We start from the raw sequence: 56807 nt of genomic DNA on the forward strand, positions 1-56807 counted from the left end.
CCGGTGCGTTCAGGGTGCACTGACCGGCGCCCCGGCACCGGTCGCGGTCCACCTCGACGCGCATCACGCTCACCCCTCCCAGGTGACGGGGAGCCGGTGGACGCCGTAGACGAGCATGTCGTCGCGCAGCGGCACCTCCTCGCGCGGCACTGCCAGCCGCAGCGTGGGGAACCGCCGCAGCAGCGCCGGGTAGCCGGTCCGCATCTCCATCCGGGCCAGCTGCTGGCCCAGGCACTGGTGGATGCCGTGGCCGAACGCGATGTGCTCGGCGGCGTCGCGGGTGACGTCCAGGTGGTCGGGGTCCGGGAACCGGGCGGGGTCCCGGTTGGCGGCGGCGATCGAGGCGACCACGGTCTCCCCGGCCCGCACCCGTACCCCGGCCACCTCCACGTCCTCCCGCGCCACCCGGACCGTGCCGAACTGGACGATGGTCAGATAGCGCAGCAGCTCCTCGACCGCGGCATCGGCCCGCTCGGGCCGCTCGCGCACCAGCCGCGCCTGCTCGGGGTGGCACAGCAGGGCGAAGGTGCCCAGGGCCAGCATGTTCGCCGTCGTCTCATGGCCCGCGATGAGCAGCAGCAGCCCCACCCCGGTCAGCTCCGCGTCGGAGAACGCCCCCGCCGTCTCCTCGTCGTGGACCAGCCGTGACAGCAGCGCCCCGTCCGGCCGCCGCCGCTTGGCCGCCACCAGGTCCCGCATGTAGTCCCACACCGCGTCCCGGGCCGCGAAGATCTTCTCCTCGTCCTCGTCGATCCGGAACAGGGTGGCCGACCACGCCTGGAAGGCGGTCCGGTCGGCGTACGGCACCCCCAGCAGCTCGCAGATCACCAGGGACGGGATGGGCTGGGCGAACGCCCGCACCAGATCGGCGGGCGGGCCGGTGCGTTCCATCGCGTCCAGATGCTCCGTGACGATCCCCTCGACGCGCGGCAGCAGCTCCCGCATCCGCCGCACCGTGAACCACCGGGAGAGCAGACGCCGGTACCGGGTGTGCTCGGGCGGGTCCATGCCGATGAACGAGCCCAGCCGGCGCGGATCGTCCTCCCGGACCGGAAACGCCCGGACCGGCGACGAGGCGCGGACGCGGTCCGCGCTGAACCGGTCGTCCGCGAGCAGCTCGCGCACGTCCTCGTAGCCGGTGAGCAGCCAGCCCGCCGCGCCGTCCGGAAAGGCCAGCCGGGCGGCCTTCCGGCGCTCGCGCAGCGCCCCGTACGCACCGGGCGGGTCGAACGGGCAGCCGCGATGCCGGGGCAAGGAGACCGGGGGCGGCCCGGATGAGGTGACGGACACGAATGAGCTCCCTTCGACCAGAGCAGTACATTCGAGCGTAATCGGTATAAAGCGGCCCTACTCGGCGTAGCCCGCGGCGGGCGGCAGCGGGCAGCGGGCCGCGACCACGATGGCCGCGTCGTCGTTCACCCGCCCGCCCGCGTGCTGGAGCAGGCTGTCGCGGATGTGGCCCGCCAGGGACTCCGGGCTGTCGCCGCGCCAGGCCGCGACCCGGTCGGCCAGCGGAAAGAACGTGCCGTCCGCGTCGCGGGCCTCGATCACCCCGTCGGTGTACAGGACCAGGAGATCGTCGTCCTCGAAACCGAACGTCTCGACCCCGCAGTCGCCGCTCGGCGCCATGTCCAGCCCCAGCGGCAGCGCGGGCTCATCCGGCTCCAGCGTCCGTATCGCGCCCCGGTGCACCAGCAGGAGCGGCGGATGGCCGCAGTTCACCATTCCGGCGACCGCGCGGTCGTCGTACACGTCCACCACCAGGGCGGTGACGAACGACTCCGCGGCGTCGCCCTCGTCCACCGCGGTGTGCGTCCAGTTCCAGCGCACCGCGTTGCCCATGTGGGCCGCGATGCCCGGCAGCGTGAGATGGCGGTAGGCGGACCCGCGGAACGCTCCGATCAGCACCGCGGCATCCCCGATGGCGGCCAGCCCCTTGCCGCGCACATCGCCGATGAGCAGCCGGGTCGCGCTCTCGGTGCGGACCGCCGCGTACAGATCGCCGCCGATCTGGGCCTCCTCCTCGGCGGCCAGATAGACGGCGGCGATCCGCAGCTGCCCCACCCGGTCGGGGAGCGGCCGCAACAGCACCTCCTGCGCCGCCACGGCCACCGACCGCACCTGCGACAGCCGCCGCTCCCGCCGGTCGGTCACATACCGGAACGCGGTCACCATCGCCGAGATCACCACGAGGGCGCCGATCTGCGCCTGGTAGTTCGCGGACATCGACCCGTCGTGCAGATGCCCGATGGCCAGCTGCGCCACCACGGCCAGCACCCCGACCGCCCCGGTGGTCCGCGGCCCCGCGAACGAGGCGGTGATGGCGGGCGCGACGGCCAGAAAGGGGCCGAGGTGGACGGCCTGCGGGGTCTGGATGTCGATCAGCGTGATCGCCAGGATGATGGCGAGCGGAAAGACGAGCAGCGCAGGGCTCGACCGCGGTGGCCCGACGGGCGGGGCGGGGGCGTGCCGAAGACGCATACCTCCTGCTTACACCCGTTGTCCCCGCGACGCCCTGCCTCCGCCCGCCCCGTCGCGGACGCTCGTCCCACAGCCGTCCGTCACAGCCGTCCGTCACAGGCACGCCGTCACAAACCGAGGGCGTCCAGACTCGCCTCGACCGCCAGGACACCGCCGAGGCCGAGCACCGCGAGCACCGTGGTGTACGTGGTGCGCGCCTTGATGGCATCGATGACGGAGAGGTTGAAGTACTCCTTGAACATCCAGAAGCCCGGATCGTTGACGTGCGAGAAGGCGATGGAGCCGCAGGACACCGCGAGCACCATGAGTTCGGGGTGGACCCCGCTGCCGTCGAGCAGCGGCTGCACCACCCCGGCGGCCGTGACGACGGCGACCGTGGCCGAGCCGAGGGCCACCCGCAGGATGACCGCGATGAGCCATGCCAGGAAGATCGGGGACACCGGCCAGTCGTCCGTGAGGTCCTTGATGTAGTCGGATATCCCGCCCTCCACCAGGACGCCCTTGAAGGCGCCTCCCGCCCCGATGACCAGCAGGATCATCGCCATCGCCTGGGCCGCCGCGTTACAGGACTTGCTCACCTCCGCGAGCCCCCGCCCGATCCGCGGGCCGAACGCCCACAGGGCCAGCAGCAGGGTGAGCAGCAGGGCGATCGGCGCCGAGCCGAGGAAGGTGACGACGGGCCGGGCCGGGTCGGACTCGGGTACGGCCATGTCGTACACCGCCGCCCCGGCGATCAGGACGACGGGGAAGAGCGCCACCGACAGCGACCAGCCCATGCCGGGCATCTCTTCCTCGCTGAAGGTGCGCTCCGTGACCAGGCCCTGGGGGATCTCGGGGTTCATCCGCCGGATGAACGGCAGCCGCGGCCACACCAGGGCGATCAGCGCGCCGAACGGTACGGCGAAGAAGAGACCGTAGAAGAGGGTCAGCCCGACCGACGCGTCGAACGACGCGGCCACCGCGGTGGGTCCGGGGTGCGGCGGCAGGAAGCTGTGCATGGTCGACAGGGCGATGGACATCGGCAGCCCGACCCACAGCAGGTTCGACCGGGTGACGCGGACGATGGTGAATGCGATGGGCACGATGATGACGAACGCCACCTCGTAGAACATCGTCACGCCGATCAGCATCGCGGTCACCACCATGGCCACCTGCACCCGGCGCAGCCCGAAGGTGTCGACCAGCTTGCCCGCGATCCGCTGGGCCGCGCCGCAGTCGCCCATGACCCGGCCGACCATGGCGCCCAGCCCGATGACGATCATCGTGTCGCCGATCTGGTCCCCGATGCCGTCCGCGAGCACATCCGGGATCTTCTCCAGCGACACCCCCTGCACCAGGGCGACGCCGACCGCCACCAGCATCAGAGCGATGAAGCCGTTGAGCTTCAGCTTTGTCATGAGGAACAGCAGGCTCAGGACGCTGATCCCGACGATGACAAGAGGCATGCGACCCCCGACTCACGTATGTGTACATGATCTACGTATGGAGATGGAGGCTAGGTTGGCGCCGGACGACGGGTCAATAAGCTTGCGCCACCTTGTTGTTGAGGGCGCCGCAAGGGCTCGTCCCACGGTCGGATGGACTTTCAGCCGATCTGTCGCGCAAGTGACTTGTATGTGCTCATGCTGGCCCCATGACGGAAGAGGACGAGAACGTCCCCGCCTATCGGACGGTCCGGGTGGCCGCGCCGGAGGCGCCGGTGGCGGCGGTGGCGGATGTGGAGGCATGGCGGTCGCGGGAGGTGTATCCGGAAATCCTCTCGGCCGGCGGGCCGGTGTTCGGGGTGGCGCGGGAGCGTGAACTGGGCGGCTGGGAGCTGGTGTCGCCGTTCTCGGGGCTGGCGCCGCAGGACGCCCGGGAGGGCATGGGCTGCCAGTTCCGCAAGATGGCGCAGGAGGCCGAGGCCGCCGGTGACCGGATGGCCCGTGAGGAGTGCCGGGCGGCCGCGGAGCGGATGGACTGGGAGGTCATCGACGAGATGACCGTCCTCGGCAGCCGGTTCCGGGTGGTCCGGGCCGAGCGCTTCCTGCGCTCCGGCCCCCAGGGGCCCGAGCCGCCGCGGATCACCGACCTGGACCCGGCGTCGCCGGGGGAGGCGCATAGGACACCCGACCCCACCTCGGGGTTCGTCATCGACCCGGTGACCGCCACCGGGGTCTCCGACGGCATCCTGAAGCTCGAACTGCTGTCGATGCTGCCCCGGCGGGGCAGCGTCCCCCAGGAGGTGCGCGACGACTGTCTGCGGTCGTCGGACACCCACCCGGGCGGTGTGCTGCTGCCGCCGACGTTCATGACGGTCGAGAAGTCCGGCGGCGAATGGCGGTCCGACTGTACGGGGACGTCGACCACACCCCAGGGCGCCCGGGACACCCTGGCGCTGGAGATGCGCGTCCTCATCCCCTGGAAGCTCGGCCTCGAACCCGCCGAGCGCGCACCGTACATGGCCGCGGCCGACCGGCTGGACGCCCAGCGGGGCGATGAACTGGAGGTGCTCGACCGGCTGTTCAGGATCGTCCGCGTCGAGCGGCTGGTACGGATCGGCCCGGACGGCCCCGAGGGCCCCCGGCCCTCCGACTGGGACCCGCAGCCGCCGGTGAAACTGCACGACCAGCAGCTCCGCGAACAGGGCCTGCTCACCGACGACGAGTACGACGACGAGGACGAGGACGACGAGCTCGAACTCGACGCCCACACCCGGAAACTGGCCGAGCTGTTCAACGAGGAAGAAGCCCGCCGCAAGACCCGCCAGGACGGACGCTGAGCCCTCGGTGCGGGGCGGGACCGTCGCCCCGCACCGGACGGACGGGGGGCCGGGAGGGTCAGACCTCCAGGTCGGCCTCGATCCTGCGCAGCTGGTGGCGGGCCATGGCCAGGTTGGCCCGGTTCTTGTCCAGCGCCAGGTAGAGGAACAGGCCCTGGCTGTTGCGGCCCTTCAGCAGCCGGATCAGGTGGTACTGGCTGCCGAGGGTGATGAGTATGTCCTCGATACCGTCCTTGAGGCCGAGCTGCTCCATGGTGCGTACCTTGGCGCGGACCACATCGGTGTTGCCCGCGGCCGCCACCGTCAGGTCGAGTTCCTTGCCTCCGCCCAGGGTGCCCAGCGCCATGCCGCTGGAGTAGTCGACCAGCGCGACGCCGAGGGTGCCCTCGATGGACGTCATCGCCTCTTTGAGCGCGGTCTGGGTGTTCGCCATGATCTGGCAGTTCCTTTCGATGGGTGGTTCGGTGGGTGGTTCGGTGGGGGGTCTGTGAGGAGTGCCGACAGAGAAGATCAGCTCTGCTCGGCCTTGCCGAGCGCGTCGCCCACCAGCTCGGCGACGCGGGCGCCCGACCGGCGGGCTTCCATATGAAGGCGGCCCACATTGGTGCGCGCTCCGGCCAGCACGGTCAGCACGGCCGCCGGGCCCGCGGCATACGTGGCGACGTAGCCCTCCTCGCCGCGGACCAGCAGTTCACGGAAGGCGCCCCGGCCGGTGGCGTCGGCCAGGGACTGGGTGACGCCGAGGGCCGCGGCGGTCAGCGCGGCGACGCCCTCGGGTTCGATGGCGGCCGTGTCGTGGGCCAGTACGAGACCATCGCTGGTGGCGACCAGTGCGCCGGTCACATGGATGACGCGGGCCCGCAATCGGCGCAACTCGTCCAGGACTTCGGGTTCGGCGGCCAACAGCTCTCTCCTTTCCGCACGCTGTCGCGGATCGGCCCGCAGCCGCGGGTCGGTGCGCTGTCGCGGGTCCGTGCGCTGCCGCAGGGCGCGTCTCACGAGGGGACACCCGGGGCGGCTGGGGCGGTCGGGGGAATCACAGGTGTGCCTCCAAGGCGTCACGGAGCCGACGCAGCATGGGGGCGTCGGGTTCGGCGAAGTCGACCGCCGCCGGGCCGAGTCGCGGGGGCGACGGTACACGGGAGCCGGATCGGGGCGTCTCGATGTATCCGGCGGCTGCCAGCCGCCGTACGTCGAGCAGGGTGTGGAAGGCGGGACGGCCCAGCGTCCGGGCGATCCCGGCAGGGGTGCGGACCCCGTCGGCGAGCCCCAGCACCGCGCGCTGACGGCGGGTGACCGGCGGCAGGTGACCGTCCGGGCGGCGCAGCACCACGGGCTCGGTGTCCACCCCCGGGTACGGCCACACACCGTCGAGCAGCTTGCCGCGCCGCCGTATCTCCCGCTCGACGGCGACGGCGCCCACCGGGCGCACCGGGCCGAGCCAGTGCGTCGCGCCCCGTTGGAAGCCGCGCGGCCCGCTGCCCGGGCCGAGCGCGAACCAGGCGGCGTCGAACAGCGCGCCCAGATGGCAGATCTCCAGCTCCGCGTCGGTCAGCCGCCCGCTGTCCACGAGGAACCGGCCGACCCGCCCGGCGGCGGCCGTGTGGTCGACCGCCTCCCGCCAGCTGTCGGGCGTCAGCCGCCCGCCGGTGGTGAGCAGCACGTCCAGGCCCGGGGCCTTCGGGCTCTCCGCGTGCACGACCTGGCCGTCCGCGAGATAGACGGTGCCCGCGTCGCACAGCAGGGCGCCGCTGGCCCGCTCGGCGGCCAGCTCGGTGAGCCGGGGCGTCTGGCCGGGTCTCATCAGAGGGCCAGCCGCTGCGACAGGTCGCGCAGCCGCATCCGGGCGAGCGCCAGGTTCCCCTCGCGGCGGTCGAGCCACAGGTAGAAGAAGACACCGCTGTCGAAGGCGGTGTCGACGAAGCGCAGCAGGTGGTAGCAGGTGGGGGTGGTGACGATGACGTCTTCCACGGGCGCCTCCCCGGGCGCCCCGCCCTCGCCGTCGTCCGCACGGCCACTCTCGCCCGCACCGGCGCCGTGGCCCGTGCCGTGCGGTTCGAGCGCCGCGAACGCGGACTGCTCGGCGGCCATGCGGGCCAATTCGGCCGTCTCCGCCGCGGTGGCCTCGGGGTCGCCGTGGCGCGTCTCGCCGACCATGCCGAGCGCGAGCCCACTGGTCCACTCGATCACGGCGGCGCCGCGCGCGCCGTTCACCGTCATGGCGTCGAGCAGGCATTCGTCGATTCCGGGCATGCGGTCTCCCCTCCTGCGTTGCCCGTGGCGCACCCGGGGGCTACGCCAGTGACGGAGAGGTTACGCACGGTTCAGCGGATGGGGGTGAAATCTGTCGTTGGGCCGCGACCGCGGATGCCGTGTAGTAGGGTCCGCGGCCCTTTCGGGGCACCTCGGCTCCACGGCCCTCGGCCGTAGCGCGGCGGGGGAGCGCCCGGGGCGTGGGTCACCGCCCGGCACACCACCCCGGACCAGGCTGTTCGCGCCAGGCCGCAGCTGTTCCGTACGCAGGGGTCGCGGGCCTGTGCGGTCACCGTGCCCGCCCGTGCCGAGGCCACGCCGGATCATCGCCGCGCCGGGCCGGACGTAGCGGGAACAGGCTCTTCTGGGTTACCGCGAGGGAGACGCGTCGTACGAATGTCCTACGCAGGCATATGACAGATGGATAGGCGCCAGGCGCTTCCCGCTCGCTGAGCTGACCGAATCCCGACGCTCAGTTCTCGTCGCGCGCCACGTGGTGCGTTCCCTGCAACTGGCGCAGCGGGACGACGCCCACACAGCGTCCGTCCCGGTCCAGCAGCCGCCCCATGTGCTTCACCGTGCGCAGCACCACCGAGCGGTCGTCGATGGCCAGATGGGGCACCTGCCGCGCCACATGCGCCTCGAAACCGTGCACATCGCCCATCGCGCGCAGCCACACATCGATCACTACGTTGTGCGGACCCGCCGTGATCGAGCACGACCGCACCTCCCGCATCCCGGCCAGCACCCGGGTGGTCTCCCGCAGATGCCGGGCCGATACGGACGCGAAGTACACCGCCGACAGCGGCCAGCCGGACAGCGGCCGGGCCAGATCGCAGCGCAGGCTCACCCACGAGGCCAGCAGCACCCCCAGCCGTCGCCGCACGGTGGTGAGGCCTGCGTCGCAGCCCGCCGCCAGGTCCCGGATGGACATCCGGCCGTCGGTGCTCAGCAACTCCAGCAGCCGCGCGTCCAGCGTGTCCCGGCCCGGGGCGCCGCGGGCCGCCTCGGGCGCGGAGCAGGCCGCCGCCTCCAGCCGGGCGCACTGCACCGCGTCCAGGCTGCGCAGCCGCCACCGGCTGCCCTCGGTCGGTACGGCCGTCGCCACATGGGTACGGGTCGCCCGCACCCCCGGCCGCCCCCGGAACAGCACCGTGCTGAGGTGCGCCAGCTCACCGAGGTCAGCGGCCTGCACGGCGGCCACCAGGTCCCGGCTGCCCGCCGTGAGCTTGACGTTCGCCACCGCCGGGTCGGCTGCTAGGGCCTCGGCCACCTCCTCGCCGACCCCCGGCTCGGTGTCTATCTCCACCACGGCGGTCACCACGATGCGCGCGTCGGACAGCCGCGGATAGGCGGTCACCCAGGCCAGCCCCGCCTCTTCCAGCCGGTGCCAGCGCCGCGCGGCCGTCACCGGGTTCACGCCGAGGACATCGCCGACCAGTGTCCATGGCGCCCTGGGGTGGATCTGCAGGGCGTTCACCACTCCCCGGTCCAGCTCGTCCAGCTCGTTCGGCGGGTTCGGCGGGTTCCCGGCGGAAAACTGCGTGTCCATGGGCGGCTGATTCCTGCGCGACGTGGCCGATTCTCGATGGAATGCTGCACCGTAGCACGCGTCGAATACACCGGCCCAACACTGCTCCTACCTGTTTCCGCATGCGAGGAGTGAACCCGATCCCATGAAGGATCAGCTGGCCCCCGAAACCGCCCGGACCGCGCTGCGCATCGAGAACGCGACCCTCATCGACGGCACCGGGGCGTCCCCCGTGACCGACGCCGTCGTGATCAGCGATGCCGAGGGCACCCTCATCTACGCCGGACCCGCCGCGACCGCACCCCCCGCGCCTCCCGCGTCCGGCGGCGAAACGGACCGGCCCCGGGTCATCGACGCCGGAGGCCGCACCGTCCTCCCCGGCTTCTTCGACTGCCACACCCACCTCGCCTACGCCCACGCCTCCCCGCCCGGCCGCCGCGGCGAACTCGACCCGGTGCTGGTCACGTTCGACACCGCCACGCGTATGCGGCAGACCCTGGACGCGGGCATCACCAGCGCCCGCGACCTGGGCGGGCTCTCCGCGGGCTACCGCACCGCGGTGGAGACCGGACGGATCACCGGCCCCCGGCTGCACACCGCCGTACGCATCATCAGCCACACCGGCGGCCACGCGGATGTGCGCCTGCCCGACGGCACCGACCTCAGCGGCGGCGCGATGTCCGAGATCGCCGACACCGTGGACGAATCCCGCCTCGCCGTCCGCAAGGTGCTGCGCGCGGGCGCCGACCTGGTCAAGATCTGCGCCACCGGCGGCATGGGCAGCCCCTACGACCAGCCGGAGGACGAAGGGCTGCTGGAGGAGGAGATCCGGGCCGTCGTCGACGAGTGCCGGCGCCACGGCGGCAAGCCGGTCGCCGCCCACGCCCAGGGCACCGAGGGCATCCTCAACGCCCTGCGCGGCGGCGTCACCAGCATCGAGCACGGCTACGGACTGAACGACCAGGCCCTGGAGATGGCGGGGGAGCGCGGCGCCTTCGTCGTACCGACCCTGTCCACCGTGTACGCGGGCATCAACAAGGACACCATGGCGCCCTTCCACTACCAGAAGAAGGTCCGCTGGTCCGGCATCACCACGGAGAACATCGCCCGCGCCATCGAGCAGGGCGCCCGCATCGCGCTCGGCACCGACGCCGCCGTCTGCCCGCACGGGCAGAACCTGATGGAGCTGAGCTACCTGGTGGACCTGGGCATGGACCCCATGGCCGCCATCGTCGCCGGTACCCGCACCGCCGCCGAACTCCTCGGCGTGGACGACCGGCTCGGCACCCTGACCGCCGGGCGCACCGCCGACCTGATCCTGTGCGACGGCGACCCCCTCACCGACATCGGCGTCCTCGGTGACCCCGCGAACATCGTGTGTGTCGTCCAGGACGGCACGGTCAAGAAGGACCTCCTGCTCCCAGCAGCGAGGAAAGGAGAGCGGCCCTGATGGCATCGCTGACGAAAACCCCCGCCCAGAACGGCAAGTCCCCGGATAACGGCAGGCCCCGCGGGCTCGACCGGGTGCTCTCCCTCATCGAGCGGGCGGGGAACGCCCTGCCCAACCCCGTCGTCCTGTTCGCCGGGCTCTTCGCGCTGCTGGCCGTCGTCTCCACCACGCTCGCCGCCGTGGGCGTCTCGGTGAAGGTCCCCGGCACCGACGACACCAAGAACATCGAGGGACTGCTCACCGGCGCCGGGCTGCGCTGGCTGCTGGAGAACCTGATCCCCAACTTCGCCACGTTCCCGCCCATCGGCGCCGTCGTGGTTCTGATCATGGTGGTCGGGCTCGCGGAGAAGACCGGCCTGCTGGAGACGGTGATGCGGGCCACCCTGGCCCGCATACCGCGCGCGGCCCTCCCGTACGCGGTGGCGCTCATCGCCAGCCAGGCGCACATGATGAGCGACGTCGGGGCCATCGTGCTCCCGCCGCTGGCCGCCCTGGTCTTCCGGAGCGCCGGACGCCATCCCGTGGCGGGTCTCATCGGCGGCTTCGCCTGCGTCACCGCGGGCTACGCGGCCGGGTTCACCATCGGCTCCCTCGACGCCCTGTACGTCGGGATCACCCAGCAGGCCGCCGCGGTGCTGCCCGCCGCCGAGGGGCTCCACATCCACCTGCTCATCAACTACTTCTTCACCGCCTCCAGCAGCATCGTGCTCGCGCTGCTCGGCGGATTCCTCATCAGCCGCGTCCTGGAACCACGCCTGCCCGCGTACGTGCCCGCCGACGGTGAGCCCGAGGCGGAGGAGCTGGCCCTCACCCCGGTGCAGCGCAAGGGCCTGCTGATCACCGCGCTCGTGGTGGGCGTCTATCTGGCGGCGGTCCTCGCCCTGTGGCTGCCGCCCGGGGCCCCGTTGCGCGGCGAGGGCGGGGCTTTCGTGCCCTCGCCCGTGCTCAACGGCATCGTCCCGGTGCTCTTCTTCGCGTTCCTGCTGGCCGGGGTCACCTACGGCTTCACGGTTCGGAAGCTCACCGGTGCGGAGGACGTGGTCACCGCCATGACCGACTCGGTGAAGAACATGTCCGGCTACATCGTCATGATGTTCTTCGCCGCCCAGGTCATCGCGCTGTTCACCTGGTCCAATGTGGGGGTGCTGCTGGCGGTGAAGGCCGCCGCGCTGTTCAAGGCCCTGGGGGTGACGGGCTTCTGGGCGATCATCGCGTTCGTCCTGCTGGCCTCGCTCCTCAACCTCTTCATCCTCTCCGGGTCCGCCCTGTGGTCCCTGGTGGCCCCCGTCTTCCTGCCGGCGTTCATGCTGATGGGCATGAGCCCGGCGCTCAGCCAGGCCGCGTTCCGCATCGGCGACTCCGCCACCGGGGTCATCACGCCGATGAACCCGTACCTCTTCCTCATCCTCGCGATGGTCCGCCAGTACGAGCCGGACGCCCGGCTCGGCACCCTCATCTCCCGGCTCGCCATCTTCGTCGTGCCGTTCATGGCGGTGTGGCTGGCCATCCTGGGGATCTTCTACGGATTCGACCTGCCGCTGGGCCCCGGCGCGTCCATCGGCCTGAAGTGACCCGGTCGCACGCGCTCACGCGCTGAGCGTGTGCGTACCCAGCAGTCCGAACAGCAGGACGCCCACGGCGACCCGGTAGATCACGAAGGCGTTGAACGAGTGCTTGGCGATGAACCTCAGCAGCCAGGCGATCGAGGCATACGCCACGGCGAACGACACCACCGTGCCCACCGCCAGCGGCGCCGCGGCGACCCCGCCGCCGACCGCGTCCTTCAGCTCGTACAGCCCGGCGCCGGTGAGGGCGGGGATGCCGAGGAAGAACGACAGACGGGTGGCGGCCAGCCGGTCCAGATCCAGGATCAGCCCGGTGGACATCGTCGCGCCGGAGCGGGAGAAGCCGGGAAAGAGCAGGGCGAGGATCTGCGAGCTGCCCACCAGCATGGCGTCCTTGAGGGAGGTGTCGTCCTCACCGCGCTTGTGGCGGCCCACCTGGTCGGCCACCCACATCAGCCCGCTGCCCACGATCAGCGAGCCGGCCACCACCCACAGGGACGCCAGCGGCCCCTCGATCAGCGGCTTGGCGGCGAGGCCGACGGCCACCACAGGGAGGGTGGCGTAGATGACCCACCAGGCGAATTTGTAGTCGTGCCGCTCGCGCAGCTCCCGGTTGACGATGCCCCGGCCCCAGGCGCTCGCGAAGCGGACGATGTCCTTGAAGAAGTAGAGCAGCACCGCGGCGATCGCGCCGACCTGGATGACCGCGGTGAAGGCGACGACGGCCTTGTCGTCCACCGGGATGTGCATCAGCCCCTCGGTGATCTTGAGGTGGCCGGTGGAGGAGACCGGCAGGAACTCGGTCACCCCCTCGACGACGCCGAGGACCACGGCCTGGCCGATGCTGATCGCGCTCAATGGAGCCATCCCTGGGCTGGAGACATGTCCCTCTTTGTAACACGGCCGCCCGCCGTGCCCACGGCGCGGCCGGTACGCGCTCAGGTTGCGTACAGGCCGCGCCAGGGACCGGGGCTCGTCCCGGCTAGCCGGTGAGGTTGATGATCAGCGGCAGTGAGGCGAACGCCAGCACGATGCTGATGATCACGGAGGAGGCGATGCGGTGTTCCTCGCTCTTGACGTGCTGTGACGCGAGCATCATCGGCACCGGGGAGACGGGGAACGCCAGGATCAACGCCGTCTGCGCGGCGACCTCGTGGCTGGTCAGCAGCAGGCCGACGCCGTAGGTGCTCAGCGGCAGCACGACCACGCTGGTCAGCGCGATCGCGATGGCCCCCGGGCTGAACTGGGGCATGCCGACGCGGGCGAGGGTGACGCCCACCGACAGCAGCGCCACGCCCGAGGAGGCCTGGCCCACCAGCGACAACGAGTTCTCGATCATCTCGGGCGGATGCACCCCGACCAGCGCGATGATCAGCCCGAGCAGCGGGGCCCAGGCGAACGGCTTGCGCAGCGGCTGCAGGACCTTCACCCAGGTGGGGACGGGCTTGGCCGCCGGTGCCGCGGCCCCGGTGCCGCCGTCCCGCTCCTCCTCGGCCGTGGCCGGGCCGCCCCCCGCGGACACCAGGACGCGGGAGGGCGCGGCCGCCGACGCGGTGGCTTCCGCCGCGTGCGGGCGGCCGAGGTTGAGCAGGATCAGCACGAGGGGGTCGAGGATGACGTTGACCAGGATGCCCGCGATGGCGATCGGGATCGCGGCCTTGGCCTCGCCGAACAGGTTGCCCAGGATCGTGACGCCCATGAAGGCGTACTGCGGCTGGACGGAGGCGAGCGCCAGGATCGACGCCCGCTGGAGCGACAGCCGCCCGAAGACGCGCAAGCCCAGCAGGATCAGTCCGAACAGCCCGAGCAGCCCGAGGGCCAGCATCCCCACCAGGGGGCCCTGGCTCAGCAGGATGTGGCGCGGGGTGTTCGCGATGCCCAGGAAGAGGGACGCCGGGAGGGCGAACTCCATCGTGAGCACCCGGAGGGCGTCGGCGCGCTCTCCGTTGAACGACGTGCCGCGCCCGGCCCCGTAACCGAGGGCGATGACGAGGAAGACGGGCACGACGATGGTGAAGATGTGCGAAAAAGACATGGTTGTGTCCCCAATTCAGCCAGTGCGGACCGTCAGACCGGCTGGATCGGGCGGTAGACCGGGCTCCACATGGCCTCGTGGACCGTGCGCTCGATCTGGTCGTCGGCGATGGGCGTACGCGCCACCCCGTCGTGTGCGGCGGCGCGGGCGACGGCCGCGGCGACCGCGGCGGAGGTCTCGCGCAGCTGGTCGACCAGCGGGAGGATCGGGGCTCCGGGGGTGCCGGGGTCGATCATCCCGGCGATCCGCTCGGCGGCCGCGAGCAGCATGCCGTCGGTGATCCGGGTGGCGTGCGCCACGATCGCGCCGAGACCGAGACCGGGGAAGACCAGGGCGTTGTTGGCCTGCCCGATGACGTGGGTGACGCCCTCGTGGGGCACCGGCGCGAAGGGGCTTCCGGTGGCGATCAGGGCCCGTCCGCCGGTCCACCGGACCAGGTCCTCGGGCTTGGCCTCGGCCAGCGGGGTCGGGTTGGACATCGGGAGGATGACGGGCCGCTCGGTGTGGGCGGCCATCTCCCGCACGATCTCCTCGGTGAAGGCGCCGCCCTGGCCCGAGGTGCCGATGAGGATGGTCGGCCGCGCGCGGCGCACCACCTCGGCGAGCGCGATGCCGCCGACCTGCTCGTCCCGGTCCCAGCCGGCGACGTCGGCCGCCCGCCGGGCGTACCGCCGCCGGTGGTGGTCCAGGCCCTCGGCGTCATCGGTGATCAGGCCGTACCGGTCGACGCACCAGAACCGGTCGGAGGCCTCCCGCGGGTCGAGCCCGTCGGCGATCAGGGCGTCGCGCAGCTGGTCGGCGATGCCGAGACCGGCCGAGCCCGCGCCGAAGATCACGATGCGGTGGTCGCGCAGCGGCGTACCGGTGACCCGGGCGCCGGACAGGACGGCGGCCAGGTTGACGGCGCCGGTGCCCTGGATGTCGTCGTTGAAGGTGAGCGCCTTGTCGCCGTAACCGTCGATGATGCGCCGGGCGTTGCCGGACCCGAAGTCCTCCCAGTGCAGCAGCGCGTCGGGGAAGACGCGGCCGACGGCGGCGATGTACTCGGCGATGAACGCGTCGTACTTCTCGCGGTCCACGCGCGGATGACGGTTGCCCAGGTACAGCGGGTCGTCGAGGAGTTCCTGGCGGTTGGTGCCCGCGTCCAGGACGACCGGGAGCGCACGGGCGGGGTCGATTCCGGCGGCGGCGGTGTACACGGCGAGCTTGCCGATACAGATGTCCATGCCGCCCACGCCCCAGTCGCCGATGCCGAGGATGGCCTCGCCGTCGGTGGCGACGAGCAGGTCCACGTCCTCGGCCCGCAGGCCGCTGGCGCGCAGCGAGCGCTCGATGTCCTGCGGGGCGTCCACGGAGAGGTAGACGCCGCGGGAGCGGCGGTACTCGTGGCTGTAGCGCTGGATCGCGGTGCCGACGGTGGGGGTGTACACGATCGGCAGCATCTCGCTCAGATGCTCGCCGAGCAGGTGGTAGAACAGCACCTCGTTGCGGTCCTGGAGGGACCGCAGGTACACGTTCTTGTCCAGGTCGGTGGCCTTGGCCCGGTACTGGGCGTAGGCGCGGGTGGCCTGCTGCTCCAGGGGGATGACCTGGGCCGGGATCAGGCCGGTCAGTCCGAGGGCGTCGCGCTCGGACTCGGTGAACGCGGTGCCCCTGTTGAGCCGTGGGTCGCTGAGGATGGCGCGCCCCCGCGAGGTGGTTTCCCAGGTGTGGCCGGTGGGGTTCCACCGGGTCGCCGCGCCTGCGGAAGAGGCCGGTTCAGACGCCTCCGCTTCGGTGAGATCGCTCTTCATGGGTACTGCTTCCTCACTGGTTGTGCTTCGCGGTGGGTGACACCGCTAAAAATCACGGTACCAAGAGGTTGAAACACGGACCTTCAGGGGGTGGTGGTATGTGCGCTGGTCAGGGGCGTTGACCCGGTGGGACGGCGGGCCCACCGGGCCGCGATAAGTGCACACACCATCAATTGGAGCTGGTGGAAGAGCATGAGCGGCAGGATCACCGGACCCGCCGAGTCGCCGAACAGCACCGCGGCCATGGGCAGCCCGGTGGCGAGACTCTTGTTGGAGCCGCAGAAGACGATGGCGACCCGGTCCTCCCGGCTGAACCCCAGGCGCCGCGCGGCGCAGGACGTGGTGACGAGGGCCACCGCCAGCAGCGTCCCGGCCACGCTCAGCAGACCCAGCAGCCGCACCGGAGTGATCTGCTGCCAGATGCCCTCCGTCATCCCCCGGCTGAACGCCGTGTAGACGACGAGCAGGATCGAACCGCGGTCCAGCAGGCCGAGCGCCCGCCGGTGCCGGGCGGTGAACCCCCCGATCCAGCGGCGCAGACACTGCCCGGCGACGAAGGGCAGCAGCAGCTGTGTGGCGATCCTCACCAGGCCGTCGGCCGAGAACCCGGCGGTGGAGCCGATCAGCCAGGCCGCCAGCAGCGGGGTGAGGACCATCCCGGCCAGGCTGGAGTACGTACCGGCGCAGATGGCGGCCGGGACGTTCCCCCGGGCGGTGGAGGTGAGGGCGATGGAGGACTGGACGGTCGAGGGGACGACGCAGAGGAAGAGCACGCCGGTGTGGAGCCGGTCGGTGAGCAGAAAGGGGGCCAGGCCGCCCGCGGCCAGCCCCAGCAGCGGGAACAGGACGAAGGTGCTCGACCCCACCACGAGATGGAGCTTCCACTGCCGCAGGCCGTGCACCGCCTCCCGGGTGGACAGCCGGGCGCCGTACAGGAAGAAGAGCAGCCCGATGGCGAGGTCCGCGGCGCCCTCGACTGCCCCGGCCGCCTGTCCGGAGGCGGGCAGCAGCGCCGCGAGCGCGACCGTGCCGAGGAGGGCGGCGACATACGGGTCGACCGCCCTCCTCAACCGGCCCGGCCATGACCGGAGCCATGGCCAGGACAGTGACTTCACGTCAATCACCGCTTTCGCTTTCGTGATCGCTGCCTGCCGTGCCCGCGCTGAGGAGCAGGGTGTCGAGGGTGCGGTCGATCTCCAGCCAGGAGTCCGCGTAGGAGTTGTCGATGACCACCAGGCCGATGTGCGACCCGGCGACCGGCGTGGGCTCCTCCGGCTCCTCGCCGGACGCGCCGGGACGGGGTGCGGGCGCGTCCGGCGCGGCGGCCCGTGCGGCCTGGCCGCCGTACAGCACGCTCGCGGTGGCCGCGAGGACGATTCCGGTAGCCGACGCCCGGGTGAAGCAGCTCTCTTTTCCCGGCTTTCGGTGACGGCCGGTTCCGGAGCGGAAAGGCGTGACGGATACGGAACGGGAAGCGCGGGTCATACCGCGGCCGGGTGGTGGTCGCGGTGATGCCTGCTGATGTTCCCCTCCAGCAGTTCCGTGGACCCCTTCACGCCGACGAAGTCGGTCTCCCCGGTATCCGGCAGCCGCCCGTCCGCCATTTTCAGATCGGCCAGCGCACCCTCGATCGCGCCGTGCGCGGCGAAAAGACACGGAGTGCTGTAGATCGCGATATCGACGCCGAGATCCGTCAGCTCGGAAAGCGAAAGCCGGGGTGATTTCCCGCCCGCGATCTGATTGAACAGCAGTGGTTTGTCGCCGACGACCTTGCGAATCCGGCGAATCCACTCCACGCTGCGCACCCCGTCGACGAGGACGACATCCGCGTCGGTCTCCGCCAGCGCGGCGGCCCGGCGCAGGATCTCCGCCTCCTCGGTGGCGTCCGTGCGCGCCACCACGATCATGTCCTTCCTGCTGCTCAGGACCAGGTTGAGCTTCTCCAGGTACTCGTCGAGCGGCAGCACCAGCTTCCCGTCCGCGTGTCCGCACCGGCGTGGCCGCTTCTGGTCCTCCAGGATCACCCCGGACGCGCCGCCGCGCTCCAGCCGCTGCACCACATGGCAGGCGACCTCGGGGTCCACATAGCCGTCGTCGATGTCCACGAGCAGATGGTGCCCGGGGAACGCCAGCCGCAGCCGCTCCGCGAAGTTCACCATGTCCGGCCAGGCGATGAATCCGATGTCCGGCAGCCCGTAGTACGATGCGGCGAATCCGAAACCGGAGACGAAGAAGCCGTTGTAGTGGCGGGCCGCGATCGACGCCGAGTACATGTCGTAGATGCCGATGAGTGGTGTGGTGCGAGAAGAGCCGATATCTTCTCGCAAGGCATTGCCGTACCGCATGATCTTCCCTTTCGGTTCGGGACCTATTCCGGTCCAGGGAAGAACTTGCCGGGACGGCCTTGTGGGGCGGTCGAGAGCACCTTGAGGTGCAGGCGGTGCGGATGAGGCGCCGCCCGCCGACCCGCCCTACGCCTGGCCCGCCGGGGACAGCAGGGTGCCCAGCGGGCCGAGGTCGAGGTTGAGATCCTCCATGCGCAGACCGTGCCGGTCGCACATCTCCTCCATGCGCTGCTGGAGGAGCATCAGCGTCATCCCGATCCGCTCCTCCTGCTCCTCCGTCAGATCCCCCTTGTCGACCCGGTGCAGCGCCTGGCGCTCCATCAGCTGACGCAGCAGCTCGACCACGGTCAGCACGAGCTGGGCCAGATCGCGTTCTACCGAGTCCGGATCGGTGCTCAGACGCTTTGCGGGGCGGTCGGGAGTGGCTGACATACGACAGGGGTTCCTTCCGGTCAGAGCAGCGGCGGAGCCGGGTGGGCGGCGTCGACGGGGGCGATGACCGCGCGCAGATCGATCCGGATGAGATCGACGCCCGCGATCGAGAGCACGAGGTCCCCGGCGAGGACGACCCCGCCCTGGAGCAGCCGGTCCAGGATGTCGATCAGGGCGACCTCGCGGCCCGCGAGAGCCCGGGCGTCCTCCTCGTCCAGCGCGGTACTCACGCGGACTCCTGGTGGGCGGCGGGTGCGGGTGGGAGGGCGAAGGAGTACGGCGCCCAGGGGCCGGTCACCTCGACCCGCACCCCCTCCTGGCCCTCGGCGGCGGCCAGGACGCGGGCGCGGAAGTCCGCGGCGCGGTCGGCGGGCACCAGGTAGGCGTCGTTGGCGATGTTCTCCCCTGGCTCCCCGCCGCCCACCCCGGCCAGCTCGCCGCGCTGCGGCCGGTGGGCGACCCGCTCCACGGCGATCTCCCCGGCCTCGTCGGCGATGCGCGCGGCCGTCCGTACCGCGGCCTGCCAGGCGTCCTCGGCGCCACGCCGCCGTCTGCGGCGCGCGGCGAGATAGGCCCGGCCCGGGCTGAGCCCGGCGTCCCCCGAGCCGTCCTCCGGCGCTCCGGACGCCTCTTCCCCTCCGCCGGTGTCCTTGGCGTCCGTATAGACCTTGACGCCCCACTCGACGCGCCCGGTCAGCCGCTCCAGCAGCGGCAGGAACTCGTCCCGGCGCTCCTGGAGCGTCTGCCGCACCCGGTCCTCGTCCCGGTAGACGGTGGCCAGCCGCAGCGGCAGCACGGCGCCCAGCGGGGCCAGCGCCGACACCACCCCGTGGTGCCCCCGGGCCAGCGACTCCAGCCGGGTCAGCTCCTCCAGACGCGCCTTGAGCGGCTCTTCCCCGAACTCCTCCGCCGGAACCGGGCCGACGGCCGCGGCGAGGTCCCCGGTCTCCACGAGCCCCACCTGCTCGTCGGCCACCCCGCGCAGCGCGGCCACCGCCCGCGCGGCCTCCGGGGTGGGGCGCAGCACCGCGTAGGCGTACACCATGTGCTCTGCGATATCGGTCACCCGTCCACGCTCCTGTCGCCCCTGTCGCTCGTGCCTTGGTTCTGTGCCCGCAGAGCCTCGATCTCGGCGCGCAGCCGTGCGTTCTCCTCGCCGAGCGACCGCTGCGCCCCGCCGTCCCCGCCGTCTGTGCCGCTCTCCACCGCCGGGGTCCGGGCGCGCGAGGAGAGCGACGGGTCGTGCTCCCACCAGTCGATGCCCATCTCCTTCGCCTTGTCGACGGAGGCGACGAGCAGCCGGAGTTTGATGGTGAGCAGTTCGATGTCGAGCAGGTTGATCCGGATGTCGCCCGCGATCACCACGCCCTTGTCCAGCACCCGTTCCAGGATGTCGGCCAGCGACGGGGCGGCCTGCTGGTCGTAGGAGGCGGGCAGGCGCGGCGGGCCCAGCCTGCCCGCTACCGGTTCTGGCATCGTCACGGGGCTCGTCTCTGTTCGTGGTGCCGTTCCAGCTCTTCCAGCCGGTCCAGCAACTCGTTCTCGCGGCGGTCGTATTCGTCCTCGTCGATCCGCCCGGCCAGCAGCTCCTGTTCCAGCGCGGTGAGGGCGCGCCGGACCGGCGCCGGGTCGTAGTACTGGTCCTCGGCGGCCACGAGCACCTGCTCGGCGACCCAGACGGTCGCGCGCACCGGCGCGAGCGGAAAGGTGAGGAGCCCGGTCAGCAGTCCCACGGCGCCCGTCCTCAGGCCACGAAGCTGTACGGGGGCAGCGGGCCGCGCAGCCGGAAGTCGTAGCCGTCGCCGTAGCCCCGCGCCAGCTGCTGGGCGGCCTGCGAGAACTCCTCGGCGCGGCCCCGCTCCACCAGGAACGAGGCGTTGAGGAAGTCGTCCCCGGCCGGGGACGACACCACGTTGGTGCGGGCCATCCCGGACAGGGAGCCGACGACCTGCTCGGCGAGTCTCTGCTGCCGGACCCCCAGCTGACGGGCGATCAGCTCGCCGAAGGCCACCCGGTCCTCGTACGAACCCCGGCCGTCGCGGGTGCGCTCGTTGAGCCGCCGCGCGTCGTCGGACTCGGTCAGCACCTCCCGCAGCAGGTCGTCCTGGGAGCGCGCCGCCTTCAGATTGAACTCCGCGGTGGCGTCCAGCTCATCGAGGCCGCGGACGTACTCCTCGCGCTTGGCGTCCAGCGCCGACTTCACCGCGACCTCGTCGGGGGCGAGCAGCCCGAACCGCATCGGCAGCACCGCCCCGTCCTTCATCAGCCGCTCCTGCACCTCCTGATGGGCGGACAGGTCACGGCGCTTGGGGCGCAGGGTCTCCGGCGCGGGGCTCACCACGCCCGTCAGCGGGCCGCTGGTCACCGCGCGGGGTGCGCCGGGCAGACCGCCCACCGCGCGCAGCCCCTCCAGCCGCAGCGGATGATCGGAGCGGGTGATCGCGTAGAGGTAGAGGTGCACGGTCACTTGTCCTTGTCATCGTCGCCGCCGAACACATTGCCGATGGCGTCGATGGCGCCGCTCAGCGCGCCCTCCGTCTTGCCCCGGGCGCCGCCCTCGACGATGGTGCCGACGATGTCGCTGAGCTTGTCCGGGGCCTTGCGGCCGGACTCCAGGTCGAGGCGGTTGCACGCCTCGGCGAAGCGCAGATAGGTGTCCACGCTGGCGATCACGATCCGTATGTCGATCTTCAGGATCTCGATGCCCACGAGAGAGACCCGGATGAAGACATCGATGACGAGGCCGCGGTCCAGAATGAGTTCGAGGATGTCGAAAAGGCTTCCGGTCCCTGAACCGGTCGAGGGTGTGGCTGGTACTCCGCCGCTCTGCGTCATGACGGTCACGTGTGGTCGTCCTCTCGCTTGGCTCGGTCTGCCCGCCTGCTGGTACGGGCGGGACGGCGCCGGTGTTCACCCTTGATCCGGGCGAAACACGTGTGCCGCACAACGAAGAGCGCCCCGCGCCGCCGGAACTCGGCGGCGCGGGGCGCGGGAGGACGGGATCAGGGAGAAAAGGTGCGGTCAGCGGCCGCGGTCGAGCTGGCCGCGGGCGTAACGGCGCAGCCGCTCGTAGCCCAGGAGCATGCCCTCCGCGTCGAGGGTCACCCGGTACGAGGCCATGATGGTCATGGTGTCCGGCACCCGTTCCAGCTCCACCACCTCCACATCGGCCACCCATCCGTCCTGGCTCGGCTGCAGCGCGGAGACGGACTCCGGCGCGGTGCCCAGCAACTCGCCCAGTTGCCGCGCCGCGCCACGCATGGCCTGGGCCGCGGGAACCCGGCGCGGCCGGTTGTTCGTGTCCGGGGTGCCCGGATCATTGCTCGTCATGGTCCTACCGTGCCAAGTCGGCGGAGTATGTGGAGTGCGGATCGCCAAAGCGTGTGACCGGCAAATCCTCCAGCAAGGTGGCCAGCGCGCCGGTGACGAGCGCGCACACCTCGTCCGGATCGGCCTCGGCGAGCGACTCCTTGCCCACGACCACCCGCATCAGACCGATGCCCAGCATCCACGACAGCGCCAGGTCCGCGCGCAGCCCGCGGTCCTCGGCGCTGCTCAGGGAGGCCAGCACCCGGGCGTAGTCGTCGCTTATCTCACGCACCGCGGTACCGAGCTCGTCGCCGCTGCCGACCGAGCGCAGCATGGTGGCCAGCGCACGGTCCTCCGGCGCCCGGTCACCGTGTCCGAGCATGCCGCGCAGCGCGGTCTCGAACAGCTCTCTCGGTGGTGTGGTGTGCAGCTGTTCCTGGCCACCGTGCGCCACCACCTCTCCGAACAGGGCCCGTTTCGAGCCGAAGTAGCGGAACAGCAGCGCCTGGTTCACCCCGGCGCGCTCCGCGATGTCCCGTACGGTGGCCCGTTCGTACCCCCGCTCGGCGAACAGCGCCGACGCCGCCTCCAGCAGCATCCGCCGTGTGCCCTGCGCGTCCCGCCGAGGTGTTTCCGGTGTGGTTCCACCCATCATCCGCTCCTGTCGTCGGCTGTCCGCCCCACCGCTGGCCGCCTCGATACCCCCGTCGGAGCGTCAGAACACCGGCCGAGAGGCGCCGTTGACCGTATCAAGGGGACCGCCCTAGCTTTGTAAGCACGTGCTTACGCCAGGGAGATCACGATGACCACAGCGGAGACCACCCCCCTCGCCTACCCCTTCAACCACCACGACGGCCTGGAGCTGTCCAAGGCCTATGAGGACGCGCGCCACCACCCCGGACTGCTCCGGGTGCGCATGCAGTACGGCGAACCCGCCTGGCTGGCCACGCGGTACGCCGACGCTCGGCTGGTCCTCGGCGACCTGCGCTTCAGCCGCGCGGAGGCCCTGAACCGGGATACGCCACGACAGGGCGAGGGGCGCACGGACGGCGGCATCCTGAGCATGGACCCGCCCGACCACACCCGGCTGCGCACCCTCGTGGCCAAGGCGTTCACCGTCCACCAGGTGGAGAAACTCCGTCCGTACGTACGGGAGTTGACGCACCAGCTGCTGGACGAGCTGGAGGCCGCCGGACCACCCGCCGACCTCGTGGACCGCTACGCGCTGCCCATCCCGGTCGCCGTGATCTGCCGGCTGCTCGGGGTGCCGGAGGAGGACCGGCCGAAGTTCCGCGTGTGGAGCGACGCCGCCCTGTCCACCAGCTCCCTGAGCGCGGCCGAGTGGGAGCGCAACCGCGAGGAACTGCGCGCGTATATGGCCCGGTTGGTGCAGGAACACCGGGAGGCCCCGCGCGACGACATCATGACGTCCCTGATCGATGCCCGGGACGGGGGCGACCGCCTCTCCGAGCTGGAACTCGTCGATCTGTGCGTCGCCATCCTCGTCGCCGGGCACGAGACCACGGCCACCCAGATCCCCAACTTCGTGATGGTGCTGCTCGACCACCCCGGCGAGCTGCGCCGGCTGCGCGAGGAGCCCGAGCTGCTCAAGGGCGCCATCGAGGAGCTGATGCGGTTCGTCCCGCTCGGCGCGAGCGCCTCCCAGGCCCGCTACGCCACCGAGGACATCGAGGTGGGCGGCACCCTGGTACGGGCCGGGGAGCCCGTCCTGGTGGCCGTCGGCTCGGCCAACCGCGACGCGCTGCGCTTCGACGAACCGGGCAGGCTCAACGTCGCCCGCCCCGCCACCAAGCACCTGGGATTCGGCCACGGAGTGCACCACTGTCTGGGCGCGTCGCTGGCCCGCCTGGAGTTGCAGGAGGCCCTCGGCGCGCTCGTCGACCGCTTCCCGAACCTGCGCCTGGCCGGGGACGTGGTGTGGAAGGACCAGATGCTGGTTCGGGGGCCGCGGGTCATGCCGGTGGGGTGGTGACCCCGATGACATGGAAGGCCGAGGTCGACGGCGACCGGTGCATGGCGTCCGGCATGTGCGCCGGGATCGCGCCCGATCTGTTCGTCCTTGACGACGAGCGGGCGCGTCCGCTGAGCGAGGAGGTTCCGGAGGAGGAGCGGGTGCTGGACGTGGCGGACTCCTGCCCGGCGCTGGCCATCACCATCGTCGACGGGGGAGCGACGGTGGTCGGGCCGCGTCCCTGAGTGGCGTTGTAGAGGGCCACTCAAGGCACGTTACGGAACGGTGGGCGGTGAGGACACGGCGGGCGGCGTCGTGATCCCGCCGGCCCCGCTCGCCGCGCCCACCCCGGCGCCGTTGACCACGTTCGGGTCGAGGCTCTGCTCGCCCCCCTTGTCCGCCGTGCTGACGGCGTTGGGCGGGGGCGTGGGCTTGGACGTGCCGACGATGAACGTGGGCTCGCCCGGGGCGGGCTTGGGCGGCGTGGTGAACGCCGGGCCCTGGGTCGGGGTGGTGGTGATGTCCGAGACGGCGGAGTCGAAGTTCACCATCCCCGTCTTCTCCATCTGGGTGATGTGGTCGAGCACGGTGTTGTTGGCCTGGGACGCGAGCTTGCGCACCAGCGAGTTCTTGCTGGTCTGCCGGATCTTGGCGATGGAGCTGAAGATCTGACCGTGGGTCACGCGCAGGATGTTCGCGTAGTAGGTGTCGAAGTCCTTGCCGGTCTTCGCGTTCATCGTGTCGAGGAAGCTCTGTTGTTGTGGCGTCGGTTTGTTGGGCAGGGTGATGCCGAGTTTGGGGGCGATCTCGCGGCTGATGGCGTCCAGCAGCTGGTGGCCGTCGAGCAGATGCTTACCGGCCGTCTTGACCTGCTCCGTCGTCCCCTTCTCGAGTCCGATCTTCCCGGCCGGGTATTCCCACAGCCCGGCCAGCCGCACCTTGACCACGAAGTCCCGGTCGGACCCGCTGAGCGGCCCGAACTGGTTGTCCGTCATCTTCGAGAGGTTCGTGGCGGATTCCTGCGTCAGCCCGGTCATCACGGGCGAGACGATCACGGCGAGGGTGACCACTACCGAGCCGATGAGCAGTGAGGTGCCTGTCACAAAGTACCGTGATCGCATGGAGCCTCCTGGCGGGGACCGCTTGTCGTTGTACGGAGCAGGTGTCGCATCGTGCTGATGTCAGTCGATCGCTGACACCAGTGAATACGGACCGTTCACTTCCGTCGCTCAGACATCTCGCGGTTTTTTACCCGCTCTTGGGTGGACGCGCCGTGACCTGGACGGTCGCCGCGGCCCCGTCATGGGAGGAGGCCCGGGGGCGTGGAGGAGGCGTGGAGGCGGGGCCGGTTACCGGGGGTTGTCGGCGAAGGCGTCCGCGCGGATGTGGGTCAGCGGGGAGGCGGCCACCCGGTACCGCCCGTTGGGCACCTGGTCCGACTTGGCGACATGGACGGCGAGCGGGCCCGCCCACTCGTAGCCCTGCTTCTCCGCGTGCCGCAGCAGGCTGTCCATCAGCGTCTGGCCCGCCTGCTTGCCGTGCCGGGACAGCTCCTCGTACACCTCGTCGGACAGCTCGACGTCAAAGGCGTTGGGCACGACCACCCGGCTCGCGCTGCACACCACCGCCTGGCTGTCGCATTCCTCCCGCAGGGCGCCGAGGAGTTCCACCGGTTCGGTGGGGAACACCTTGGCGAGCAGTGTGTCCTCGAAGCGCTCTATCGCTCGTTCGATCCGGGTCAGCGTGTCCATGCTCACACGGGTGCCCGAAAAGGAGCGGGTGTATGTGCGCGACTACGGTCCGCACATACACCCGCTCCCTGGGTGAACATAAGGTGAGCGCTCAGCCGGCGGCGCGGCTGAGCAGGGTCTTGACCCCGGTGGCCGTCAGCGTGACCGCTTCCGGGGCGCCCGCGTCGATGGTCAGCGAAAGCTCCTCGGAGGGCCAGCCCTGAGCCAGCGCGCCCAGCGGCACCTGGTGGTAACGCTCGATCTGGGGCAGCGCCTGGTGCATGCGCTCCGGAGTGGTGAAGACCGGCACCAGCTGGGCGCCGTCCTCCTGCTGGAACACCGGCAGGGTCACCGCCTGCGGATCGGTGTTCTCGGCGCTCTCGGCGGCGGGAAGCAGGACCTCACTGCCGGCGAGAGTGTTCAGCGCGGACTCGTCCGCACGGTCGGCGGCCAGCTCGCTCAGGGCGTGCTGGGTGGCGGTAACGGTGTTGTCGTCGGGAAGAGCAGTCATGATTCCGTCCAAGATCGGGATATGCGAGTGGCCGTGCCCGGGAGCGGGCGTCCTGGCCACGGCTGGCTCGAATACCCGGTTGTATGGCACTCACACATCCCGTGGCGGAGTGATTTCGTTTTCTGCTCGGGTATCCGCTCGGACGCCGCTCAAGGATGCTGCTCGGACGCCGTTCAAGGCTGCCGCTCAGGTGCCGCGGTACGCCTTGTAGTTCCGGAAGAGCAGATACGTGTCGAGGATGTCGGAGGACGCGCTCTCGACCGACCGGTAGATGCCCCACTTGGGCCGCTGGTAGTCGCCCTGGTCCGGCATCTTCACGTTCGACATGCTGCCCTGCACCGCGACCGGGGCGCCGGAACCGGTGCCGTTGCGCGCCGTGAACGTGGCCTTTCCGCTGGACCCGACGGTCAGATTCCACTCGATGGTGATCCACTTGTTGCGCAGCGGCGAGAGGTCGGTCGAGGCGATGTCCGGCGAGCCGGAGTTCGCGTAGGCCCGGGCCCGCAGCGTTTCCTTGCTGCCGCTGCGGCCGAGGTCCAGGGTGAGGTACGGGCCACCGTTGTCGACCGGGGTCTTGGTCTGGAAGATGTGCGTGAACTTGCTGGTCCCGTGCAGCGAGGACGGCATGTACATCTCGTAGGAGAGGGTCCAGGTCTCCCCGTCCTTCATCTTGAGCTTGGTGCCGCCCTGCATCATCCCCTTGGACTCGGTGCGCTGGCGGTCGCCGTCGCCGGTGGTGTCCCGGTCGTCCTTCCAGATGTTGAAGCGGTAGTGGTCACCGTCTTCGATCACGACGTAGTCCCGGTCGGGGTGCTGATTGCCGCGGTCGGCCTCGATGCCCTCGAAGGCCTTGAGCCCGACGCCGGACGGGCTGGGATTCCAGACCAGTTGCGGCGCCCGGGCGGCAGCGGCGGCCGGGGAGGCGCCCGATGTCAGCTGCCCGAGGAGGGGCACACCGGCGGCGGCCGTGGCGGTCATGGAGCCGAGTAACGTCCGACGATTGAAACCGCGTGGAGCGGAGTCTTCTGCCATGTGGGGTCCCTGTGGAGGAGGTCGGAGGAGCGGGGAAGGGTTGATTCTGCGCGTCTGCGCGTGCGTGGCGCGTACATACGATGGACTGGACCATTGTGGTCGTCAAGGCTCGCGACACGGTTATTCATCCCATGTCTTGGTAACGACCTCGGCGGCCGCTCCCGGGAGGGGGAGCGGCCGCCGAGGTCGGAAACACGCTCTGCGGACACAGAGTTGACGGAGCGTCAGGCTGGGTATCAGATCGTGCCGGCGTCGATGACGAACCGGTAGCGGACGTCGCTGGCGAGCACTCGCTCGTAGGCGGTGTTGATCTCCTCGGCGGGGATGGTCTCGATCTCGGAGCCCACCCCGTGCTCGGCGCAGAAGTCGAGCATCTCCTGTGTCTCGGCGATGCCGCCGATGAACGAACCGGCGAGCGTCCGGCGGCCCATGACCACGGAGAAGAGGTTGAGCGAGATGGGCTCCTCCGGGAGGCCCACGTTCACCAGCGCGCCGTCCGTCTTCAGCAGCTTCAGGTACGCGCCGAAGTCCAGCGGTGCGGACACCGTGGACAGGATGATGTCGAAGGTGTCGGCCAGTTCCTTGAAGGTCTGCGGGTCGCTGGTCGCGTAGTAGTGGTCGGCGCCGAGCCGCAGCCCGTCGTCCTGCTTGCGCAGCGACTGGCTGAGCACGGTGACCTCCGCGCCCATCGCGTGCGCGAGCTTGACCGCCACGTGGCCGAGGCCGCCCATGCCGAGGACGGCGACCTTGCTGCCCGGCCCGGCGTTCCAGTGGCGCAGCGGGGAGTACGTGGTGATACCGGCGCACAGCAGCGGGGCGGCCACGTCGAGCGGCAGCGCGTCCGGGATGCGCAGCACGTAGTTCTCGTCGACGACGATGCCGGTGGAGTAGCCGCCCTGGGTGATCTCGCCGTACTTGTCGGTGGCGGCGTAGGTGGCGGTCTCGCCCCGGGCGCAGTACTGCTCCAGGCCCTTGCGGCAGTTCTCGCACTCGCGGCAGGAGTCCACGAAGCAGCCGACGCCCACCCGGTCGCCTACGGAGTACTTGGTGACACCGGGGCCGACCTCGCTGACGACACCGGCGATCTCATGGCCCGGCACCAGCGGGAAGGGCACCTCGCTCCAGCCCTGTCGGACCTGGTGGATGTCCGAGTGGCAGATGCCCGAGTACGTGATGTCGATCGCCACGTCGAACTCGCCCACCGGGCGGCGCTCGATCGTGGTGCGCTCCAGCGGGGCCTTGGGGGCAGGTGCGGCGTATGCGGCAACGGTACTCATGGGGCGATTCACTCCTTGCGGTGGTTCCGTGTCCGGTCTCCTTCGATTCCATGGCCGAACACCGTGACAAGGGTGCCAAGGCGAGGCAGGAGTGGCCAAAAGTAGGGTCAACCTGCGAAGATAGGGGCTAGCGGGGAAGGAACGTCCCGAGCGGGCCGCCGGTGGGTGCCGACGACCCGCCCGCGTCAGGGGTGACGAGAGGGAACGTTCCTGGTCATGCGGGTTGGTGCGGGCCCTTCGCCACTGCCTCGGCGGGCACCGGGCCGGTGGCGTCGACCGGGATGTTCAGATCGCGGTCCAGGGTTTCCGGGGTCATCCGGGTCGTGATGAGACTCACGGCCGCGACCACCGTCATATAGACCGCGACCGGTATCCAGGAGCCGGTGAACGCGGTGAGCAGCGCGCTGCAGACCAGCGGTGCGATGCCGCCGCCGATCACCGAGGAGAACTCCCGGCCCAGGGCGACCCCGGCGTAGCGGTAGCGGTTTCCGAACAGCTCGGGGAAGTAGCTCATGTGCACCCCGACCAGGCCCTGACAGGCCAGGATGAAGCCGACCGCGATGGCCACCACGATGGCCACATCGGAGCCGGAGTTCAGCGCGATGAACGTCGGGGCGGGCAGCAGCACCATGGCGCTGAGGATGAACGTACACACCGGGCGCCGTCCGATACGGTCCGACAGGGTGCCGAACGCGATGGCCGCCACGCCGCCGCACAGGGAGCCGAGCAGCAGCACCTCGGGCACGAAGCTCTTCTCGACGCCCACGCTGGACACCAGGTAGGAGGCCATGAACACCTGGTAGGTGTACGACTGCGTGCTGACCCCGAAGTTCATGAGGATCACCAGCACCAGGGGCTTGCGGCCGTGCTTGAACACTTCCTTGACCGGTGAGGCGGGCCGCTCCTGCTGGGCCTTCAAGTCCTTGAAGACCGGGCTCTCGTTCAGCTTGCGGCGCATGATCATGGCGGCCGCGGTCACCAGGAGGCTGCTGGCGAAGACCACGCGCCAGCCCCAGGACATCAGGGCGTCCTCGGGCAGCTGTTGGGCCAGCATCCAGGCCACCGCGCCCAGCGCGGTACCGAGCGCCGCCCCCGTCATGACCAGGGACGATAGCCTGCCGCGCCGCCCGGTGGCGGCCGTCTCGGTGAGCAGGGTGGCGCCTCCGGCCTGTTCGGCGCCCGCGCCGAAGCCCTGGGCCATGCGGCAGATCAGCAGCAGGATCGGGGCGAGGATGCCCACCGCCCCGTACGTCGGGAGCAGGCCGATGGCGAGGGTGGAGCCGCCCATGAGGAACAGGGTGGCGATCAGTACCCACTTGCGGCCGAGGCGGTCCCCGTAACGGGAGAAGAAGAGCCCGCCCAGCGGCCGGGCGGCGAAGCCGACGGCATAGGTGCTGAAGCTGGCGAGGAGGCCCACGGACGCCGAGACATTGGGGAAGAACAGATCGCTGAAGATCAGCGCCGAGGCGGTTCCGTAGATGACGAAGTCGTACTGTTCGAGCGCGGTGCCGACCAGACCGGCCCAGGCCGCGCGGCGTACCGCGCGCGGGTCGGCGGACGGCTCACCGGGTGGTGCGGTGGCCGGTGGCGGGGGAGTGGTGGTGTTGCTCTCCATGATCCATGCCTCCTTGAACGGATCGGGGTCCGGAGCGGTTTCCGGCAGGGCGGAGCAGAACGCAGAACGGGGACGGGGGTAGGGGAGATGGGGGAAGGGGGACGGGGGGTGTCAGACCGCCGGGCCACCGGCGGCGTCGGCGGCCGCCGCGGCCGGTCCGTGGCGGACGATGATGTCGATGAGTTCGGCGATCCGGGCGGTGAAGGACGGGTGGTCCGTCAGATGGTCGCCGAGCAGTCCGCTCTCCAGGACGGCCTCGACGTACGCGGTGCGGGGCCCGGCGGGCGCACGCCGGGCGAGGTCGGCGAGCGGTTCACGGGCCGGATCGGCCATCGCGGCCGCCTGGGGGCCGGGCGAGAAGCCGGACGGCGGTGCCACACAGCACAGGTAGGCCGCCACGGTCAGCGCCAGATGGTGGGGCATCCGCCCGGCCCGCAGATGGAGCAGGGCCGGTTCCGGCACCCGCTGGCGGAGCTTGACCGAGCCGTCCGAGCCGACCTGCCGGGTGCGGTGGCCCAGCGCGGTGTTGGCCCAGCGGTCGAACAACTGCCGTACGTAGTCCTCCAGTTGGATGTCGTCGGGCACGGTGAGGCTCGGCAGGTACTCGTCGTACAGCACACCGCGTGCCGCCTCGGCGATGAACGGCCGGGCGATGGAGTCCGGGATGGTCTCCCGCCCGTCCAGCGCGCCGAGATAGGCGATGAGGGAGTGGGTGCCGTTGAGCAGCCGCAGCTTCAGCAGCTCGTACGGTTCCACATCGTCGGTGAACAGGGCCCCGCCGTGCTCCCAGCGCGGACGGCCTGCGGCGAAACGATCCTCCATGACCCACATGGAGAACGGTTCGGCCGGTACGGGCACGGCGTCGCGCACCCCGAGGCGGTCGGCGACCGCGTCACGGTAGACGTCGGTGGTGGCGGGCACGATCCGGTCGACCATGGAGCTGGGGAACGTCACCGAACCGCTCAGCCAGGGCAGCAGCTCCTCGCGCTCCGCGGCCGGGAGCGCCTCGGTGAACTCGTGCACCAGCCGCCGGGTCTGGGAGCCGTTGCCCACCAGGTTGTCGCAGCTGAGCACCGTCAGCGGCCGGGCGTGGGTGCGTACCCGGCGCTGGAGTCCGCGCACGATGCGCCCGATGGTGGTCCCGGGGGGTGCGTCACCGCGCAGATCGGCCCGTACCGCGGGGGAGTCGAGGTCGAGTCCATGGGTGCGCGGGGAGAAGGTGTAGCCGTGTTCGGTGACCGTCAGGGTGACGATGGCCGTGCCGGGCGCCGCCAGCGCGTCCTGCACCTCGTCGGGCTGTTCCGTGGCCACCAGCGCCCCGGTGTGCACCGCGGGCACGGTGACCTTGGTGCCGTCGGGGGAGATCTCCACCACCGCGTAGCGCAGCTGCTGTTCGCGCAGCGCCCGGGCCACCGTGGCGGAGCGCCCGGCGACCCCGAGAATGCCCCAGGGGCCCTCGGTGTGGTCCAGCGCCGCCGCGGTGTGCACGGCCTGGTGGGCGCGGTGGAAGTTGCCGAGCCCCAGATGCACGATGCCGGTCTCGGCGGGCTGCCGCCGCGGCGTGAGCACGGACGCGGGGGTGGTGGCGCGGTCGAGGCGTGGCAGGCGCACCGGGGCGGCCAGTGTGGCGGGCGTCGTGGGCGTCGCGGCCATGGGGGAGATCCTCACCAATCCGTCATCGAGCCGTCGAGCTTTCGCGCGACCGGCAGGTAGGCGGGTTCGTACGGGAAGCGGGCGGCGAGCGCCTCGTCCACCTCGATTCCGAGGCCGGGCCGGTCGCCCGGGTGGAGATGTCCGTCGGCGTAGGACCAGGCGTGCCCGAACACCTCGTGGACGATCGGCTCGTAGCCCATGTACTCCTGGATGGCGAAGTTCGGCGTGGCCAGGCCCACGTGCAGCGACGCGGCCAGCGCCACCGGGGACACATCCGAGGGACCGTGCGGGCCGAGGCGTATCTGCCAGATCTCGGCGAGGGCCGCGATCCGCCGCAGATGGCTGATCCCGCCCGCGTGGCTCACACAGGTCCGTACGAAGTCGATCAGCTGCTCGGTGATCAGCGACTGGCATTCCCAGACCGTGTTGAACACCTCGCCGATGGCCAGCGGCACGGTGGTGTGCTGCCGCACATGCCGCAGCACCTGCTGGTTCTCGGCGGGGGTGACGTCCTCCAGCCAGAACAGGTCCGCCTCCTCCAGCGTGCGGCCGAGCCGGGCGGCCTGGCCGGGGGTGAGGCGGTGGTGCACATCGTGCAGCACCTTCAGCTCGGGCCCGACATGCTCCCGTACCGCGCCGAGGACCTTCGGCGCGTGGCGGAGGTAGGCGTCGGTGTCCCACGCCTCTTCCACCGGGGCGGCGCCGCGCCCGGCCGGTTCGTACCCCCGGCCGCCGCGGCTGACCCCGTACACCGTGTCCAGACCGGGGACACCGCTCTGCGCCCGCACCGCGCGGAACCCCTCCTCGCGCCGGGCGTCGATCGAGTCCAGCAGCTGCGGGACGTCCCAGCCGGTGGCATGGGTGTACGTGAGGATACGGTCGCGCACCGCGCCGCCCAGCAGCTGGTAGACGGGCTGCCCGGTGGTCTTGCCCTTGATGTCCCACAGCGCCATGTCCACCGCGCCGATGGACGTCATCGTGACCGGGCCGCGCCGCCAGTAGACCCCGCGGTAGAGGTACTGCCAGGTGTCCTCGATCCGCGCCGGGTCGCGGCCGATGAGCAGCGGCGCCACATGGTCCCGCAGATACGAGGCGACGGCCAGCTCACGGCCGTTGAGCGTGGCATCGCCCCAGCCGACGAGACCTTCGGCGGTGGTGATCTTGAGTGTGACGAAGTTGCGGCCGGGGCTGGTCACCAGCACATCGGCGGAGACGATGCTGTCGGTACGGGGCGTCGTGCTCACCGGGCCACCGCCACCACGTTGTGCAGCGGCTCTCCGGCGGCCAGCCGGCCGATGTTGGCGGTGATGTCGGCGGCGCGGCGGATGAAGGTCTGACGGGTCAGACCGGAGGAGTGCGGGGTCATCAGTACGTTGTCCAGCGTCTCGAAGGGGTGCTTGCTGGGGGCGCCGGTGTGTCCGCTCGCCGGGTACTGGTACCAGACGTCGAGCGCCGCGGCCCCGATGGAGTGGGTGCTCAGCGCCTTGTACAGCGCGTCCTCGTCCACGACGGGACCGCGCCCCACGTTGACCAGCACCGAGGACGGGCGCATGCGGGACAGCTCGCGCTCGCCGATGAGCCCGGTGGTCTCGGGTGCCAGCGGCGCGGACACCACGACCACGTCGGAGATGTCCAGCAGGGCGCCCAGCTCGTCGGTGGTCGCGGCCCAGGTCAGCCCCTCGGCCGCCGCGTCCACCTCGCCCCGCCGGGTCACCGCCACGCCGCTCGCGCCGAACGCCCGGAACCGCTGCCAGCAGCGGTTCCCGATGTGGCCGAAGCCGACGAAGCCGACGGTGGCCGCGGACAGGGAGTCCATCCAGGGGGAGTCCAGATCGTGCGCGGGTGAGTCCCACACCGCGCGGCGCAGGGCGTCGTGCTGGCGCAGAAAGCCACGGCGCAGCAGGATCGCGGCCGATACGGCGTATTCGGCGATCGAGTCCTCGTGGTGGAAGGTGTTGGCCACCTGTGTACCGGGCGGCAGCGCGGTCAGGTCGACCTTGTCCGTCCCCGCACCGGCCGTGTGGACCAGCCGGAGCCGGGTGGCGAGGGCGGCCGTCCGGGCGGTGCACTGCCCCGCCACCAGCACATCCGCGGGCGCCACCGCGGCCTCGACCGCCTCGGCGTCCCGGGGGTCGGGCCAGCTGACGACCGTACCCGCCGGGAGGGCGGCCTCGAACTCGGCGCGCAGCGGACGCAGATTGGCGTCGGCGACCACCACGGTCAGGGGCTCGGTGGTCATGGGGTGTCCTTTCCCGCCGCCATCGCGGCGCCCACCAGGGCGGAGTGTGCCGGGCCGGTGGACCCGCGCACGATGAGCTGGGTGGGCAGCCGCAGGGTGCGGGGCGTCTGCCGCTCGCCGCCGAGGATCTGCCCCAGCAGCTCGTGGCTGAGCGCCCCGGCCCGGGCCATCGGCACCGCGATGCTGGTCAGGGACGGCTGCGCCACTTCGGCGAAGGGGATGTCGTCGACCCCGATGACGCTCAGCCGCTCGGGAACGCTCAGCCCCAGCGCCCGGGCACCGGAGATCACTCCCAGGGCCATCAGATCGTTGTGCGCGATCACGGCGGACGCGCCCGAGGCCATGACGCTCGCCGCTGCGGCCGTGCCGCCCGCCACCGTCTCGGACTGCCAGCCCAGCAACTCCAGCTCCAGCCCGGCGCGTTCGGTCTCGGCCCGGATCAGCGCGACCCGGTGGGAGTTGGACCACGAGCGCTGCATGCCCTGCACATAGGCGATCCGCCGGTGGCCGAGCGCGGACAGGTATTCCACGGCCTGGCGCATCCCGTGGGCGGCGTCGGCGATCACACAGTCGGCACCGGCCGTCTCACGGTTGACCAGCACGGCGGGCGTCCGTCCGCACAGGTCCAGGACCTCGTCCGCCTCCAGCCGGGGCGAGCACACGATCAGCCCGTCCGCCTGCCCCGTCATGTGCGCGAGCACCTCGCGCTCCCGGTCCGGGCTCAGATCGGTGTCGGCGAGCACGACGGTCTGCCGACGGCGCCAGCCCTCGCCCTGGGCGGCCTTCACGAAGGCCCCGAACACGGGGTTGGCGATGTCGGGGACGACGACGGCGATCGTGGCGGTCTCGGTGTCGGCGGGGGCCTCGGCGGGACGGGCGGCCACCGGTGGTTCGTATCCCAGCTCTTGTGCGACGGCCAGGATCTTGCGCAAGGTCTGCGGGCCGAGCCGGTCCGGGTTGCTGAACGCCCGGGAGGCCGTGGACAGGGCCACGTTCGCGCTTTTGGCGACGTCGGTGAGGGTGGGGGCCATGGCGGCCCGCTACCGGTGCGAGGAGTGGGTGGGGGTGAACGACATAGTTAATGGTGTTCACCGCCCGGCAACCTTGTCAACGCTTGCCGCAATATTGGCAAGGCCCCGGCCCGGTGGTCTGAATCATCCACCGGACCGGGGCCAGGGGCCCGGCTCAGCCGAGGTCGACCAGGAGGTCGCCGCCCTCCACCTGCTGGATGGTGTTGATGGCCAGCCGGGAGACCCGCCCGGCCTTCGGCGCGGCGATGGTGGCCTCCATCTTCATCGCCTCGATGGTGGCCACGGTGGCGCCCGCCTCGACCTGGTCGCCCTCGGCGACGGTCAGCGTCACCACCCCGGCGAACGGCGCGGCCACATGGCCCGGGTTGCCCTTGTCAGCCTTCTCGGTGGCCGGGATGTCGGAGGCCGCCGAGGTGTCCCGGACCTGGATCGGGCGCAGCTGACCGTTCAGGGTGGACATCACCGTCCGCATGCCGCGCTCGTCGGCCTCGCCGATGGCCTCCAGTTCGATGAGCAGCCGCACCCCGGGCTCCAGGTCCACCGCGTACTCCTTCCCCGGGCGAATCCCGTAGAAGAAGTCCTTGCTGTCCAGGACGCTGGTGTCGCCGAACGCCTGCCGGTGGGTCTCGAACTCCTTCGTCGGGCCGGGGAACAGCAGCCGGTTCAGCGTCGTGCGGCGGTCGTCGGCGAGGTGCTGCCGGTCCTCGGCGGACAGCTCCTCCGTCGTCGGCCTGGCCTCGGCGCGGCCCTCCAGCGCCTTGGTGCGGAAGGGCTCCGGCCAGCCGCCGGGCGGGCTGCCCAGCTCACCGCGGAGGAAGCCGATGACCGAGTCCGGGATGTCGAACTTGTTGGGCTCGGCCTTGAAGTCCTCCGGTGACACCCCGGCTCCCACCAGATGCAGCGCGAGGTCGCCGACGACCTTCGAGGACGGGGTGACCTTCACCAGGTGGCCGAGGATGCGGTCGGCCGCGGCGTACATCGCCTCGATGTCCTCGAACCGGTCGCCGAGCCCGAGCGCGATGGCCTGGGTGCGCAGGTTGGACAGCTGGCCGCCGGGGATCTCGTGGTGGTACACCCGCCCGGTCGGCGAGGCGAGGCCCGCCTCGAACGGCGCGTAGACCTTGCGCACGCTCTCCCAGTACGGCTCCAGCCCGCCGATCGCCTCCAGGTCGAGACCGGTGGGCCGCTCGGAGTGGTCGGTGGCGGCCACGATGGCCGACAGCGAGGGCTGTGAGGTGGTGCCCGCCATGGACGCCACCGCCCCGTCCACCGCGTCCGCACCGGCCTGGATCGCGGCCAGATAGGTGGCGAGCTGGCCGCCCGCGGTGTCATGGGTGTGGATGTGCACCGGCAGGTCGAACTCCCGGCGCAGCGCGGACACCAGCTTCGCGGCGGCCGGGGCGCGCAGCAGCCCGGCCATGTCCTTGATGGCCAGCACATGCGCGCCCGCGTCCACGATCTGCTCGGCGAGCCGCAGATAGTAGTCCAGGGTGTACAGCTTCTCCGACGGGTCGGACAGATCGCTGGTGTAGCACAGCGCCACCTCGGCCACCGCGGTACCGGTGTCCCGCACCGCCTGGATGGCGGGCCGCATCTGCCCGATGTCGTTGAGCGCGTCGAAGATCCGGAAGATGTCGATGCCGGTGGCGGTGGCCTCGTGGACGAAGGCGTCCGTCACCTCGGTCGGGTACGGGGTGTATCCGACGGTGTTGCGGCCGCGCAGCAGCATCTGCAGACAGATGTTGGGCACCGCCTCGCGCAGCGCGGCCAGCCGCTCCCAGGGGTCCTCGGCGAGGAACCGCAGCGCCACGTCGTAGGTGGCGCCGCCCCAGCACTCCAGCGACAGCAGCTGCGGCACGGTGTGTGCCACCGCCGGGGCCACCGCGAGGAGGTCCTTGGTGCGGACGCGGGTGGCCAGCAGCGACTGGTGCGCGTCCCGGAAGGTGGTGTCGGTGACCCCGATCCGCGGCGACTCGCGCAGCCACCGCGCGAATCCCTCCGGGCCCAGCTCGGTGAGGGTCTGCTTGGACCCGGCGGGCGGCGCCGCGGCGGGTACCCGGGGCAGCTTGCCGGTCGCGTCGATCAGCTGGGGCCGCGGGCCGTGCGGCTTGTTGACCGTGACGTCGGCGAGATAGGTGAGCAGCTTGGTGCCGCGGTCGGCGGAGTGCCGCGCGGTCAGCAGATGCGGCCGCTGCTCGATGAAGGAGGTGGTGACCCGCCCGGCCTGGAAGTCCGGATCGTCCAGCACGGCCTGGAGGAACGGAACGTTGGTGGACACCCCGCGGATACGGAACTCCGCCACCGCGCGCCGGGCCCGCCCGATGGCGTGGTCGAAGTCGCGGCCCCGGCAGGTCAGCTTCACCAGCATCGAGTCGAAGTGGGCGCTGATCTCGGCACCGGCGTGGGTGGTGCCGCCGTCGAGGCGGATGCCCGAGCCGCCCGGTGAGCGGTAGGCGCTGATCATGCCGATGTCCGGGCGGAAGCCGTTGGCCGGGTCCTCGGTGGTGATCCGGCACTGCAGCGCGGCGCCGCGCAGATAGACGGTGTCCTGCGACAGACCGAGGTCGGTGAGGCTCTCCCCGCTCGCGATCCGCATCTGCGACTGGACGAGGTCGACGTCGGTGATCTCCTCGGTCACCGTGTGCTCGACCTGGATACGCGGGTTCATCTCGATGAAGACGTGGTTGCCGTCGCGGTCCAGCAGGAATTCCACGGTGCCCGCGTTGCGGTAGCCGATCTGCCGGGCGAACTTCACCGCGTCCGCGCAGATCCGTGTCCGCAGCTCCGGGTCGAGGCCGGGCGCGGGCGCCAGTTCGATGACCTTCTGGTGGCGGCGCTGCACCGAACAGTCCCGTTCGAACAGGTGCATGACATTACCCTCGGCGTCGGCGAGGATCTGCACCTCGATATGGCGGGGCTCGACGACCGCCTTCTCCAGGAAGACCGTCGGATCGCCGAAGGCCGACTCGGCCTCGCGGGCCGCCGCTTCGATCGACTCGCGCAGCAGCCGCGGCTCCTCGACCCGCCGCATGCCGCGCCCGCCACCGCCCGCGACGGCCTTGACGAACAGCGGGAAGCCCACCCCTTCCGCCGCCCGCACCAGCTCGTCCACATCCGAGGAGGGCTCCGAGGAGCCGAGCACCGGCACCCCCGCCTCCCGGGCCGCGGCCACCGCCCGCGCCTTGTTGCCGGTCAGCTCCAGGATCTCCGCGTTCGGGCCGACGAAGGCGATTCCCGCCTCCTCGCACGCCCGCGCGAGATCGGGGTTCTCGGACAGGAAGCCGTATCCGGGGTACACCGCGTCGGCACCGGCCCGGTGCGCCGCGCTGACGATCTCCTCGACGGACAGATAAGCCCGTACCGGATGGCCCGGCTCACCGATCTCATACGCCTCATCGGCCTTGAGCCGGTGCAGCGAGTTGCGGTCCTCGTGCGGGAACACGGCGACGGTTCTCGCCCCCAGCTCATAGCCGGCGCGGAACGCCCGAATGGCGATCTCTCCACGATTGGCGACCAGCACCTTGCGGAACATGTCCCATCCCTTCCTACTGCCCGTCTTACTGCCCGGCCCGTGGCCCGGCCTACTGTCCGGCCTACTGCCTGGTACGGACACAGCTTGCCCGCGACACTACTGCTGCCCCGTGCCCCTGATGGCACCCTTGTGATCCAGTTCGCACCTCGGGCATGGTGCCCCGGGGGACCGAACGGCGTCCCCCGGAAGAGTCCGCAGGCCGTTCCGAGGAGGACCATCGTGAGTGCCCCGTCGTCCGCGCCCCACCAGGCCCCGCCGTATCCCAGCCAGCGCGCCAACTACGTCGACCCCGCGCCCGCACTGATCACCGGCCCCGCCATCAGCCCGCTCCGGTTCGTCGGGGGCAGTACGGGATGGCTGGTCACCGGATTCCAGGAGGCCCGGGAGGTGCTGCGGGACCCGCGCTTCAGCGCCGAGCGGTGGCGCGGAGACGACACCGTGCGCCCCGTCGCGCAGAGCATCCGGGAGAACCATGGCAACGGGCCGGGGTCGTTCCTGAGCATGGACGCCCCCGAACACAGTCACTATCGCGGGTTACTCACCCGCTACTTCACCGTACGGCGCATGCGCGCCCTCGAACCCCGGATCGAGCGCATCGTCACCGACTGCCTGGACGCCCTCGAGGCCGCGGGGAAACCGGCCGACCTGGTGGAACACTTCGCGCTGCCGGTCCCCTCGCTGGTGATCTGCGAAATGCTCGGCGTGCCCTACACGGAGCGCGAGACGTTCCAGCGGGCCAGCGCGCAGATCCTGGTCCAGGACCAGACGGGCGACCAGTACGAACAGGGGATGCGCGCGATCACCGGATTCCTCGGCGAGCTGACCGCCGCCAAGCGGCGCGCTCCCCAGGACGATCTGATCTCGTATCTCACCTCCGTCGGCGAACTGTCCGACGTCGAGATCACCAACATGGCCGCGCTGCTGCTGATCGCCGGCCATGAGACCACCACCAACATGCTCAGCCTCGGCACCTTCACCCTGCTGCAGAACCCGGAGCAGATGCGGCGGCTGCGCGAGGACGACTCGCTGGTGCCCGGCGCGGTCGAGGAGCTGCTGCGCTACCTGAGCATCGTCAACGCCTTCCCGGTCCGGATCGCGCTGGAGGACATCGAGATCGGCGGCGTCACGATCACGGCGGGCACGAGCGTGGCGGTCTCGGTGCCCGCCGCGAACCGGGACCCCGCGCTGGTGGACGAGCCCCATACGCTCGACGTCGGCCGCCCCCGCAGCAGCCACCTCGCGTTCGGCTACGGCATCCACCAGTGCCTCGGCGCGAACCTGGCCCGGATCGAGCTGGTGGCGGGCTACCGCGGACTGCTCGGCCGGTTCCCGGACCTCGCGCTCGCGGTGGAGCCGGAGAAGGTGCCGATGCGCAGCGACATGGTCATCTACGGAGCCCATGAGCTGCCCGTCACCTGGTGATCAGCGCATCCGGCGATCAGCGCTGAACAACGGCGCTTGACAAAATTCCTTGCCGCACCGGCAAATAGGGGGCATGGCAGACGAGGACATTCCCGAGGTGCTGAACGCCGTAGGCCCGCGGCTGCGGGCGTTGCGGCGGGACCGCGGAGCCACCCTGGCCCAGCTCAGCGAGACCACCGGGATCTCGCTCTCCACCCTCTCGAGGCTGGAGTCGGGGCAGCGCAAGCCCACGCTGGAACTGCTGCTGCCCCTGGCCAAGGCCCACGGCGTCCAGCTGGACGAACTGGTCGGCGCGCCGCCCACCGGCGACCCCCGTATCCATCCCCGCCCCTTCAACCGGCACGGGCAGACGTTCGTGCCGCTGACCCGCTATCTCGGCGGGCTGCACGCCTACAAGCAGATCCTGCCCGGCCGGAAGACGGGCGCCGACGTCCGGCCCGAGCAGGCGGTGCACGAGGGGTACGAGTGGCTGTACATCCTCTCCGGCAAGCTGCGCCTCGCCCTCGGCGAGCACGATCTGACCCTCACCGCGGGCGAGGCCGCCGAGTTCGACACCCGTACGCCCCACGGCTTCGCCAGCGCGAGCTCGCAGCCCGTCGAGTTCCTCAGCCTCTTCGGCGCCCAGGGCGAGCGCATGCATGTGCGCGCCCGCCCCTCGGGCGACTGAGGCCGGGCCTTAGGTCACCCGGCGTAGACGTCCTCCACGAAACGGCCCTCGGCCATCAGGGAGTCCAGCCAGCGCTGCGCCGCGGCGTCGTCGGCGCCGGTGGTGTGGGCCACGTACACCGACCGGAAGGCATCCCGCACCCCGGGGGCCATCCGGGCGCCGTCGCCGCACACGTATACCTCGGCGCCCTCCGCCAGCAGCCGCCAGATCTCGTCGCCGTCGGCGGCGATGCGGTGCTGTACGAAGAGGTGGCCGTCGACCGGGGCCTGGCTGAACGCCGGTCGCATGGATACGGCACCGGCGGCCTCGGCGGCACGCAGCTCCGCGGCGTGCAGATAGTCGGCGTCCGGTGCGTCGCAGCCGAAGTAGCACAGCGCCGGGGCGAGCCGGGTGCCGGACTCCACGAGCGCCCGCCGGTCGGCGATGGTGCCGCGGAAGGGGGCGAGCCCGGTACCGGCGGACACCATGATGACCGGCCGGTCCGGCGCGTGGCCGATACGGAACGCGTCACGGCAGGGCTGCACCCGGGCGAGCACGGTGTCCCCGGGCCGTACCGCGTTCAGATGGCCGGAGCCGGTGCCCTGGAATCCGCTGGTCTCGTCGCGCAGCAGCGACACCATCAGATCGACGTGGCGCGGGGAGACGGCCGGGGAGGAGGACACCGAGTAGTGGCGCGGCCGCAGCGGCGGCAGCAGCTCCAGCAGCACCGGCCAGGTCAGCGTCTCGCGCAGCGCCGGGTTGGCCTCGATCAGGTCCAGCAGGGTGCGTTCGCCGGGGGTCTGCGCGGCGAGCGCCGCCTTCTCCGGCGGGCAGGGGTTCAGCTCGGCGAGCAGGGCCAGCTGCTCGGCGTCCGGACGGTGGTTCAGCTCCACATGGTGCGTCAGCAGCTCCCGTACGGCGACCGGCCGGTCCACCGCCAGATTGCCGCGGCGGCCCGGACGGGCGGGCACGATGTTGAGCACCGTGTCCGGGTCGGCGTGGAGCAGCTTGACGGCCCGTGTCACCAGCTCCGGGTCGTTTGCCGGGAGCACGGTGAGATGGTCGGCGGTGCGGTACGCGACCCCCTCGGGCAGGGCCAGCCGGACGAACCGCTTGACGCGCGGATACGACGGATCGCTGAGGCTGCCGGTCTCGGTGACCTCCATCGCCACCATGCCGTGCTGCCGCGCCAGAGCGTCCAGCGGCCCGCCGGTGACCTCGGTGACGGTGTACGCCGGGCCGTCGTCCGCGGTGTCGCCCGGGGCCGCGCCCACGGTGGCCGGGTCGCCGTGGTGTTCCAGCAGCGCGGTGCGCAGCCGCTCGGTGAAGTCCCGTACCGTGCCGCCGAGATCGCCCGAGGCGTCGGCGGCGGCCCGGTCGACGAGCCGGGTGGCGCCGAGGGCGGCCAGCCGCTCGTCGATCAGGGTCGGCACGCGCTGGTAGGTGGCGGCCCAGTTGCGGTCGCCGACGCCGAGCACCGCGTAGCTCACGCCGTCCACCGCGCCCGGACCGGCCGTCTGCAGCCAGGCCAGGAAGGCGGCGGCGTCATCGGTGGGCTGCCCGTTGTAGGAGGCGGCGGTGATGATCACCGGGCGGTCGGTGGGCAGCCCGCCCGCGTAAGCGTCGAGCGGGGCGACCTCGGTGGCACAGCCCAGCCCGTCGGCGTCGGCGGCCAGGTCCTCGGCGAAGGAGCGGCAGGTGCCGAAGTTGGTGCCGTACAGCAGCAGCGCGCCGGTGTCCTGGCGGACCCGGGTGGGCAGCGAGGCGTCCCGGACGGGCGCGCTCCCGGCCACCGCTTCGGCCGCCGCCACCGCCCGCTCCCGCGCGGTGCGGGGGATGAGCCGCAGAGTGAGGCCCTCGGGCTTGAGGGTGAGCGACTCCTTGACGTGGAGCCGGTAGTCCGCGTGGTCGATCAGCCGGTAGCGGTGCACCAGCATCGCCAGCAGCATGGTGGCCTCGTGCAGCGCGAACTGCCGCCCGATACAGGCCCGTTCACCCGTGCCGAACGGCTTGTACGCGTGCACCGGACGCGCCGCCTCGGCCTCCGGGTCGAAGCGCGAGGGGTCGAACAGCTCCGGGTTGTCGCCCCACACCTCGGCGCGGTGCAGCATCGGGGTGAGCACGATCGCCGCCTCCCCGGCCCGCATCGGAATACGCCCGCCGAGCACCGTGTCCTCGCGCGCCTGCCGGGAGAAGGCGGCCGCGGTCGGCCACAGCCGCAGCGCCTCGTTCAGCACCTGGCGGGTGTAGCGCAACAGCCCCACCTGCTCGAACGTCGGCTCCGGGTCCGCGTCGGCGCCGAACAGGGCGTCCGCCTCCCGCTGCACCCGGCGCAGTTCGCCCGGGTTCTTGGCGAGGTAGTGGAGGGCGAAGGACAGCGCGCCCGAGGTGGTCTCGTGACCCGCGATCAGGAAGGTGATCACCTGGTCGCGGATGTTGGCGTGGTCCAGCGGGGTGCCGTCCGACGGATGCGTGGCGCTGAGCATCAGCCCGAGCAGATCGTCGGTGCCCGTCTCGCCCGCGGCGACCCGCGCCTGGATCACCTCGTCGACGACGGCCGCGAGATACGCCGTATCGGCGCGGAACGCCTCGTCCTCCTCGCTGTAGTCCACGCCGGGCCGGCGCGCGATCTTGCGCATGCTCCACTCGAGGCAGCGCACCATGGCGCTGACGAACGGATGCGGTTCCGCCCGGTCGAACGAGCCGAAGTCGTAGCCGAACCCGGTCAGCCCGATGGTGTCCAGCGTCATCCGCGTCATGTCGTCCGTCACCGCGACCGGCTCGCCGCTCGCCGCACTGGTGTCCCAGGCGTCGATGACCCGCCGCGCCACCTGGAGCATCACCGGGTGGTACGTGCGCATCGAGCCGAGCGCGAAGGCGGGCATCAGGATGTCGTGCGCCTTCGCCCAGTTCGGCTCGTCGTTGTACGCGGTGAACAGTCCGTCGTGGGTGAACTCCCGGACGTTCTCCAGCGACTGGTTGACGTACTTGGCGAACCGCTGGTCGTCGCAGAGCTCCGCCACCAGGTCGGGGTCGCTGACGAACAGGATGTCGGTGCCGTGCAGCCGGCGCCGCACCACCGGGCCATGGCGCCGCGTCAGCTCCATGACCTGCTGGATCGGTGTGTTGTTCGTCTGCTCCGAGATGTCGACGAGCGGGACGCCGTCGGTGGCGCCGCCATCGGCGGACTCGGCCGGAAGGAGGGGGGTTTCGGTCATGACGATGCGATGCCTTCCATGCGGGGGATGTCTCCAGCCTCGCCCCGCCGCCCCGGGCCGCTCGCCCGCCGCACTACATGATTTTGTAGTGCCGGATGGTGTGAGGGGCTTGCGCACCCACCACCCGAGGTGTCAAGGGGCAGTACGTACGAGAGCGAGGTCCGGTGTGGACGAGCCCGAGGTGGAAGAGGCGATGCGCATCCTCGGCGGCGAGGACTGGGTCGTCTGGCGCAACCGCTCGCTGCTGCTCTTCGACCGGGTCCCGGTGCCGTGCGCGGTGTGCAGCACGGACGGGGAGATCCTGATCACCAACCCGGCGATGGCGGCCGAATGGGGCGCCGCCCCCGGGAAGCTGGCGGGGCGCAACGTCCTGGAGCTGTTCCACCCCAACTCGGCCGACCAGGTGTATCGCATCGTGGAGGCGGTCCGGCTCGGCGTCCGCTCCCGCTACCCGGTCGAAGTGCGGTGGCAGTCGCCGGACGGGGCGCGGCGGTACGGCGAACTGACCGCCGACACCGTGAGCGACACCGACACCCCGCTGTGGCTGCTGGTGCTGCTGCGGGTGCTCGGCGAGGAACCCCGGCCGCACGCCATCGGCGCGGCCGACACCGCCCCCGGCGAGGCGGAGCGGGCCGGGCCCATCGAGGCCCGGATTCTCGCGCTCGCCGCGGGCGGTCACACCACCGGGCAGATGGCCCGGCAGACCGGGCTCACCGCGGACGGTGTCAACTACCACCTCACCCGGCTCTCCCGGCGCTGGGGCGTCGGCAACCGCGCGGAGCTGGTGGCCCGGGCGTATGTGCTCGGCGTGCTGGCTCCGGGCGTCTGGCCGCCGGAGCCCGCCTGACGGGTCCGGCGGCCGGTCCCGCCCTGACGGCGGCTCAGCCGCGAATGGTCACCCCGTGGTGCGTCCGCAGCCGCCGCAGCTCCCACAGCGACAGCGCGGTCACCGACAGCGGGCCGCCGAACACGGAGCACAACTGGGCGGCCAGGGGCCCGTTGTCGGGCAGCCCGTCCGGCAGCAGGTTGAAGAGCGCGATCAGCCACACCAGCACCGTGGTGAGCACGGGTGGCAGCGCGGCGTGCACATAGGCGGTGTTGAAGGCGCTGCGCGCGACGTACGCGGAGGACAGGAAGAGGAACACCAGCGTCCACGGCAGACCCACCATCAGCGGCAGGCCGACCACGAACAGCATCACGCCGTGCAGCCCGTGCAGCAGCGTCGTCTGGCCCACCACATACATGAAGGCACCGAAGGCCGCCAGGATCAGTACATACCAGCCCACTGTCTTGAGCGGGCCGCCCAGCCGGGAGCGCAGCTCCGGTCGCCGGTGCGCGGGCGCGTAGAGGATGAAGCCGAACACGACCAACGGTCCGGTGAGGAGGAGCAGGAACGGTGTCACGAAGAGATTGGCGGCACCGTCGGTCGCCGCACCGCTCCAGCCGTCCTCCGTCCCGTACATGTAGATGAGCGCCAGGGACGCGATGACGCCAAGGACGGTGCGGGTGAGCTGGACCTTGTCGACGAGCTGGTCACGGACCCGCCCGCCGCCCTCCTTGTCGAACAGCCGCTTCGCCGCGCGGTTCGCCGAACGGACCAGCGGGATGAGCGGAGAGGCCAGCCACCACCGACGGCGGCGCACCGGGGCCGGCCGATACGGGCCGGGCGGCTGCGGAGGCACACCGTACGGGGCGGGCGGCGGCGGCCCGTAGTACGGATTCTGCGGCGGCGGCCCGTACGGCCCGCCTCCCTGCCCAGGATTGTGTGGCGGCTGCCATCCCCCCGTAGCCACGTGCACTCCTCTCTCGACATGTGCCGTGGCGGCGAATTCTAGCCACGCCCTGTCGCCGCACCCTGGCCAGGGGTAGTGCAATATGACACGCTACCGGGCATGACCGGCCCGAGTGCCCGACCCGGCGATTCCCGCCCCCCGGATGTGCTCGTCGTCGGGGCGGGCGTCATCGGCGCGGCTTGCGCGTATTACTGCACGTCAGCAGGGTTACGGGTAACCGTGGTGGAGCGCGGCGCGATCGGCGGCGGAACCACCGGCGCGTGCGAGGGCAACCTGCTGGTCTCCGACAAGGAGACCGGACCCGAACTGGACCTGGCGCTGCTGTCCTCCCGGCTGTGGCGGGAGGTCCGGGACGACCTCGGGGCCGCCGCCCTGGAATACGAGGCCAAGGGCGGCGTGGTGGTGGCCGGTTCGGACCCCACCGCGGCGGGGCTCCGACAGCTCACCGCCGAGCAGCGCGCGGCCGGGGTCGAGGCGGTGGACGTCGGCCCGGACGAACTGGCCGCGCTGGAGCCGAATCTGACCCGCGAGGTGGCGGGCGGTGCGTACTACCCGCAGGACGCGCAGGTCCAGCCCGTACTGGCCGCCGCGCACCTGCTGCGCCGGGCGCGGGACCGGGGCGCGACCGTCCACCGCGGTACGACCGTGACCGGCTTCCTCCGGGACCGGCGAGGCGCCGTCACCGGGGTCCGCACCGACTCGGCCGCCCTGCCCGCGCTGCGTGCCCGATGGGTCGTCAACGCGGCGGGCACCTGGGCCGGGCGCCTTGCCGACCTCGCCGGGGCACCGGTGCCGGTGCTGCCCCGCAAGGGGTTCATCCTGGTCACCGAGCCACTGCCACGTGTCGTACGGCACAAGGTGTACACCGCCGAATACGTGGCCAACGTCGCCAGCGACGACGCCGGACTGGAGACCTCGGTGGTGGTCGAGGGCACCCGGGCGGGCACCGTCCTGATCGGTGCCAGCCGGGAGCGCGTGGGCTTCGACCGCACCGTGGCGCTGCCCGTGCTGCGGAAGCTCGCGGACCAGGCCATCGGTCTCTTCCCGTTTCTCTCCGAGGTCGCGCTGCTCCGCGGCTACCTGGGTTTCCGCCCCTACTGTCCCGACCATCTGCCGGTGATCGGGCCCGACCCCCGCGCCCCCGGGCTCGTGCACGCCTGCGGACACGAGGGCGCCGGGATCGGGCTGGCGCCCGCCACCGGGCATCTGATCGCCCAACTGCTCACCGGCCGGGCACCCGATCTGTCCCTCGCGCCTTTTCGCCCGCAGCGATTCGAGGAGGCCGCCGCATGAACCGGACCCCCTTCACCTTCCGCTTCGACGGCCGGACGGTCCGGGCCGAGCCCGGCCAGAGCATCGCGGCCGCGCTCATCGCCGACGGACAGCGCTCATGGCGCCGCACCCGCGAGGGCGGCCAACCGCGCGGAATGTTCTGCGGCATCGGCGTGTGCTTCGACTGCCTGGTGACCGTCAACGGGCGCCCGGGCCACCGCGCGTGCCTGGTCGAGGCCGCGCCGGGGGACGTGGTGGAGACCCAGGAGGGAGCGGGCCGTGCCGACCTCGCCTGTTGAGGTGGTGGACGATCCGTACGACATCGCGGTGCTCGGCGCCGGACCCGCCGGGCTGTCCGCCGCGACCGCCGCGGCGGCCCACGGCGCCCGGGTCGCGCTGCTGGACGCGGCACCCCGCCCCGGTGGCCAGTACTGGCGCCACCGCCCCGCCGACGACGGCGCCGCACACCACGACTGGCCCGCCTTCCAGCGGCTGCGCACGGCGCTGGACACCTACCGCACCCACCTCGACCACCTGCCCGGCCACGCCATCTGGCACATCGAGCGCACCGCCGCCGGTTTCGTCACCCACGCCCTGAGCGACGGCGCGTCCCGCGAGGTCGTGAGCCGTACCGTGGTCGTTGCCACCGGCGCCTACGATCGCCAACTGCCCTTCCCCGGCTGGACCCTGCCCGGCGTCTACACCGCCGGTGGTGTGCAGGCCCTGCTCAAGGGACACGGTGTCGTCGCGGGGCGGCGCGTCGTCGTCGCCGGGACCGGGCCCTTCCTGCTGCCGGTGGCCGCGGGCCTGGCCGAGGCGGGGGCCACGGTCCTCGGTGTCTTCGAGGCCGGACGGCCCACGGCCTTCGCCCGCCACCCGCTCACCACCCTGCGCGCCGCCGGGAAGCTCGCCGAAGGCGCCCGCTACCTGCGCACGCTGCGGCGCCACCGGGTCCCGTACCGCACCCGCACCACGGTGGTCCGGGCGTCGGGTGCGGACACCGTCACCGGGGCGGAGGTGGCGCGGCTGGACGGCCGGTGGCGGATCGTGCCCGGAACCCGGCGGCGGCTGGAGTGCGACACGGTGGCCGTGGGCTACGGCTTCACCCCGCAGACCGAGATCCCCCTGCTCCTCGGCTGCGCCATGCACCGGGACGCCGACGGCAGCCTGAGCGCCCGCGTCGACACCCGGCAGCGCTCCACCGTGCCCGGCGTCTATGCGGCGGGCGAGGCCTGCGGCGTCGGCGGTGCCGAACTCAGCTGTACAGAGGGTGAGTTGGCCGGGCTTCACGCGGCGTACGCCACCACCGGCAGCCGCCCCGACCCACGCCATGTCGCCCGGCTGCTGCGGCGCCGGGCCGCCCGACGCGGCTTCGCCGTCGCGCTGTACGAGGCGTACCCGGTCCGCCCCGGCTGGCGGGAGAGGCTGACCGAGGACACCGTCGTCTGCCGCTGCGAGGAGGTGACCGCCAGTGCCATCCGCCATGCCGTGGAGGACCTGGGGGCCACCGATCCGCGGGCGGTGAAGCTGTGCGCACGCCCCGGCATGGGCCTGTGCCAGGGCCGGGTGTGCGGCTATGCCACCGCCGCCCTGACCGCCGCCCACGCCGGGCGCGAGGTCACCGAGGAGGACCTGTGCGGGCTGGCGAGCAGACCCATCGCCCAGCCGGTGCCCCTCGGACTGCTGAGAAACCCGGGGAGCCTGGGGAACCCGGGGAGCGGAACCATGCCACACCACGACGAGGAGGGCGTATGAACGCACAGGCCAAGTCATGGCACGGGGTGCTCGTCGCGACGGCGCTGCCACTGCGCGCGGACACGTCCGGGAAGCTCGCGGTCGACTTCGACGGCTACGCCGAACACGTCGCCTGGCTCGCGGCGGGCGGCTGTCACGGTGTCGTCCCCAACGGCTCCCTGGGCGAGTACCAGACCCTGACCGCCGAGGAGCGGGCCCGCGTGGTCACCACCGCGGTCGAGGCCGCCCCCGAGGGCTTCTCGGTGCTGCCCGGAGTGGCGGCGTACGGCGCGGACGAGGCCAGGCGCTGGGCCGAGCAGGCTGCCGAGGCGGGCGCCCCGGCCGTGATGCTGCTGCCGCCCAACGCCTACCGCGCCGACGAGCGCGCGGTGCTGGACCACTACCGGGAGGTGGCCAGGGCCGGGCTGCCCGTCGTGGCGTACAACAACCCCATCGACACCAAGGTCGACCTGGTGCCCGAGCTGCTGGCGGAGCTGTACCACGAGGGGCTGATCGTGGCGGTGAAGGAGTTCACCGGCGATGTCCGCCGGAGCTACCGGATTCATGAGCTGGCGCCCGGGCTCGATGTGCTGTGCGGCAGCGACGATGTGGCGCTGGAGCTGGCCGTGTCCGGCTCGCCCGGCTGGATCGCGGGCTACCCCAACGCCTTCCCGCGCGCCTGCGCCGAGCTGTGGCGGGCCGCCACCGCGGGCGACCTCGACACCGCGCTGCCGCTCTACCGGACGTTGCACCCGCTGCTGCGCTGGGACGCCAGGACCGAGTTCGTCCAGGCGATCAAGCTCAGCATGGACATCGCCGGGCGCCACGGCGGACCCTGCCGCCACCCGCGCGTACCGCTCACCTCCGAACACGCCGACACGGTGCGCAAGGCCACCGAGAAGGCTCTCGCGGAAGGGCTCCTCTGAACCCATGCGCAGCGACCGGGTCTTCCACGCCGTCGACTCGCACACCGAGGGGATGCCGACCCGTGTCATCACGGGCGGCGCCGGGGTGATTCCCGGCGCCACCATGTTCGACCGGCGCCGGTACTTCATCGAACACCTCGACCACATCCGCCGGTTCCTGGTGAACGAGCCGCGCGGCCACTCGGCGATGAGCGGGGCCATCCTCCAGCCGCCGACCCGCCCCGACGCCGACTGGGGCGTGCTCTTCATCGAGACCTCGGGCTGTCTGCCGATGTGCGGACACGGCACCATCGGCGTCGCCACCGTCCTGGTGGAAACCGGCATGGTGGCGGTCGAGGAGCCCGTCACCACCATCCGGCTGGACACCCCCGCCGGGCTGGTCGTGGTGGAGGTGGCCGTCGAGGCGGGCGCGGCGCGCGGGGTGACGCTGCGCAACGTGCCCTCGTTCACCCTCGCCCTGGACCGTACGGTGACGACCGCGTCCTTCGGCGACATCCGCTACGACATGGCCTTCGGCGGCAACTTCTACGCCATCGCCGACCTGGGCGACCTCAAAATCCCCTTCGACCGGGCCCACAAGAACCGCATCATGGAGGCCGGGATGACCATCATGGCCGCCGTCAACGAGCAGGACCGCCCGGTCCACCCCGGCAACCCCGAGATCAGCGGCTGCCGCCATGTGTATCTGGCCGCCCCCGGATCGGACGCCCTCCACTCCCGGCACGCCATGGTCATCCACCCGGGCATGTTCGACCGCTCACCCTGCGGCACCGGCACCAGCGCCCGTATGGCCCAGCTGCACACCCGCGGACCTCTGCCGCTGCACACCGACTTCCGCAACGAGTCGTTCATCGGCACCCACTTCACCGGCCGACTGATCGAGGAGACCACGGTCGGCGGACTGCCCGCGGTGGTGCCCACCGTCACCGGGCGCGCCTGGATCACCGGCACCGCCCAGTATCTGCGGGACCCCGACGATCCGTTTCCCGAAGGCTTCGAGCTGTGAACACCGACCCCTTTCTGTGAACACCGACCCCTTCTGTGAAGAGCTGACCATGAAGACCATCGACGCGGCCTCGGTGGCCGCCGCCCTGCCCATGAACACCGCCATCCGGGCCCTCCAGCAGGTGCTGCGGGACGGGCTCGACCCCGAGGCCGACCCGCCGCGCGGCGTGGTGCCGGTGGACCACGGCCAGCTGCTGCTGATGCCCGCCGAGGGCCGTACCGCCCGGGGAAGCGCCTACGCGGGTGTCAAGATCGCCACCGTGGCGCCGGACAACCCGGCGCGCGGACTTCCCCGCATCCAGGGCCGGTACCTGCTGCTGGACGCCGAAACCCTCACCCCGCTCGCCCTGCTGGACGGGGTCGCGCTCACCAACCTCCGCACCGCCGCGATGTCCGCCGCGGCCGCCGACCTGCTCGCCCCGCCCGACGCGTCCCGGCTGGTGCTCTTCGGCGGTGGCCCGCAGGCCCACAGCCATCTGGCCGCGCTGCGTGCGATCCGCCCGCTCACCCAGGTCACCGTCGTCGGCCGCACCCCGGAGCGGGCCCGCCAACTGGTCGACGGCTTCCCGGAAACCGCCGGGGTCCGCCTCCTGGCCGGTGCACCGGACGCGGTCGCGGACGCCGATCTGATCGCCTGCTGCACCACGGCCCGCACCCCGCTGTTCGACGGAACCCTGCTGCCCCCGCACGCCACCGTGATGGCCGTGGGATCACATGAACCGGGCGCCAGGGAGGTCGACGACCACACCGTCCGCCACGCCACCGTGGTGGTCGAGTCCCGCGCCGCCGCCACCCGGGAGGCGGGCGACCTCATCCAGGTCATCGACCGCGGCCTGCTCGACCCCGCCCAACTGCTGCCCCTCGCCGACCTGGTGCGCCACCGGCCTGGCGGCCCGGCCGTGGACGGCGGACGTCCCCGGCTGTTCAAGAGCGTCGGGATGGCGTGGGAGGATCTGGTGCTCGCCGGTACCGTCTATGAGGCCATCGAATCCGGTCGGGCCGACCAGAGCGCCCGATGAAGGAGACCGCCATGTCCGTGGACGAGAGGGCCACCACGCGCCTGCCCTCGCTCCGCGGCCGGCTCAGCCTCCGCGAGGAGATCGCCGAAACCCTCCGCGGCGCGGTGATCTCCGGCGAACTGAAGCCCGGTGTCGTGTACTCCGCACCCAGCCTGGCCGAACACTTCGGGGTGTCCGCCACACCGGTACGCGAGGCCATGCTCGACCTCACCAAGGAGGGGCTGGTCGAGATCGCCCGCAACAAGGGCTTCCGCGTCACCCACCTCTCCCCGGCCGAACTGGACGACATCACCCATCTGCGCGCGCTCATCGAGATCCCGGTGATCCGGCAGATCACCGAGGCGGGCGTCGCCCCCGAGGTCATCGCGCGGCTGCGGCCACTGGCGGCGGGCATCGAGGACGCCGCGCACCGCCGCGACTTCATCGCCCACGTCACCATCGACATGGAATTCCACCTCACCCTGCTGGAACAGGCCGGGAACAGCAGGCTGGTGGAGATCGTGCGCTCCCTGCGCACCAGCTCCCGGCTCTACGGGCTGCGGACGCTCACCGAAGGCAGCGCCCTGTTCGACTCCTCCCACGAACACGCCGAACTTCTCGACCTCATCGAGGCGGGCGACGCGGACGGCGCGGAGGCCCTCATGCGCCGCCACCTCGGCCACGTCCGCGGCATCTGGGCCGAGGAGAACACCTCCGCCCCCGCAAGCCACCCGGGCCACCCGACCGGGGAGCCGCCCCGGTGAGCGCGTTACGCGAGGCCGAGGAGACCTACCGGCGGATGGCCTACGACACCTTCGCCCGGGACCTGAAGATGGGGTTCAACCTGGGCTTCTGCCGTACGTTCGCGGTCCCCGAAATCGCCCGGGTGCTCGCCGCCACGGGCCGGATGACCCAGCACACCCGGGTACGCGCCAAGGCCACCGGCGCGATGATGTACCGGCTCTTCGAACACGGGCTGGACAGCGAGCAGGGCGCCGAGACGATAGCGGCGCTGGACCGGCTGCACGCCCCGTTCGCCATCGGCGACGACGCCTTCCGCTATGTCCTCGCCTGCTTCGACCTCGCCCCGATGCGCTGGTGCGCGGCCCACGCGTGGCGCGCCCCCACCGACGCCGAGCGGACCGCGTCGCACACTCTGTACCTCGGCCTCGCCGACCGCATGGGCATCCCCGAAGTGCCCGCCACCTGGCGGGAGTTCGAAACCTGGATGGCGGACTACGAGCACGCACACTTCGCCGCCTCCCCGCAGGGCCGGACGTTGTGGGCGGCCACTCGGGGCATGCTGGCCGACCGGGTCCCCGGGGTGCTCGGCCCGCTCGCGGGCGCGGCCGCCGACAGCCTCCTCGACGACCGGGTGCGGGAGGCCTTCGGTGCCCGACGGCCCCGGCGCCGGTCCGCGGCGCCACCCGGGCCGCGCTGCGGGCACGGGCCAAGGGGGTCTAGGAGAGGCCGTGGACGATGTCCGCGGTCGCCGGGTACAGCGCGCGGTAGCGCGTGTACAGCTCGTCGTAGCGTGCCGTGGTGGCCGGGCCGGGGTGGCATCGGGCGGCGGGCGGATTCCACCGGGCGATGTCGGCGTCCCCGACGGCGGAGGCGGCGAGGAACGCCGAACCGAGGCTCGCGCCGATCGTGTGGGTGGGGATGTCCTGGGTCAGCCCGGTGATGTCGGAGACGATCTGCGTCCACAGATGCCCCTGGGCGCCACCGCCCACGGCCACCACCCGGTCGATGCGGCCACCGGCGGCGCGGATCGCCTCCACGTTGTGGCGGACGCCGAAACCGGTGGCCTCCAGCGCGGCGCGGTAGAGATCGCCGCGGGTGTGGGCGAGGGTGAGGCCCGCGAGGACGCCGCGCGCCGCGGGGTCGGCGACGGGGGTGCGCTCCCCGTCGAAGTACGGCAGCATCAGCAGCCCGCGCGCACCCGGCCCCGAGGTCTCCGCCTCGGCCAGCAGCTCGGGCACGGACGGGTCCCCGAACAGTGAGCGCAGCCAGTCGGTGATGGCGCCCGAGGACGCCATGCCACCGGCCAGGTTGCGGGTGCCCGGGAGCGCCCCGACGGTGCCCCACAGGGCGGGGAAGGTGACGCGCTCCTCGACCGTGTTGATGAGGAACATCGTCGAGCCGTACATCAGCATCAGATCACCGGCGTTGTGCGCGTCGCCGCTGACCGCCTCCGCCCAGGCGTCGATGGTGCCGACCGTCACCGGGGTGCCCGCCGCGAGCCCGGTCGCCTCCGCTGCCCAGGCCGACACCCGGCCCGCCGTGTCCCCGGACCAGCCGAGCCGGGGCAGTTCGATCCGCCCGGCCAGCCCGTCCGACCAGGGGCGGTACCAGTCGAGGGCGCCGGTGTCGTAGAGCGGGGTGCACTGGCTGGCCGAGTGGTGGTCCAGTACGTATTCCCCGGTGAGCCGGTGCACCAGCCATGAGCTGGGCATGAACAGCCGCCGGGCGCGGGCGAACACACCGGGCTCGTGCCGCGCCAGCCACGCGAGCTTGGGGCCGACGGCCTGGGTGGAGAGCACCGAACCGCAGCGGCGCAGGATCTCCTCGCGGCCCAGCTTGTCCTCCAGCTCGCGGATCTGCTCGGTGGCGCGGGTGTCGATCCCGTACAGCAGGGCCGGGCGCAGCGGCTCTCCGGCGTCGTCCGTGACCGCGACACACGGCCCCATCCCGCTGACCCCGACCGCCTCCACGGTCACCTCGGCGGAGCCGAGCAGATCCCGCACCAGGGTGAGGAACTCCCGCCACCACACCTGCGGGTCCATCTCCACCCAGCCCGGGTGCGGCCGGTCGACGGAGTGCCGTACGACGGACTGGGCGAGGACCGTGCCGTCCGTCGACACCAGTACGCCCTTGGAGCTGGAGGTCCCGATGTCCACACCCACGACGGCGCGTCGCGGGGCGCTGTGCGACGTCATCGTCCGGCCTCGATCGCCACGTCGCCGCACAGGTGCACGGCCACTCCCAGCCGGGCGAAGGCCGCCGCCTTGGCGGTCAGCGCGCGGTCGGCCACCTCGGCGTCGGGCGCGTACACCACCTGGATGTGGTTGGCCTTGTGGCGGGCCATGAACTGGTCGCGGCTCACTCCGTCGAGGACCGCGTGCATGATCGGCCACTCCGGGTTGGTGGCCGCTCGGCGCCGCCGCGTCTCCTCCTCGGGCAGCTCCACCGCCCGGCCGCGGCCGATGTCCAGATGCAGCGCGCCGTCGGCGATGTACAGCCGCGACCAGACGAGCTCGCCGGGCCGGGACACCCCGGACAGGGTGCCGCCACCGGCCGGGAAGTACACGGGGTTCTGCCGCAGGGAGACGGCCTCGGCATAGCCACCGGCCAGATGGGAGGCCGGGATGGAGCCGGAGATCTCGAAGACCCAGACGAACCGCCCGTCGTACTCCTCGCCCCAGCGGACGTCGTGCAGCGTGGTGGCCGGGTCGAGGCCCATCGCCGTCCAGAGGCGGTTGCTGAGCAGCGCGTCCACCGCCACGCCCTCGTCCACCTCGTTGAAGTGGGGGAGGGGACGGTCCTCCCACAGCACCCGGGAGCCGTCGCGGCTGCGCACCGGGGGACGCTCGGCGTTGTTCAGCAGCCCTTCGGCGAGGTCGGACGCGGCCACCAGGTCCTTCAGGCCCTGCTGGTACTGGATGCCGACCGCGTCCAGCCCGAAGTCGTCGCTGATGCGCAGCGCGGCGATGTACATCGCGAACTGCTGGCGCAGCTGTTCGGCGGTCAGCTCGGTGGCCTCATCCGTACCCGTCTCGAAACGCATGCCGCGCTCGGTGAGCCACTCGTGTACCGCGGTGGTCTCCGCCTCCGGCACCATGGACATCTCGGCGAACAGCGCGCTCTGCGACAGGCGTTCCTTGTGGACGCCGAGAGGGTTGAGGAGTTCGTCGTCGATGATGGCGTTGTACATGCCCATGCAGCCCTCGTCGAAGACCCCGATGATGGCCTTGTCCGCCATCAGCTGGTCGGCGACCGCGTGTCCCAGCTCGCGTTCGGGCGTGGCAGCGAGCGGCGGCAGCGGCCGCACGTGCGAGGCGTCTTGGGCAACGCCGCCGGTGTCCACCCAGCTCCGCAGGCCCTCCGTGAACCAGTCGTCGGTGAAGTCCACGCTCCACAGTGTGGAGTACTCCTTGCCCATCTTGGTCAGGCCCGCGTTCACCCCGAGCAGCCCCACCAGGCCGGGCCAGGTGCCGTCGAAGTTGGCCACGGTCAGGATGGGGCCGCGGTGGGTGCGCAGCCCGGCCAGCACATGGTGGCTGTACTGCCACACCGCCTCGGCGACCACCAGGGGCGCGTCGGAGGGGATCGAGCGGAAGACGGTCAGCCCCATGCGCTGGCTGTCGATGAAGCCATGGCCCTTGACCGGGTCCACCTCATGCGCCCGGCGCACCGTCCAGCCGAGCTTCCCGAGGGCGTCACCCAGCGCGGCTTCCATCGCCTCCTGGACCGGCCACCCCGCGGCATTGGCGGAGGGGCGCAGATCGCCGCTGGCCACCAGCCAGACCGTAGCGGGCTCGACGGTCGGCCTCGGCGTACTGACCGGCACGGTGTACGGCATGTGCGGCACCACATTCCCTGCGTCAACGATGGGCACCGCGACGGCCGCCGCGGGTGCCCGCAGGCTCTCAGAAATCGATTTCTCAGACAAGAGCCGGACGCCGGTGCGGTCGAATCCGGCGCCGGTGGTGAGGGCGCGGGGAGAGATGGCTACCGTGGGTGAGGTGACACCAACGCCGACGATCAAAACCGTTGCCGAGGCGGCGGGGGTCTCCCCGGCCTCCGTCTCCCGGGCCCTCAACGGCAATCCGTCCATCGCGCCGGAGATCGTCGAGCGGGTGATGCGGGCCGCCGACGCGGTGGGATACCGGCCGAACGGGATCGCCCGGAGCCTGCGCACCCGCACCACCAAGGTCATCGCGCTGCTCATCCCCGACATCGGCAACCCGTTCTTCACCGCGGTCGCGCGCGGCGTCACCGACGCCGCCGAGGCGGAGGGCTACACGGTCCTGCTCTGCAACACCGACGAGGACCCCGAGAAGGAACGCCGCCACCTCGCCGTGGCCGAGCAGGCCCGGGTGGCCGGGGTCGTCCTGTCCCCCCAGGGCCGGGACACCGACATCTCACGGCTGCGCCAGAGCCGTATCCCGGTCGTGGTGATCGACCGCCCGCTGCGTGAGAAGACCGACGCCATCGTGGTGCGCTCCTTCGCGGGCGCACGCGCC

Annotated in this window: 55 protein-coding genes (2 of these 55 cut by a window edge); 16 read left to right on the forward strand and 39 right to left on the reverse strand. The window is 71.5% G+C overall.

What is annotated here, in order from left to right; genetic code table 11:
* The 4 genes from ABZ370_RS06300 to ABZ370_RS06315 form a co-directional block, all read right to left on the reverse strand.
* Positions 1-64, reverse strand: partial view of a ferredoxin gene (locus ABZ370_RS06300; protein ID WP_358617445.1) — the 5' portion only. 149 nt of this gene lie to the left of the window's left edge; the window shows 64 of its 213 coding nt (coding positions 1-64); the start codon lies at positions 62-64; its stop codon lies off the left edge, out of view.
* Positions 65-69: 5 nt separating this feature from the next.
* On the reverse strand, positions 70-1290 hold the full coding sequence (locus ABZ370_RS06305) for a cytochrome P450 (RefSeq protein WP_358617168.1): 1221 nt from the start codon (positions 1288-1290) through the stop codon (positions 70-72).
* A 57-nt stretch (positions 1291-1347) separates the two neighbouring features.
* On the reverse strand, positions 1348-2481 hold the full coding sequence (locus tag ABZ370_RS06310) for a PP2C family protein-serine/threonine phosphatase (protein WP_358617171.1): 1134 nt from the start codon (positions 2479-2481) through the stop codon (positions 1348-1350).
* Positions 2482-2588: 107 nt separating this feature from the next.
* Positions 2589-3926, reverse strand: coding sequence for a gluconate:H+ symporter (locus ABZ370_RS06315; protein ID WP_358617173.1), 1338 nt, complete (start codon positions 3924-3926; stop codon positions 2589-2591).
* 188 nt (positions 3927-4114) lie between these two features.
* Here ABZ370_RS06315 and ABZ370_RS06320 point away from each other — a divergent pair, with 188 nt between their 5' ends.
* Positions 4115-5242 (forward strand): DUF5954 family protein, encoded by a 1128-nt coding sequence (locus ABZ370_RS06320; RefSeq protein ID WP_358617175.1) that lies wholly within the window; start codon positions 4115-4117, stop codon positions 5240-5242.
* Between the two features lie 58 nt (positions 5243-5300).
* On the opposite strand, the gene ABZ370_RS06325 is transcribed toward ABZ370_RS06320, so the two are convergent.
* From ABZ370_RS06325 to ABZ370_RS06345, 5 genes are all read right to left on the reverse strand, one after another.
* Positions 5301-5675, reverse strand: a complete 375-nt coding sequence (locus ABZ370_RS06325) for a hypothetical protein (RefSeq protein ID WP_358617178.1) — start codon at positions 5673-5675, stop codon at positions 5301-5303.
* 77 nt (positions 5676-5752) lie between these two features.
* Entirely contained in the window at positions 5753-6148 is a 396-nt protein-coding gene (locus ABZ370_RS06330; protein ID WP_358617448.1) for a roadblock/LC7 domain-containing protein, read from the reverse strand.
* Between the two features lie 130 nt (positions 6149-6278).
* Complete coding sequence (locus tag ABZ370_RS06335) at positions 6279-7046, reverse strand: transcriptional regulator (RefSeq protein WP_358617181.1); 768 nt, start codon at positions 7044-7046, stop codon at positions 6279-6281.
* The gene (locus ABZ370_RS06340) at positions 7046-7495 is read right to left on the reverse strand and encodes a hypothetical protein (RefSeq protein WP_358617184.1); all 450 of its coding nucleotides are present in this window, start codon (positions 7493-7495) and stop codon (positions 7046-7048) included. Before ABZ370_RS06340 ends, ABZ370_RS06335 begins: the two co-directional genes overlap by 1 nt.
* 472 nt (positions 7496-7967) lie before the next feature.
* Entirely contained in the window at positions 7968-9047 is a 1080-nt protein-coding gene (locus tag ABZ370_RS06345; RefSeq protein WP_358617187.1) for an Lrp/AsnC family transcriptional regulator, read from the reverse strand.
* Between the two features lie 124 nt (positions 9048-9171).
* On the opposite strand from ABZ370_RS06345, the gene ABZ370_RS06350 reads away from it, so the two are divergent.
* Both ABZ370_RS06350 and ABZ370_RS06355 read left to right on the forward strand, forming a co-directional pair.
* The gene (locus ABZ370_RS06350) at positions 9172-10476 is read left to right on the forward strand and encodes an amidohydrolase family protein (protein ID WP_358617190.1); all 1305 of its coding nucleotides are present in this window, start codon (positions 9172-9174) and stop codon (positions 10474-10476) included.
* Positions 10476-12047, forward strand: coding sequence for an AbgT family transporter (locus tag ABZ370_RS06355; RefSeq protein WP_358617193.1), 1572 nt, complete (start codon positions 10476-10478; stop codon positions 12045-12047). Before ABZ370_RS06350 ends, ABZ370_RS06355 begins: the two co-directional genes overlap by 1 nt.
* Positions 12048-12062: 15 nt before the next feature.
* Here ABZ370_RS06355 and ABZ370_RS06360 read toward each other — a convergent pair whose 3' ends face one another.
* The 15 genes from ABZ370_RS06360 to ABZ370_RS06430 form a co-directional block, all read right to left on the reverse strand.
* Complete coding sequence (locus ABZ370_RS06360; RefSeq protein ID WP_358617195.1) at positions 12063-12899, reverse strand: undecaprenyl-diphosphate phosphatase; 837 nt, start codon at positions 12897-12899, stop codon at positions 12063-12065.
* 124 nt (positions 12900-13023) lie between these two features.
* Positions 13024-14076: an AEC family transporter gene (locus tag ABZ370_RS06365; RefSeq protein ID WP_358617197.1), complete on the reverse strand. Its 1053-nt coding sequence runs from the start codon at positions 14074-14076 to the stop codon at positions 13024-13026.
* 32 nt (positions 14077-14108) lie between these two features.
* The gene (locus tag ABZ370_RS06370) at positions 14109-15869 is read right to left on the reverse strand and encodes an NAD-dependent malic enzyme (protein WP_358617199.1); all 1761 of its coding nucleotides are present in this window, start codon (positions 15867-15869) and stop codon (positions 14109-14111) included.
* 83 nt (positions 15870-15952) lie between these two features.
* Positions 15953-16984, reverse strand: coding sequence for a bile acid:sodium symporter family protein (locus tag ABZ370_RS06375; RefSeq protein WP_358617202.1), 1032 nt, complete (start codon positions 16982-16984; stop codon positions 15953-15955).
* 1 nt (position 16985) lies between these two features.
* Positions 16986-17354, reverse strand: a complete 369-nt coding sequence (locus tag ABZ370_RS06380) for a hypothetical protein (protein WP_358617205.1) — start codon at positions 17352-17354, stop codon at positions 16986-16988.
* Positions 17351-18214, reverse strand: coding sequence for an isocitrate lyase/PEP mutase family protein (locus tag ABZ370_RS06385; RefSeq protein WP_358617207.1), 864 nt, complete (start codon positions 18212-18214; stop codon positions 17351-17353). The genes ABZ370_RS06380 and ABZ370_RS06385 overlap by 4 nt, the downstream gene beginning before the upstream one ends.
* A gap of 126 nt (positions 18215-18340) precedes the next feature.
* Positions 18341-18646: a gas vesicle protein K gene (locus ABZ370_RS06390; protein WP_358617210.1), complete on the reverse strand. Its 306-nt coding sequence runs from the start codon at positions 18644-18646 to the stop codon at positions 18341-18343.
* Between the two features lie 20 nt (positions 18647-18666).
* On the reverse strand, positions 18667-18876 hold the full coding sequence (locus ABZ370_RS06395; RefSeq protein ID WP_358617213.1) for a gas vesicle protein: 210 nt from the start codon (positions 18874-18876) through the stop codon (positions 18667-18669).
* The gene (locus ABZ370_RS06400; RefSeq protein ID WP_358617216.1) at positions 18873-19712 is read right to left on the reverse strand and encodes a GvpL/GvpF family gas vesicle protein; all 840 of its coding nucleotides are present in this window, start codon (positions 19710-19712) and stop codon (positions 18873-18875) included. Before ABZ370_RS06400 ends, ABZ370_RS06395 begins: the two co-directional genes overlap by 4 nt.
* Positions 19709-20122 carry a gas vesicle protein gene (locus tag ABZ370_RS06405; protein WP_358617219.1) on the reverse strand — a complete coding sequence of 138 codons (414 nt, stop codon included), beginning with the start codon at positions 20120-20122 and terminating at the stop codon, positions 19709-19711. Before ABZ370_RS06405 ends, ABZ370_RS06400 begins: the two co-directional genes overlap by 4 nt.
* Before the next feature lie 2 nt (positions 20123-20124).
* Entirely contained in the window at positions 20125-20379 is a 255-nt protein-coding gene (locus ABZ370_RS06410) for a gas vesicle protein GvpG (RefSeq protein WP_358617222.1), read from the reverse strand.
* Between the two features lie 11 nt (positions 20380-20390).
* On the reverse strand, positions 20391-21113 hold the full coding sequence (locus ABZ370_RS06415; RefSeq protein WP_358617225.1) for a GvpL/GvpF family gas vesicle protein: 723 nt from the start codon (positions 21111-21113) through the stop codon (positions 20391-20393).
* Positions 21110-21481 (reverse strand): gas vesicle protein GvpJ, encoded by a 372-nt coding sequence (gene gvpJ, locus ABZ370_RS06420; protein WP_358617450.1) that lies wholly within the window; start codon positions 21479-21481, stop codon positions 21110-21112. Before gvpJ ends, ABZ370_RS06415 begins: the two co-directional genes overlap by 4 nt.
* A 186-nt stretch (positions 21482-21667) precedes the next feature.
* Positions 21668-21976, reverse strand: coding sequence for a gas vesicle protein (locus tag ABZ370_RS06425; RefSeq protein ID WP_358617228.1), 309 nt, complete (start codon positions 21974-21976; stop codon positions 21668-21670).
* Positions 21977-21980: 4 nt separating this feature from the next.
* Positions 21981-22607: a TetR family transcriptional regulator gene (locus ABZ370_RS06430; RefSeq protein WP_358617230.1), complete on the reverse strand. Its 627-nt coding sequence runs from the start codon at positions 22605-22607 to the stop codon at positions 21981-21983.
* Between the two features lie 150 nt (positions 22608-22757).
* Here ABZ370_RS06430 and ABZ370_RS06435 point away from each other — a divergent pair, with 150 nt between their 5' ends.
* Positions 22758-23948 carry a cytochrome P450 gene (locus tag ABZ370_RS06435; protein ID WP_358617232.1) on the forward strand — a complete coding sequence of 397 codons (1191 nt, stop codon included), beginning with the start codon at positions 22758-22760 and terminating at the stop codon, positions 23946-23948.
* Between the two features lie 5 nt (positions 23949-23953).
* Positions 23954-24172: a ferredoxin gene (locus ABZ370_RS06440; protein WP_358617235.1), complete on the forward strand. Its 219-nt coding sequence runs from the start codon at positions 23954-23956 to the stop codon at positions 24170-24172.
* A 30-nt stretch (positions 24173-24202) separates the two neighbouring features.
* Here the strand turns inward: ABZ370_RS06440 and ABZ370_RS06445 are convergent, their stop codons facing one another.
* From ABZ370_RS06445 to ABZ370_RS06495, 11 genes are all read right to left on the reverse strand, one after another.
* Complete coding sequence (locus ABZ370_RS06445; RefSeq protein WP_358617238.1) at positions 24203-25048, reverse strand: DUF4142 domain-containing protein; 846 nt, start codon at positions 25046-25048, stop codon at positions 24203-24205.
* 228 nt (positions 25049-25276) lie between these two features.
* Positions 25277-25678 (reverse strand): DUF3662 domain-containing protein, encoded by a 402-nt coding sequence (locus ABZ370_RS06450; protein ID WP_358617241.1) that lies wholly within the window; start codon positions 25676-25678, stop codon positions 25277-25279.
* Positions 25679-25769: 91 nt separating this feature from the next.
* On the reverse strand, positions 25770-26168 hold the full coding sequence (locus tag ABZ370_RS06455; RefSeq protein WP_358617244.1) for an SseB family protein: 399 nt from the start codon (positions 26166-26168) through the stop codon (positions 25770-25772).
* A 186-nt stretch (positions 26169-26354) separates the two neighbouring features.
* Positions 26355-27146, reverse strand: coding sequence for a hypothetical protein (locus ABZ370_RS06460; protein ID WP_358617247.1), 792 nt, complete (start codon positions 27144-27146; stop codon positions 26355-26357).
* A 290-nt stretch (positions 27147-27436) separates the two neighbouring features.
* Entirely contained in the window at positions 27437-28477 is a 1041-nt protein-coding gene (locus ABZ370_RS06465) for an NAD(P)-dependent alcohol dehydrogenase (RefSeq protein WP_358617250.1), read from the reverse strand.
* Positions 28478-28691: 214 nt separating this feature from the next.
* Positions 28692-30092 (reverse strand): MFS transporter, encoded by a 1401-nt coding sequence (locus ABZ370_RS06470; protein WP_358617252.1) that lies wholly within the window; start codon positions 30090-30092, stop codon positions 28692-28694.
* 111 nt (positions 30093-30203) lie between these two features.
* Positions 30204-31745, reverse strand: a complete 1542-nt coding sequence (locus ABZ370_RS06475) for a mannitol dehydrogenase family protein (RefSeq protein ID WP_358617254.1) — start codon at positions 31743-31745, stop codon at positions 30204-30206.
* A gap of 11 nt (positions 31746-31756) precedes the next feature.
* A complete protein-coding gene (manD, locus tag ABZ370_RS06480) occupies positions 31757-32989 on the reverse strand; it encodes a D-mannonate dehydratase ManD (RefSeq protein ID WP_358617257.1) in 1233 nt (410 codons plus the stop codon).
* Entirely contained in the window at positions 32986-33984 is a 999-nt protein-coding gene (locus tag ABZ370_RS06485) for a 2-hydroxyacid dehydrogenase (protein WP_358617260.1), read from the reverse strand. The genes manD and ABZ370_RS06485 overlap by 4 nt, the downstream gene beginning before the upstream one ends.
* Positions 33981-35015, reverse strand: coding sequence for a LacI family DNA-binding transcriptional regulator (locus ABZ370_RS06490; protein ID WP_358617263.1), 1035 nt, complete (start codon positions 35013-35015; stop codon positions 33981-33983). Before ABZ370_RS06490 ends, ABZ370_RS06485 begins: the two co-directional genes overlap by 4 nt.
* Positions 35016-35169: 154 nt before the next feature.
* Positions 35170-38547 carry a pyruvate carboxylase gene (locus ABZ370_RS06495; protein ID WP_358617266.1) on the reverse strand — a complete coding sequence of 1126 codons (3378 nt, stop codon included), beginning with the start codon at positions 38545-38547 and terminating at the stop codon, positions 35170-35172.
* Between the two features lie 219 nt (positions 38548-38766).
* On the opposite strand from ABZ370_RS06495, the gene ABZ370_RS06500 reads away from it, so the two are divergent.
* Both ABZ370_RS06500 and ABZ370_RS06505 read left to right on the forward strand, forming a co-directional pair.
* The gene (locus ABZ370_RS06500; protein ID WP_358617268.1) at positions 38767-39969 is read left to right on the forward strand and encodes a cytochrome P450; all 1203 of its coding nucleotides are present in this window, start codon (positions 38767-38769) and stop codon (positions 39967-39969) included.
* Positions 39970-40042: 73 nt separating this feature from the next.
* Positions 40043-40636 carry a helix-turn-helix transcriptional regulator gene (locus ABZ370_RS06505; protein WP_358617271.1) on the forward strand — a complete coding sequence of 198 codons (594 nt, stop codon included), beginning with the start codon at positions 40043-40045 and terminating at the stop codon, positions 40634-40636.
* 14 nt (positions 40637-40650) lie between these two features.
* Here ABZ370_RS06505 and ABZ370_RS06510 read toward each other — a convergent pair whose 3' ends face one another.
* Positions 40651-43833 (reverse strand): cytochrome P450, encoded by a 3183-nt coding sequence (locus tag ABZ370_RS06510; protein ID WP_358617274.1) that lies wholly within the window; start codon positions 43831-43833, stop codon positions 40651-40653.
* A 193-nt stretch (positions 43834-44026) separates the two neighbouring features.
* Between ABZ370_RS06510 and ABZ370_RS06515 the strand changes: the two genes are divergently transcribed.
* The gene (locus ABZ370_RS06515; protein ID WP_358617453.1) at positions 44027-44680 is read left to right on the forward strand and encodes a PAS domain-containing protein; all 654 of its coding nucleotides are present in this window, start codon (positions 44027-44029) and stop codon (positions 44678-44680) included.
* A 34-nt stretch (positions 44681-44714) separates the two neighbouring features.
* Here ABZ370_RS06515 and ABZ370_RS06520 read toward each other — a convergent pair whose 3' ends face one another.
* Complete coding sequence (locus ABZ370_RS06520; RefSeq protein ID WP_358617276.1) at positions 44715-45626, reverse strand: hypothetical protein; 912 nt, start codon at positions 45624-45626, stop codon at positions 44715-44717.
* 99 nt (positions 45627-45725) lie between these two features.
* On the opposite strand from ABZ370_RS06520, the gene ABZ370_RS06525 reads away from it, so the two are divergent.
* The 7 genes from ABZ370_RS06525 to ABZ370_RS06555 are packed head-to-tail and all read left to right on the forward strand — an operon-like array spanning position 45726 to position 52325.
* Positions 45726-46919, forward strand: a complete 1194-nt coding sequence (locus tag ABZ370_RS06525) for an FAD-dependent oxidoreductase (RefSeq protein WP_358617278.1) — start codon at positions 45726-45728, stop codon at positions 46917-46919.
* On the forward strand, positions 46916-47197 hold the full coding sequence (locus tag ABZ370_RS06530) for a (2Fe-2S)-binding protein (RefSeq protein WP_358617280.1): 282 nt from the start codon (positions 46916-46918) through the stop codon (positions 47195-47197). Before ABZ370_RS06525 ends, ABZ370_RS06530 begins: the two co-directional genes overlap by 4 nt.
* Positions 47178-48653: an NAD(P)/FAD-dependent oxidoreductase gene (locus ABZ370_RS06535; protein ID WP_358617283.1), complete on the forward strand. Its 1476-nt coding sequence runs from the start codon at positions 47178-47180 to the stop codon at positions 48651-48653. The genes ABZ370_RS06530 and ABZ370_RS06535 overlap by 20 nt, the downstream gene beginning before the upstream one ends.
* Positions 48650-49558 carry a dihydrodipicolinate synthase family protein gene (locus ABZ370_RS06540; RefSeq protein WP_358617286.1) on the forward strand — a complete coding sequence of 303 codons (909 nt, stop codon included), beginning with the start codon at positions 48650-48652 and terminating at the stop codon, positions 49556-49558. The genes ABZ370_RS06535 and ABZ370_RS06540 overlap by 4 nt, the downstream gene beginning before the upstream one ends.
* A 4-nt stretch (positions 49559-49562) precedes the next feature.
* Positions 49563-50564 (forward strand): proline racemase family protein, encoded by a 1002-nt coding sequence (locus tag ABZ370_RS06545; RefSeq protein ID WP_358617288.1) that lies wholly within the window; start codon positions 49563-49565, stop codon positions 50562-50564.
* Between the two features lie 49 nt (positions 50565-50613).
* Positions 50614-51582, forward strand: coding sequence for an ornithine cyclodeaminase family protein (locus tag ABZ370_RS06550; protein ID WP_358617291.1), 969 nt, complete (start codon positions 50614-50616; stop codon positions 51580-51582).
* Between the two features lie 11 nt (positions 51583-51593).
* Complete coding sequence (locus ABZ370_RS06555; RefSeq protein ID WP_358617294.1) at positions 51594-52325, forward strand: GntR family transcriptional regulator; 732 nt, start codon at positions 51594-51596, stop codon at positions 52323-52325.
* A gap of 696 nt (positions 52326-53021) precedes the next feature.
* Here ABZ370_RS06555 and ABZ370_RS06560 read toward each other — a convergent pair.
* A complete protein-coding gene (locus ABZ370_RS06560) occupies positions 53022-54500 on the reverse strand; it encodes an FGGY-family carbohydrate kinase (protein ID WP_358617297.1) in 1479 nt (492 codons plus the stop codon).
* Positions 54497-56143 carry a fucose isomerase gene (locus ABZ370_RS06565; RefSeq protein ID WP_358617299.1) on the reverse strand — a complete coding sequence of 549 codons (1647 nt, stop codon included), beginning with the start codon at positions 56141-56143 and terminating at the stop codon, positions 54497-54499. Before ABZ370_RS06565 ends, ABZ370_RS06560 begins: the two co-directional genes overlap by 4 nt.
* A gap of 163 nt (positions 56144-56306) precedes the next feature.
* Here ABZ370_RS06565 and ABZ370_RS06570 point away from each other — a divergent pair, with 163 nt between their 5' ends.
* Positions 56307-56807, forward strand: the 5' end (the start) of a protein-coding gene (locus ABZ370_RS06570; RefSeq protein ID WP_358617302.1) for a LacI family DNA-binding transcriptional regulator. Its footprint extends 507 nt past the window's final position; only the first 501 of its 1008 coding nucleotides appear in the window; the start codon lies at positions 56307-56309; its stop codon lies beyond the right edge, outside the window.

Source organism: Streptomyces sp. NPDC005962, from assembly GCF_040629205.1.
Lineage (GTDB): Bacteria > Actinomycetota > Actinomycetes > Streptomycetales > Streptomycetaceae > Streptomyces.

Bases quoted from the DNA above. Each gene is read 5' to 3' on its own strand.
- ABZ370_RS06350 (WP_358617190.1), top strand. From the start codon at position 9,172: ATGAAGGATCAGCTGGCCCCCGAAACCGCCCGGACCGCGCTGCGCATC.
- ABZ370_RS06355 (WP_358617193.1), top strand. From the start codon at position 10,476: ATGGCATCGCTGACGAAAACCCCCGCCCAGAACGGCAAGTCCCCGGAT.
- ABZ370_RS06460 (WP_358617247.1), bottom strand. From the start codon at position 27,146: ATGACCGCCACGGCCGCCGCCGGTGTGCCCCTCCTCGGGCAGCTGACA.
- ABZ370_RS06325 (WP_358617178.1), bottom strand. From the start codon at position 5,675: ATGGCGAACACCCAGACCGCGCTCAAAGAGGCGATGACGTCCATCGAG.
- ABZ370_RS06380 (WP_358617205.1), bottom strand. From the start codon at position 17,354: ATGACCCGCGCTTCCCGTTCCGTATCCGTCACGCCTTTCCGCTCCGGA.
- ABZ370_RS06515 (WP_358617453.1), top strand. From the start codon at position 44,027: ATGCGCATCCTCGGCGGCGAGGACTGGGTCGTCTGGCGCAACCGCTCG.
- ABZ370_RS06490 (WP_358617263.1), bottom strand. From the start codon at position 35,015: ATGGCCCCCACCCTCACCGACGTCGCCAAAAGCGCGAACGTGGCCCTG.
- ABZ370_RS06320 (WP_358617175.1), top strand. From the start codon at position 4,115: ATGACGGAAGAGGACGAGAACGTCCCCGCCTATCGGACGGTCCGGGTG.
- ABZ370_RS06530 (WP_358617280.1), top strand. From the start codon at position 46,916: ATGAACCGGACCCCCTTCACCTTCCGCTTCGACGGCCGGACGGTCCGG.
- ABZ370_RS06370 (WP_358617199.1), bottom strand. From the start codon at position 15,869: ATGAAGAGCGATCTCACCGAAGCGGAGGCGTCTGAACCGGCCTCTTCC.
- ABZ370_RS06450 (WP_358617241.1), bottom strand. From the start codon at position 25,678: ATGGACACGCTGACCCGGATCGAACGAGCGATAGAGCGCTTCGAGGAC.
- ABZ370_RS06365 (WP_358617197.1), bottom strand. From the start codon at position 14,076: ATGTCTTTTTCGCACATCTTCACCATCGTCGTGCCCGTCTTCCTCGTC.
- ABZ370_RS06555 (WP_358617294.1), top strand. From the start codon at position 51,594: ATGTCCGTGGACGAGAGGGCCACCACGCGCCTGCCCTCGCTCCGCGGC.
- ABZ370_RS06540 (WP_358617286.1), top strand. From the start codon at position 48,650: ATGAACGCACAGGCCAAGTCATGGCACGGGGTGCTCGTCGCGACGGCG.
- ABZ370_RS06525 (WP_358617278.1), top strand. From the start codon at position 45,726: ATGACCGGCCCGAGTGCCCGACCCGGCGATTCCCGCCCCCCGGATGTG.
- ABZ370_RS06465 (WP_358617250.1), bottom strand. From the start codon at position 28,477: ATGAGTACCGTTGCCGCATACGCCGCACCTGCCCCCAAGGCCCCGCTG.
- gvpJ (WP_358617450.1), bottom strand. From the start codon at position 21,481: ATGACGCAGAGCGGCGGAGTACCAGCCACACCCTCGACCGGTTCAGGG.
- ABZ370_RS06315 (WP_358617173.1), bottom strand. From the start codon at position 3,926: ATGCCTCTTGTCATCGTCGGGATCAGCGTCCTGAGCCTGCTGTTCCTC.
- ABZ370_RS06495 (WP_358617266.1), bottom strand. From the start codon at position 38,547: ATGTTCCGCAAGGTGCTGGTCGCCAATCGTGGAGAGATCGCCATTCGG.
- ABZ370_RS06545 (WP_358617288.1), top strand. From the start codon at position 49,563: ATGCGCAGCGACCGGGTCTTCCACGCCGTCGACTCGCACACCGAGGGG.
- ABZ370_RS06505 (WP_358617271.1), top strand. From the start codon at position 40,043: ATGGCAGACGAGGACATTCCCGAGGTGCTGAACGCCGTAGGCCCGCGG.
- ABZ370_RS06425 (WP_358617228.1), bottom strand. From the start codon at position 21,976: ATGACGAGCAATGATCCGGGCACCCCGGACACGAACAACCGGCCGCGC.
- ABZ370_RS06430 (WP_358617230.1), bottom strand. From the start codon at position 22,607: ATGGGTGGAACCACACCGGAAACACCTCGGCGGGACGCGCAGGGCACA.
- ABZ370_RS06485 (WP_358617260.1), bottom strand. From the start codon at position 33,984: ATGACCACCGAGCCCCTGACCGTGGTGGTCGCCGACGCCAATCTGCGT.
- ABZ370_RS06390 (WP_358617210.1), bottom strand. From the start codon at position 18,646: ATGTCAGCCACTCCCGACCGCCCCGCAAAGCGTCTGAGCACCGATCCG.
- ABZ370_RS06385 (WP_358617207.1), bottom strand. From the start codon at position 18,214: ATGCGGTACGGCAATGCCTTGCGAGAAGATATCGGCTCTTCTCGCACC.
- ABZ370_RS06345 (WP_358617187.1), bottom strand. From the start codon at position 9,047: ATGGACACGCAGTTTTCCGCCGGGAACCCGCCGAACCCGCCGAACGAG.
- ABZ370_RS06340 (WP_358617184.1), bottom strand. From the start codon at position 7,495: ATGCCCGGAATCGACGAATGCCTGCTCGACGCCATGACGGTGAACGGC.
- ABZ370_RS06565 (WP_358617299.1), bottom strand. From the start codon at position 56,143: ATGCCGTACACCGTGCCGGTCAGTACGCCGAGGCCGACCGTCGAGCCC.
- ABZ370_RS06405 (WP_358617219.1), bottom strand. From the start codon at position 20,122: ATGCCAGAACCGGTAGCGGGCAGGCTGGGCCCGCCGCGCCTGCCCGCC.
- ABZ370_RS06335 (WP_358617181.1), bottom strand. From the start codon at position 7,046: ATGAGACCCGGCCAGACGCCCCGGCTCACCGAGCTGGCCGCCGAGCGG.
- ABZ370_RS06445 (WP_358617238.1), bottom strand. From the start codon at position 25,048: ATGCGATCACGGTACTTTGTGACAGGCACCTCACTGCTCATCGGCTCG.
- ABZ370_RS06435 (WP_358617232.1), top strand. From the start codon at position 22,758: ATGACCACAGCGGAGACCACCCCCCTCGCCTACCCCTTCAACCACCAC.
- ABZ370_RS06475 (WP_358617254.1), bottom strand. From the start codon at position 31,745: ATGGCCGCGACGCCCACGACGCCCGCCACACTGGCCGCCCCGGTGCGC.
- ABZ370_RS06310 (WP_358617171.1), bottom strand. From the start codon at position 2,481: ATGCGTCTTCGGCACGCCCCCGCCCCGCCCGTCGGGCCACCGCGGTCG.
- ABZ370_RS06560 (WP_358617297.1), bottom strand. From the start codon at position 54,500: ATGACGTCGCACAGCGCCCCGCGACGCGCCGTCGTGGGTGTGGACATC.
- ABZ370_RS06550 (WP_358617291.1), top strand. From the start codon at position 50,614: ATGAAGACCATCGACGCGGCCTCGGTGGCCGCCGCCCTGCCCATGAAC.
- ABZ370_RS06470 (WP_358617252.1), bottom strand. From the start codon at position 30,092: ATGGAGAGCAACACCACCACTCCCCCGCCACCGGCCACCGCACCACCC.
- ABZ370_RS06510 (WP_358617274.1), bottom strand. From the start codon at position 43,833: ATGACCGAAACCCCCCTCCTTCCGGCCGAGTCCGCCGATGGCGGCGCC.
- ABZ370_RS06455 (WP_358617244.1), bottom strand. From the start codon at position 26,168: ATGACTGCTCTTCCCGACGACAACACCGTTACCGCCACCCAGCACGCC.
- ABZ370_RS06440 (WP_358617235.1), top strand. From the start codon at position 23,954: ATGACATGGAAGGCCGAGGTCGACGGCGACCGGTGCATGGCGTCCGGC.